Here is a 57671-nt window from a genome sequence, read left to right as displayed (position 1 = left end):
GCAATATGCCTTTATTGGTGACGCTTCACCGAACGACTGGAGCGGCCCCATGCAAGCCAGATTCAAGATGGTCGATACCAACGTGCTCAACGCTCAGGGCCAGCCAACAGGGAGTGCCCAACAGGCCTGGCAGGGCAGTATCCACAGGACCATCATTGCCCACCTGGAAGAACGCGCCGTTCGCCTGGCCGTACAGCCACAATCCCGATCGAACGTGCCATGAAGAGGAAGTCAGCACTCCGCGTACGCCGTTGAGCCTGGTGCGCTGAGTCGATGCGTGGGGGGCAGCAGGGACAGGCCGGCGATGCGGCCATGCCCCTGCCGAGTCAAGGGAACGCGGCCCTGCTCAGCGACCATCCACCGAGAAGCGCCCGGCACCGGTAACACTCAACAGCAGCATGCCGCCGACAATGCTCAGGTTCTTGAAAAATTGCGTGGTGTTGGCGGCGCGCTGGGCATCTTCCATGGTCCAGAAGCTATGCCCGATCAGCGCGGTGCCGAGGACGAACAAGGCCATGAGGAACGCCAGTGGTCGGGTGTAGAAGCCCAGCACCAGCAGGATCGCCACGAAAAACTCCATGATCACCGCAATCGCTGCCGCCACCGGTGGCATCGGCGCGCCGAGTGACGCCATGTAGCCCACCGTGCCTTCGAAGCCGGTCATCTTGCTCCAGCCGGACATGATGAACAGGATCATCAACAAAATGCGCGCAAGCAGGATGATGACGTCTCTCTGATTGTCGAACAGGGTGTAACGCATGGCGGCCATCCTTTTGATGTTTGGTCACTTTACGTTAGCAGTTTTTCCGGGTTGCTCATGGGCCGGTGATTGCGGGCGCTGATCAGCGACTGCTCATCAGCCCATGCAACACGCCAAAGCGCAGACCCGGCTCGGAGGCGGTCATGTGGGAAACCCCGAACACCTTGAACGCGGCCAGCATCAGGGTCAGTCCGCCGGGCAGGATGCTCAGGCGATGGCTGGGTAGGCCGGCGAGCCTGAGCTGACTGACATGGCCCGCCTCCAGCAGGCGCAACAACAGGCGCAGCAGGCCGACATAGGTAATGCCGCCTTTGCCGTCGTCGTTCAGGCCGTTGGCCTTGAGGACCTTGGCCAGCATCCGCGCGGTGCCCGAGGAGCCTATCGCCTGGTTCCAGCCCAGTTTTCGATAGCGACCGGCAATCCGCTCGAACTGCAGGGTGGCGACACGCTCGGCTTCGATCAAGGCTTCAGCGCTGATAGCGCCGCCCTGGAAATACCGTGCGCCGAAGGTGCCGCTGCCAATGGCGATGCTTTCGGTGACCAGGGGCTGATCGCCGCGGCCGAGGATCAATTCGGTGGAGCCGCCGCCAATGTCCACCACCAACCGCCGGCACTCGGTGCCCGGCGTGCGGTGCGCCACCCCGGCATACACCAGGTGCGCCTCCTCCTGACCGGAAATGACGTCGATCGCAAAGCCCAGGTGGCGCTCGGCGTGGGCGAGAAACAGCCGTGCGTTGCTGGCTTCGCGCACGGCGCTGGTGGCCACCGCGCGCACTCGCCCGGCCTCGAATCCGCGCAGCTTCTTGCCGAACCGGGCGAGCGCCTGCCAACCGCGGTCCAGGGCCATTTCGTCCAGGGCACCGGCCTGCAGACCTTCTGCCAGGCGCACCGGCTCACGCAGGGTTTTGACTTCCTGGATCATCAGGCGCTGGTTGCGCTTGACCGACTGGCCAATCATCAGGCGAAACGCATTGGAGCCCAGGTCGATAGCGGCGAATAGCGATGCGTCTTCTTTCACGTGAGGAACTCCTGGCAACTTCGTCCGCCGAGGGCAAAAAACCGGTTTTGGCGATCCTGCACGGGGTAGATGACATCAGGATGACATTGGAAATTTTTCTGACAGCCGTTTCGTCACCAGAACGTCACAGTCGCGGGGCTAGCATCGGGGCTTCCAATCGGGTCGGGAGCCTTGAACATGCTGTTAACCAACGACACCCTGATGCATCGCATCCACCGCGAGTTGCTCGACCACAGTGACGAAGAGCTGGAACTGGAGTTGCTGGAAGACGATCACGACCTGGCTTCGCTGTTCGCGGATCAACCGGGCGATACCCCGGCCAAGGCCGAGCGCCGTCGTTACTTCAGCGAGTTGTTCCGTTTGCAGGGCGAGTTGGTCAAGTTGCAAAGCTGGGTGGTGAAGACCGGGCACAAGGTGGTGATTCTGTTCGAAGGCCGCGATGCCGCTGGCAAAGGGGGCGTGATCAAGCGCATCACCCAGCGTCTTAATCCACGGGTCTGCCGGGTCGCGGCGCTTCCCGCGCCGAGTGACCGCGAGCGCACCCAGTGGTATTTCCAGCGCTATGTCTCGCACCTGCCCGCCGCCGGCGAGATCGTCCTGTTCGACCGCAGCTGGTACAACCGCGCCGGTGTCGAGCAGGTGATGGGCTTTTGCAACGAGGAACAGTACGAAGAATTTTTCCGCAGCGTGCCGGAATTCGAGCGGATGCTGGCGCGCTCCGGCATTCAGTTGATCAAGTACTGGTTCTCGATTTCCGACCAGGAACAGCACCTGCGTTTTCTCAGCCGCATTCACGACCCGCTCAAGCAATGGAAGCTCAGCCCGATGGACCTGGAGTCACGGCGCCGCTGGGAGGCCTATACCAAGGCCAAGGAAATCATGCTCGAACGCACCCACATCAGCGAAGCGCCCTGGTGGGTGGTGCAGGCCGACGACAAGAAAAAGGCCCGGCTCAACTGCATCAGCCACCTGCTCGCGCAGATGCCTTATGAAGAAGTCGAACAGGCCCGCATCGAGCTGCCGCAGCGTCTGCGCCAGGAAGACTATTCCCGCAGCCCCACCCCACCGGACATCATCGTGCCGCAGGTTTATTGAGGCACTTCGTTCCAGGACAAACCGCATCGACTTCATCGCCAGCAGCGGAGCGCCCGGTGTCAGTTGCCCTTGAGCCGATACCTGACCTGGGCGCGGCTCATGCCGAGCATTTGCGCGGCGGCGGTGATATTGCCGCCGGTGCGCTCCATTGCCAGGCGCACCAGGTGCAGTTCGATTTCTGCCAGGGGCTGGTTGAGGGTCCGCTGGCGTCCGGAGACGAAAGCCTGCAACCCCTCCAACAGCGGATCGCCCGATACCCGGTCGGCGACGGGCGCTGGAGTCGGTGCAGCGTCGGCGCGGGGTTCGCCCGCCGATAAACGCCCCTCCGGGGTCAGGCCGATCGCCGAGTCCATCAGCGGCGCGCCGATCTCGGCCAGGTGCACGATATCGATGACCTCCCCGTCGCCAGCGCAGATCACTCCGCGCTCGATCAGGTTCTGCAACTCGCGAATGTTGCCGGGAAACCGATAGGTCAGCAGCGCATTCACCAACCTTGTGCTGAACCCCGCCAAACGCCGCCCATGGCGCTGACTGAAGTGACGCAGAAAGTAGCTCATCAGCAACGGAATATCTTCGCGCCGCTCACGCAACGGCGGCAGGCTGATCGGGAACACGTTCAGGCGGTAGACAACGCCTGGCAGGTGTTCAAATGGGGTTATGGGCCAACCCTGGACAGGAATTCGGCCTGTACAACTGGCGTGGCGGCGGTGGCTCGATGTGGTTCGCGCTGTTTGTGGGAGCGAGCCACATTGGGCCTGGCGGGCGTTTTTTCAGATCAAAAACGGCAACGGCGCTCTCGCCGCCCGAATGGCTGCGAGGCGTTGATCGGCTTCTGGCAGCAGGTAGGCAAAGAAGAAACGCGCGGTTTCCAGTTTGTTGGCACGCAGTGGATCGCTGTCAGGTAACAGGCGAGACACCCGTGCCGCTCTCGCCCAGGAAAACCCCAACAGCGCCACGCCACACAGGCGCAGGAAATCGCCAGCGGCTCGATACGGGTATTCGCGCTCCGTGACGGCGAGGTCCCCTATCTCAAGTTGCACTGTCTCGAGTTTGTCGCACAACTGCACCAACTCAGCACCAAAGCGGGTGTCGTTACAGGCCAGCTCGGCCTCTTCGCGCATGACCGCCAACAGTTGGCCAAAGGCGCGACCTTCATCCCCCAGCACTTTGCGCAGCAGCAGGTCATTGGCCTGGATTTCGTTGCTGCCCTCGTAAATCATCGCGATCCGGCTGTCGCGCAGGGTCTGTTCGATGGCGAACTCGCTGACGTAGCCGTAGCCACCGAACACCTGCAAGGCGTTGCTGGCCAGGCGAAAACCCTGCTCGGTGAAGAACGCCTTGATCACCGGCGTCAGCAGCTCCGCCAGTTGCAAGGCGCGCTGGCGAGTGGGCAGATCCTCGGCCTGCTCGGACTGATCCAACAAATGCGCCGCCCAGTAACCGACCGCACGCATGCCCTCGGCATAGGCCCTCAGTTCCAGCAACACCCGGCGCATGGCCGGATGAAAATGAATGGGGTCGGCCACTTCGGCTTCGACTCCGACCGGGCGAGCGGGCGCACGCATTTGCTTGCGTTCCAGCGCATAGGCAGAGGCGTTCTGTGACGCCGACTCGGCATGCCCCAGGCCCTGCAGGCCGACATGCAAGCGCGCCGAGTTCATCATCACGAACATCGCCGCCAAACCGCGATTGGCCTCGCCGATCAGCCAGCCTTGAGCACCGTCGAACACCAGCGAACAGGTGGCACTGCCCTTGATGCCCATCTTGTGTTCGATGCCATCGCAGCGCACGGCATTGCTCAATCCGCCATCCAGACGCTTGGGCACCAGGAACAGCGACACGCCCCGACTCCCGGTGGGTGCTCCGGGCAAGCGCGCCAGCACCAGGTGCAGGATGTCCTCGGTCAGGTCATGTTCCCCGCCGGAGATGAACAGCTTGCTGCCGCTCAATCGATAACTGCCGTCGTCCTGGAGTTCGGCGCGACAACGCAGCAGGCCAACATCACTGCCGGCCTGAGGTTCGGTCAGGCACATGGTCGGCAGCGTTTCGCCGCTGACAATCGACGGCAGGTAGCGTTGCTGAATCCACTCTGGCGCGTGGGTCTTGAGGCACAGGTAGGCGCCATGGGCGATTCCGGTGTACATCGCCCAGGCGTGGTTGCTGGCGTAGAGCATTTCCTGCAAGGCGGCATCGAGCAGTTGCGGCAGGCCCTGGCCACCGAAGGTTTCAGCACAGGCCAGGGCCGGCCAGCCACCGTCGACATAGGCTTGGTAGGCCTGGGCAAAACCGTCCGGCGTGGTCACCTGGCCACTCTCGAAACGGCACCCCTGGCGGTCACCACTGCTGTTGAGCGGCGCCAGTACCTGCGCACTGAAGCGTCCGGCCTCTTCCAGCACCTGGCAGGCCAGTGGCAAGTCGAGAGCCTCGAAGGCCGGCATCTGCTGCCAGGCCTCTGGGGCCTGCAGCCACTGTTCAAAGACAAATTGCATGTCGCGCAACGGCGCCTGGTACTGCCACATGGCACACCTCGAGTCATCAAATAGGAGGAACCGCGCGATGCTTCAGCCGCGAAAATCCGGGTTTTCGATCAGCACGGCCATGCCCTGCCCGCCGCCGACACAGGCAGCAGCAATGCCGTAACGCAGATTTCGCTCGCGCAGTTGCCGGGCCAGGGTCAACACCAGGCGCAAGCCGGTGGCGGCCAAGGGATGCCCAAGGGCAATCGAACCACCACGACGGTTGAGCCGCTCGCCCTCCAGCTCCAGCGATTGAGCCACCGCCAGCACTTGGGCGCCCTGCGCCTCGTTGATTTCGAACAGGCCGATGGCGTCCAGGCTCAGCCCGGTACGCTGCAGCAGCAACTGGATCGCCGGAACCGGGCCGATGCCCATGAACTCCGGCGCTACCCCGACCACCGCCGTCGCCAACAAATTCGCCAGCGGCGGACGGTCGCTCAGGCAAGTGCGACCGACCAGCGCCGCCGCTGCGCCGTCGACCACCGCACAGCTGTTGCCGGCGGTCTGCAAGCCCTCGGGGTGAATCGCCGTTAGCCGGGCCAGCGCCGGCAGATCGGTGGGACGCGGGTGACTGTCCGCAGTGACCGCCTCGCAGCGTCGCGGCAGGGCAATGCCTCGCGGCTGATAGCCCTGCAACTCAAACACTTCATTGCACACTGCGACTATTTCCGCGTCGAACCAGCCGCTGCCTTGCGCCTGCAAAGCCAACTGGTGACTGTCGAGGGCGAAGCGGTCCACCGCCTCGCGGCTCAGGCCGTGACGCCGGGCGAGGTTTTCTGCGGTGGCGATCATGTCCAGTCCCGGGGCCGGGTCGTAGAGCGCTTCCCAGAGGAAATCCTTGAACTCCACCGGCGCCCCGAGACGAAATCCGCCGCGATGGCTGTAGGCGGCAATCGGGTTGCGCGACATCGATTCGCTGCCTACGCACAGCGCCAGTTGCGCGCCCGCGCCAATCTGCTCGCCCGCCTGGCGCAGCAGTTCGAAACCGGTGGCACAGATGCGCTGCACCGCCAGTGCCGGCACCTGTTGCGGCACGCCGCTGTAGAGCCCGATATGGCGTGGCAGCATGTAGGCGTCGAAGCTGGCCTGAGCCATGGAGCCGGCCAACACCGAGTCGACCGCCTCTGGCGCCAGCCCGCTACGGGCCAGCACCTCACGACCGACCTTGATCCCCAGATCGATCGGCGAGACCTGGGCCAGCGCCCCGCCGACATCGACCCAGGGCGTGCGCACCGCGTCGAGAATCGCTACATCGTTGAATGCGCAAAACTGCCCAGCGCTACTCATGGGCGTGGCCCGGCACGCAGGATCGAGGGCTCTTCACCGCGATACAGCGCCTCGACCTGCTCCGCACGCCACTGCAACACCGCCCGCTGGTTGATTGAGCCTTTGTCGGTGATTTCTCCGCGATCAATCGACGCCGGCTCGTCGAGCAACGCGATCCACTCCAGGCGGCTGGCATTGCCGCTGGCGTCACGATTGAGCCGCTGCAGCCAGTCACCGAACCACTGGCGCACGGGCGCGCTGGCCAGTACCTGGGCGTCACTGGCATCAGCCGCGAGCCCCGCCAGGCGGCGGCATTCGTACAGGCGCGGGAACACCAGGGCGCCCAGGCATTCGCGGTCCGGCGCGGTCACCACCAGGTCCTGGACATAGGGCGAGCCCTCCAGCACCGCGCGATTGCGCAGCGGGCCAACGCTGACGAAAACTCCGGACGACAACTTGAAGTCTTCGGCAATGCGCCCGTCGAACATCAAGCCTTGTTGCGGCGCATGGGGGTTGGCCAGCTTGAGTGCGTCACCGGAACAGTAATAGCCCTGCTCGTCGAACACTTCGGCGGTCTGCTGCGGCGAGCGCCAGTAGCCAGGCATGATGTGCGGCCCACGGAAGCGCCCTTCGAGCTTGCCTTCCTTGGGTACCAGGCGTACCTCGCAGCCCGGCGCCGGCAAGCCGATGTAGCCGGCCATCGACAAAGGCCCGGTGGTGAAGGTGCAGGACGGCGAGGCCTCGGTCATGCCGAGTCCGGCCATCATTCGGATGCGCTCGCCACAGTGCTGTTCGGCGACCCGGTCGAGGCGATCCCAGATGCTTTGCGACAGCCCGGCGGCGGCGAAGAAAAACAGGCTGACGCGCTTGAAAAAACTGTCGCGCAGTTCAGCGTCCTGCTCCAGCGCCGAGACCAATTCTTCCCAGCCCTTGGGCACCGTCAGGTAAGCGGTGGGCGAGATTTCCTTGAGATTGCGCAGGGTCTGGGCAAAACCCTGGGCGGTCGGCTTGCCGTCATCCAGGTAGAAACTGCCGCCGTTGTACAGGACGATGCCGAGGTTGTGGCTGCCGCCGAAGGTGTGGTTCCACGGCAACCAGTCCACCAGCACCGGCGGTTCTTCGCCGAACACCGGAAAGGTCTGCAACAGCATCTGCTGGTTGGCGCAGAGCATGCGCTGGGTGGTGATCACCGCCTTGGGCAGGCGGGTCGAGCCGGAGGTGAAGAGAAACTTGGCAATGGTGTCTGGCCCAGTGGCGGCAAACGCGGCTTCAGCCTCGGCGCCACCCGGTTGCTCCAGCAGGCTGGCGAAACTCACCTGAGGACGCCCGGCCACCGCGCCGCGCACGCTGATCAGCGGCGTATCCTGGGGCAGCACGGCGTCGATGGCGCGGCCATAGGCGGCCGCGTCACTGACAAACACCAGGCCCGGTTGCAGCAGTTCGCAGACGTGGCGCAGCTTGGAGTAGTCCTGGGACAGCAGCGAGTAAGCCGGCGAGACCGGGCAGTAGGGAATGCCGGCGTACATGGCGCCCAGGGCCACTTGCAAATGTTCGATGTCATTGCCCGACAGCAGCACCAGCGGCCGCTCGGCCGACAGTCCGTAGCCGAGCAGGGATTGGGCGATGGCACGCACGCTGTCGAGCATCTGCGCGTAACTCACCCGCCGCCAGTCACCGCCATCCTGGCGGGCGGCAATAAAGGTCTGATCGGGACGCACTCGGGCCCAATGCAGCAAACGGTCTAGCAAGCGCGGGGGCATCTCGGCCAGGGGTTCGAGGGAGCGCATGTGCAGTTCGCCGTGGCGCTGCGTGACCTCGACCGCTGCGCCACCGATGGACACGTGGCGATAGCGCGGAGCGCTGGCTGGGGCGTGGGATTGCAAACTGGATTCGGAACTCAAGTGCCTGTTCTCCGTCGAGGCACACCAGGACCGAGCCACACTCGGGTGACTCATCGCTGGCATGGCAGCCGTTGGCTGCAGCCTTGTTATTGTTATTTCGGTGATGCTGGCGGGCGACGGCTTTGCGTGGAAGACGCCGCCCACCGTGTTGCCGGTTCAGATCGGATAGTGCCGTGGACCATTCTGGAGGGTGACCCAGCGCAACTGAGTGAAATGCTCAATCGATGCCTTGCCGCCAAAACTGCCGTAGCCACTGGACTTGACCCCGCCAAAAGGCATTTGCGCTTCGTCGTGCACGGTCGGGCCGTTGATGTGGCAGATGCCCGATTCGACCCGCTGGGCCAGGGCCAGGGCACGGCCGGTGTCACGACTGAAAATCGCCGCCGACAAACCGAACTCGGAGTCGTTGGCCAGTTGCAACAGCGCTTCATCACCCTCGCCGCGCAGCACCACCGCCACCGGGCCGAAGGACTCTTCGCGGTACAAACGCATGCTCGCGTCGACGCCGTCGAGCAGGGTCGGCTGCAAGATGCTGCCCTCCAGTTGCCCGCCGATTACCAGGCGCGCGCCCTTGGCCACGGCATCATCGATCAACGCTTTGATCCGCGTGCCAGCGCTGGCGTCCACCAGCGAACCGAGCACCGACTCCGGGTCGGCAGGATCACCGGCGCGCAGGGTCTCGACCTTGGCCGCCAACTGGGCGACAAAGGCGTCGGCCACTTTGGCATCGACAATCAGGCGCTCGGTGGACATACAGATCTGTCCCTGGTTGAAGTAGGCGCCAAACGCCGCCGCCTGCACGGCAGCCTCCAGGTCGGCATCGTCGAGCACCAGCAACGGTGCCTTGCCGCCCAGCTCGAGCAACGCCGGTTTGAGGTGGCGCGCCGAGAGCTCGCCGACAATGCGCCCGACGTGGGTCGAACCGGTGAAATTGACCCGGCGTACGGCCGGGTTGGCAATCAGGCGCTCGACAATCTGTGCCGCATCCGCCGGCGCATTACTGATGACGTTGACCACGCCATCGCCCAGGCCGGCGTCCTGCAGCACCTGGCCGATCAAGCGATGCACCGCCGGACTCAGCTCGGAAGCCTTCAGCACCACGGTGTTGCCACAGGCCAGCGGCATGGCAATCGCCCGGGTGGCGAGAATCACCGGGGCGTTCCAGGGGGCGATGCCCAGCACCACGCCACAGGGCTGGCGCAGGGCCATGGCGAAACTGCCGGGAACGTCCGAGGGAATCACTTCACCATTGACCTGGGTGGTCATCGATGCCGCTTCACGCAGCATGTTGGCCGCCAGCCGTACGTTGAACCCGTACCAGTTGGCCATGGCGCCGGTCTCGCCCGCCGCCTCGATGAACTCGCCGCTGCGCGCCTGCAATTGTTCGGCGGCCTTGAGCAAACGGCTGCGCCGTTCATTGGGCGCCAGCGCGGCCCACGCGGGAAACGCTTGCTGGGCAGCGGCCACGGCGGCGTCGGCATCTTCCAGGGTGGCGGCGGCAACCCGCGACACCAACTCGCCAGTCACCGGGTTGCGGCGCTCGAAGGTTCGACCGTCGCGCGCGGGGCACGACTGGCCGCCAATCAGCAGGGGCACGTCCAGCATGGTGATTCCTCTTTATCGTCTTTATCGGAATGCTTAGCAGTGATGTAAACGCAGCTTCAGGGCGCACTCGTCTTCGCGCAATGCGCCCGCAGCGTCGTCCTTCAGCGTTTATACGCTTGCAGGCCAGGCTTGATGCTCTTGTCGTCGAGGAATTGCTTCATGCCCTGCTCGCGACCGCCTTCGGTGTCCAGCAAACGCGACTGATCGAGCTTGGCGTACAGGTAATCCTCGTTCTGCTCCCAGGTCAGTTCGCGGCAGCGTTTGAAACCGTGTTTGGCGGCACGCAGCACCACCGGGTTTTTTTCGAGCAGGTTACGCGCCAGCTCGATGGTGACTTCGCGCAGTTGCGCCAGGGGCACGCTTTCGTTGACCAGGCCCATCTCGGCGGCTTTCTGCCCACCGAAGGTCTTGCCGGTCATGATGTAGTAGAGCGACTGGCGGTGGCCCACGGTGTCGGCCATGGCCTTGCTCACCAGGTTGCCCGGCGGGATACCCCAGTTGATTTCCGAGAGACCGAAGGTTGCTTCGTCGGCGCAGATCGCCAGGTCGCAGGCCACCAGCGGGCTGAAACCGCCGCCGAAGCACCAGCCATTGACCATGGCGATGGTCGGCTTGGCGTACATGCGCAGCAGTTTCCATTGCCATTGCGAGGCTTCGCGGCGGATTTTTTCCTGGAGGATTTCCGGGCCGGCGTCCACTTCGCGGAAGTATTCCTTGAGGTCCATGCCTGCGGTCCAGGCTTCGCCCGCACCGGTCAGCACCAGCACACCGGCGGCAGGGTCCTGCTCGAGGGTTTCCAGAACATCGATCATCTCGCGGTTCAGGGTCGGGCTCATCGCGTTGCGTTTTTCCGGGCGATTGAGGATGACAAACGCGATGCCGTCTTCGATTTCGACCTTGACCGTTTTCCAGCGACCTTCGTATGTGCTCATGGCGATGCTCTCTTGTTCTGGGTTTTGAAGATGACTCGAAATTAAAGCAGCGAATTAGTTATGTCAATTAACTATTAATTGATTTAACCAATTTTCTCGCAGGTGATGGACTGGTCGGTCTTGGCGCCGAGCGATATTGGCCGTAGCAATCACCGGCCAAGGTCGGCAAACTAGATAGTCTTGTTAACCTCCACTCTTCAGGACTTCCCCGCAATGGCCAAGCCCTCCCCCCTCGCCGAGTCGGTCGAGGCTGCGTCGACTCCCGCCGAGACCCAGGCGCCCATGGATTCGGCGCTGAATGATCTGATCGGCTACGCCATGCGCCGTGCGCAACTGAAACTGTTCCAGAACCTGATCAGCCGTCTCTCGGCCCACGATCTGCGCCCCGCGCAATTCTCGGCGCTGGCGATCATCAATCAGAACCCCGGCCTGATGCAGGCCGACCTGGCCCGGGCCCTGAGCATCGAGCCGCCCCAGGTGGTACCGCTGCTGAATAAGCTGGAGAGCCGGGCGCTGGCGGTGCGTGTGCGCTGCAAGCCGGACAAGCGCTCGTACGGGATATTCCTCAGCAAGACCGGCGAGACCCTGCTCAAGGAACTGAACCAGATCGCCGCCCAAAGCGACCTCGACGCCACCTCGGCACTGGACGACCAGGAACGCGACGAGCTGCTGCGGCTGCTGAAGAAGATTTATCAGGAATAGAAAATCTGAAGGGTGGGAGCGGGCCTGTGGGGCCTTGAGCCTTGCGCCAGCAGTGCCTACGCCTCGCTGGCAAGCCAGCGCCTACAGGGGCTGCAAGCTCCACAGCCTCTGTGATTAACACCAAACCCACTGTAGGAGCGAGCCCGCTCGCGATGGGGCCATCAGCCCCACCGCAACACGCGCACTCACCAGATCGGCAAGGTATAGGTCACCAGAAACCGCGTCTGGTTTTCATCGCGGAAGGCGGCGCCAGTGGGGAAGTCATTGCGGTAGATTGCCTTGCGCGCCACCAGGCCGACGTTTTTCAGCGGACCGCTTTGCACCACGTAGCCCAGCTCCATCTGGAACTCGCGCTCCTTGCGGTCTTCGGCGTTGAAGGCTTTCAACTCGATGTTGTCGCCGCGCAGGTAGCGCAACCGGCCCCGCAGCCCGGGCACGCCGGAGGCGGCGAAGTCGTAGTCATAGATCGCCTGCCAGGTGCGCTCCTTGGCATTGAGAAAGTCCGACGCCATGGTCAGCTCACTCATGCCCATCAGCTCGGTCCCGGAGATGTAGGGCGTCGCCGTGTCACCGCTGGAATGCATGTAGCCGACACCCAGGCGGTGGCCGCCATAGCGGTAGCTGAACAGCGCCGAAAGGTTGCGGTTATCGACGTCACCGGCCTTGGCGCTGCCATCCTCGCGACTGAAAAAACTGCGCAGGTCGCTGGTCAGGGTGCCGCCGCCCAGGGGCAGGTCATGCAGCAAGGCAAAGGTGTCCTGCTGGTACAGGTCCGCCGCCTCGGCGTGATAGACCCGCAGGCTCAGTTCCTTGTTGACCTGATAATCACCGCCCACATAGGCCATGTGCGAGGTCGTGGCCGTGGCGTTGAAGCGCCGGTTGGGCGAGGCGACCGTCATCGACTCGTAGTTGGTGGAGTTGCGCTTGTTGATCCGATCGATGTAGCCAGTGTTGAACGTCAGGCCGTCGATGTCTTTCGAACTCAGGATGGTGCCGCGAAAGGTTTGTGGCAGCAGGCGCGAGGGACTGGCAAAGGCAAACGGCAGGAAGATCGACACATCCCCGCTCTTCACCGTGGTCTGGGCAAACCGCAGCTTGCCGGTCGGCGCCAGACGTGAGTATTCGTCTGCTGCACGGTTGTCACTGGCCGACACCGGCAGCAACTCGGTGCCGCTGCGATCCGGCGAGGAGTCGAGCTTGACCCCCATCAGCCCGCGCACGTCCAGGCCAAACCCCACCGGCCCTTCGGTAAAACCCGACTCCATGTTCATGATGAAACCCTGGGCCCACTCCTTCGCGGCGGACTTGGCCCCATCGTCCTTGTATTGGCGGTCCATGTAGTAATTGCGCAGGGTCAGGGTGCCATGGCTGTCGTCGATAAAGCCCGTGGCGCGAAGCTGGGTGGGCAGTACGCTCAAGCCGAGAAGGGTCAGGACCAGCCCGCGACTGATGCCGGGAACACAAGGGGCTGGCGCCGTCACAATGTCGTGCGTGCGGAGATTTGGCATGTTTCGATTTCCATTTTTTATTGTTGTTGGGGCTGCCAGAGAAGCTCAGTGCAGCCGGCTTCGCGGACAGAGAATGGAAACAGCCGACAAGCCCTGTCAATGGCGAATGACCGATAATCGAACATTAATATTATTATCTATTTCACATGCATAAGCTGATTGATGCGCTTAGCCATTGATTTATAAGGGCAATTTAACGAGCCAATGGATTTTTCTCTGCCGCTTCATTTTTTAGTTATCTTTGTTATCTTATTAACCAGCAGTCAGCCCCAGCGTGCGCCATGCGCCGGGACGGCTCGACTCCACAACAAAAACAACAATGAGGTTCCATCCATGGACAGCCCATCGCGTCGTTCGACGCTGACAATCGCTTTGTGCTTTATCGTTGCGCTGATCGAAGGTTTCGACCTGCAAGCCGCCGGCACAGCTGCCGCCGGGCTGCGCCAGAGCTTTGCCCTCGATCCGAAGATGATGGGCTGGGTGTTCAGCGTCGGGATCATCGGCCTGCTGCCGGGTGCATTCTTTGGCGGCTGGATCGCCGATCGCATCGGTCGCAAGAAAATCCTCGTCAGTGCCGTGCTGCTGTTTGGTGTGTTTTCCCTGTGCACCGCCTATGTCGAGAGCTACACCAGCCTGCTGCTGGTGCGCTTCCTGACCGGTCTGGGCCTGGGCGCTGCCCTGCCTAACCTGATCGCCCTGTGCGCCGAAGCCGTCAGTGAGCGCAACCGTGGCACCGCCATCAGCGTCATGTATTGCGGTGTGCCTTTGGGGGGTGCGCTGGCGGCGGTGGTGGCGATGTTTTCCAGCGAACACTGGCAAACCACCTTCATCATCGGCGGCCTGGCGCCCTTGCTGATCGTGCCCTTGATGGCCCTGCTGCTGCCGGAGTCCACTGCCTTCCGCCAGCAACACTCGACCACCGACACCTCGCGCCCCTCCAGCGTCCAGGCGCTGTTCGGCGAAGGCCGTACCCGCAACACCCTCGCCTTGTGGCTGAGCTACTTCTTCACCCTGACCGTGATGTACATGCTGCTCAACTGGCTGCCGTCACTGCTCATCGCCCAGGGCTTCAGCAAACCCCAGGCGGGCATGGTGCAGATGCTGTTCAACATCGGCGGCGCACTGGGCTCACTGCTCGGCGGCCTGCTCCTGGACCGTTGCAATGGCACCAAAGTGGTACTGGGCGTGTATGCCGGGTTGCTGGCAGCGCTCGCAGGCGTCGGCCTGGCCGTGGGCATCGTGCCGATGGCCATCGCCGGCTTTGCCGCAGGCTTGTTCGTCATGGCCGCACAGCTGGTGCTCTATGCACTGGCGCCGCCTTCCTACCCGACTGCAGTACGCGCCACCGGCGTCGGCGCCGCGGTAGCCATCGGTCGTCTGGGTTCGGTGGCCGGTCCATTGGCTGCGGGGCAGATTCTGGCCGCCGGTGCGGGGACTACCGGGGTGTTGTTGGCGACTTCGCCTGGATTGGTGATTGCGGCGCTGGCGATTTTGACGGTGATTGGGCGGACGGGGGCAACTGAAGAGGGGCAACTGAAAACCGCTAATTAAACCGCCTGACACAGGCAGAGATTAGCACTCGCAGGACTCACGACGGTCGCCATCGGACCGTCGCGAGTCCTGCGCGACTTCTTCGCAAGAACTGACCATGACGACCAAGTCATCCCCCCCTCAAGCCGCCACCCCCCGCCCATTACCGCTGCTACTCACCTCAAACTGCCCCACCAGCTTCTGCAGTTTGTTGGCATTGAGCCTCACGGTCTCGGCACTGCCTTGCAACACCACCACCGTCTGGCGCATTTGCGCGGAGGACTGGTCGACCTGTTTGATGGTCTTGCCGTAATCGAGGCTGCGATTGTTGAGCTGTTGAATGATCGCAAACATGCTTTCCACCGCTTGGTGCAGCTGCACATTTTCCGAGGAGGCATCTTCAGCCAGGCGCAGGCTGTTATCGACGTCGGTGACGCCCTCCTTCATGAAACTCACGGCATTCTGCGTTTCGTTCTGCAAGCCTTCGACCATCTGCCGAATATCGTCGGCGGCCCGGGAGGTGCGTGCGGCGAGACTGCGCACCTCATCGGCGACCACGGCAAAGCCTCGTCCATGTTCGCCGGCGCGCGCGGCCTCGATGGCGGCATTGAGTGCCAGCAGGTTGGTCTGGTTGGTAATGTCGCTGATCAGCCCGGTGATGTTGCCGATTTGCGCCATGCGGCTGTCGAGCAACTGCACGCTTGAAGATGAGCGCTCGACCACATCGCGAATCGACTGGGTGCCCGCCTGCACGGCAAGAAACTGCTCGCGGGCACGGCTGACGACTTCGTCCATGGCCTGCTTCATTTGCTCGGCGCTGGCGGAGGCTTGCTGGATCTCGCCCAATTGATCCTCGACGATGATCATCATGTGGTGCACCGCTTCGGCCACCTCGGCGCAAGTGAAACCCGCTTCCTGACTGCGGCCCAGCATCATCTGATTGGTGCTGCCGACGTTGCTGCTGGCCTTCACCACTTGCCCGACCACCGAGTCCAGATTGTCGATGAAGCTGTTGATCCAGCGCCCCATGTCACCGGTCTCGTCGTTGGCCATCCGCGTGGTGTCGAGGCGCTGACGCAGGTTGCCCTCGCCCTCGGCGATGGTCCTGATCACCCCAGTCATTTCGCTCAATCGCTGTGCAAGCCGTTTAGGCCCCCACAGGCTGAACAGCAGCGTGGCGCCGACCATGCTCAGCACCTCGAGTGTATCGATCACTCCCTGTGCCAGGCCGCTGTAATGCTGGACCGCGAAGTTGCAGGCGAAGAGCCCGGTCATGGTCGCCAGATAGGGTTTCATCAAGCCGTAGCTGAGTGAGCGTCGGCGGTAAACTTCCTCCAGGTCGGCCTCGCACATCATGCCCCAGCGATCCGGTGAGCCTGGCAACTGGAACGTGACGCCCTTGCCCACCACCGGGATGTGCCGGTAGTCCGAGTAACCGGGATAGGTGACGAACAGATTGGAACCCTTGCGAATGGTTTCGCGCACTCCCGGGTGCAACTCCTGAGTCGCCGGGTCGGTAAAGCGCAGCTCCAGTTCAGTGTGCCGCTGGATCTGCACGGTCTTGTAAGGCGTGTGCACGCCACTTTTCAGGTTTTCGCCGTGGGTGAAGGTGCCGTCCTCGAAACGCGAACGCGACAACGCGGTGCCTGGGGCGATCGCCGGATCAAAGCGTGATTGCGCCATGAACAAATAATTGTCGCCGGACTCGGCATAGATGTGCCCGGCCTCGCGCTGGATCAGATCGCCCAACACATCGTTCGGCACGCGCCCGCAGAGGCAGCCCAGGACTTTTCCATCAGCCTTCAGCGGCTGATAAAACATAAGGGTGACTTCATCGTGAAAACGTGAAGTCGAGGGACCGATTTGCAAGGTCAATGGATCGCTGTAAGGACCGTGCAGAAACGGCGCCTTCAACCCTTCGGCCAGGGCGCGGGTTTTGCCGAGCGGATGATTGACGCGTCCGCCCCAGGTTGAAGCAATGACGGCGCCGTCGGCAGCCACGACAAACAGCTCGGAAAAGTCTTCGGCCTGAGCGAGCTTGTCCAGCAGCGACGCACTGTCGATATGGGCAAAATCCCGAGCCAGATGTTCCGCCAGCTCCGCCAGGTGCTCCCATTGCTCGCGCGTCCAGTTGTGCAGCAACTGCACGCGGGTGTGGGCAATGGCTTCAAAGGTCTGTTCGATCACCGGGTAAGCCGACCGATTGAGTCGGCATGACCAACCCAGGGCGATCTTTCCGGTTTTGCCGAACCAGGGTAACCAGTGCCTTTCGCTGGAAGATAACTGCATGGCCTGACTTGAAAGCGACATCTACCTCTCCAACCGCGACAGGGGAATGGCAAATTGACAGCAACTATCAAGCCAAGTCGTAAGCATCCTAAGCATTTTCATGGATCGCAGGAAATGCTTGGGTTGAAGGCGTTCTGTCGGCCTTGGTCAGTCAGAACGCCTGCTTCAACGTGAGGCGAAAAGCGTCAGGTGCCCCGCAATGGCGCTGGTTCAGGCTTGATCCTGTACCAAAGGGCGTACATCGCTGGCAGAAACACCAGGGTCAGCACAGTGCCGGCGAACGTACCGCCAATCAGGGTGTAGGCCAGCGTCCCCCAGAACACCGAGTGGGTCAGCGGAATGAATGCCAGCATCGCTGCCAACGCGGTGAGAATCACCGGTCGCGCGCGCTGCACGGTGGCTTCGACCACAGCGTTGTAGGGCGACAGGCCGGCTTGCTCGTTGGAGTGAATCTGGCCGATGAGGATCAGCGTGTTGCGCATCAGAATCCCCGACAGGGCAATCAGTCCCACCAGGGCGTTTATCCCGAACGGCTGCTGGAACAGCAGCAGAATGGGTACCACGCCAATCAGGCCCAACGGCGCAGTGGCGAACACCATCATCATGGCCGACATCGAGCGCACCTGAAGGACGATGGTCAGCAACATCAGCGCGATCATGATCGGGAACAATGGCAGCAAAGCTTTGTTCGCTTTGCCCGACTCCTCGATCGCGCCGGCCACTTCAATGCGGTAGCCCGCCGGTAGCCTTTCGATGATCGGCTGCAACTGGGTGATCAAGGCGTTGGAGACATCGGGGGGCTGCAGACCTTCAGCCACGTCAGCCCGCACGGTGATGGTCGGTGTCCGGTCACGACGGCGCAGGATGGGCTCCTCCATGCGCACATCCACCGTCCCGACCTGGGACAGCGACACGCGCTGGCCTTGGGCACCGGTCAGGGTGAAGGCGGCAATTTTCGAGGGATCCAGACGGGTCTCGCCAGCGGAGCGGGCCACCACCTGAACCCCACGAATGTCCTCACGGACTTCGGTGACAGGCACTCCGGTCAGCAGGAACTGCAACTGTTGCGCGACATCGTTCGAGGTCAGGCCGAACGCTTGCAGGCGATCCTGATCCAGGCTGAGATGCAGTGCCGGTGTCCGCTCACCCAGGTCGGTGTTGACGGTCCTCGTCAGCGGACTGGCGGTCATGACTTCACGCACCTGCCCGGCGATATCGCGCAACACCGCAGGGTCGGCGCCCATCACGCGAAAGGCCACCGGATAGGGTGAATAAGGACCAAATACCAACTGCGTGACTCGCACTCGCGCTTCAGGTGCCAGACCATCGGCCACGGCTTGTCTGAGGCGCAGCTTGAGCGCCTCACGCTCCTGCTGATTGGCGGTCAGGATGACGATTTTTGCGAAGGACGGATCGGGCAGTTCAGGGGCCATCGCCAGGTAGAAGCGCGGCGCGCCTTGGCCAATATAAGCGGTGACGATCCTGGCCTCCGGCTGCCGGGCCAACCATGCCTCGACCTTGGCCGCCGCTCCGTCAGTCTGCTCGATAGAGGTGCCGTAGGGCATCTGCACTTCAACCAGCACCTCGGGTCGGTCGGACGTCGGGAAGAACTGCTTGTTGACCACGCCCATGCCCAGGACTGCCACGATAAACAGGCCGACCACGGAGGTCGCGACCAAGCCTTTGCGGCGGATCACAGCGCCCAGCAGGCGTCGGAAACGCTGGTAGTTGAGTGTCCCGTAAATGGCCGCGTGCCCGCCTTCAGGCACCTTGACCTGCGGCAGCAGCTTGACTCCCAGGTACGGGGTAAACACCACGGCCACCACCCAGGAAGTGATCAGGGCAATGCCGACGATCCAGAACATGTTCGCGGTGTACTCACCGGCAGTCGACTTGGCGAAACCGTTGGGCATGAAGCCGATGGCCGTGACCAGCGTCCCCGACAACATCGGCGCGGCCGTATGGCTCCAGGCATACGCGGAGGCCTTGATGCGGTCATAGCCCTCCTCCATCTTCACCACCATCATCTCGATGGCAATGATTGCATCGTCCACCAACAGCCCCAGTGCCAGTATCAGCGAGCCCAGGGTAATCCGGTCGAAGTCCTTGCCCGTGGCCGCCATGACAATGAACACCGCGGCCAGGGTCAGCGGGACCGCAGCAGCCACCACCACCCCGACCCGCCAGCCCATGCTGAGAAAGCACACCAGCAGCACCACGCCCAGGGCAGCAAAGAACTTCACCATGAACTCGTTGACGGATGCGTCGATATTCACCGCCTGATCCGTGACCTTGGTCAGGCTCATGCCCAACGGCATCTGCTGGTTGATCGCGGTCGCCTCGGCCTCCAGCGATTTGCCCAGATCGAGACCGTTCCAGCCATCGCGCATGACCACGCCGAGCAACAATGCCGGCTCGCCATTGTTGCGCACCAGGAACGTCGCCGGGTCTTCATAACCGCGCTTGACCTCAGCCACATCGGACAACTTGAGGGTTCTGCCCTGCACCGTCAGCGGGGTATTACGAATTTTCTGCAAATCATCGAACGCGCCATCCAGGCGAATGAAAACCTGCGGCCCCTTTGCTTCAACCGAGCCCGCCGGGGTGATCATGTTCTGCGTGTTCAACGCACTGAAAATGTCTCGAGCGGAAATGCCCAGCGTTGCCAGGCGCTCATAGGACAGCTCGAGAAAAATGCGCTCAGCCTGTTCACCGATGATGTTGACCTTCTTCACCCCCGCCACATGCAGCAGGCGCTGGCGCAAGCTCTCGGCTTCACGCACCAGCAGACGTTGCGGCTCGCCCTTGGCCTTGAGCGCGTAGAGCGCGAAAGTGACGTCGGAGTATTCATCATTGACCATCGGGCCGATCACCCCGGCCGGCAACCCCCTCTGCTCATCGAGGATTTTCTTGCGCGCCTGGTAAAACTCCTCCTGGACGGCTGAAGGCGGCGTGCTGTCGAGCAGATAAACCGTGGTGAAGGCCAGGCCGGGGCGGGTGAAGGTCTCGGTCCGGTCGTACCAACGCAGTTCCTGCATGCGTTTTTCCAGCTTTTCCACCACCTGGTCCTGCATCTCCTGGGCTGTCGCCCCGGGCCAGGCGGTGACCACCGTCAATTGTTTAATGGTGAATGCAGGGTCTTCCGCACGCCCCAGTTTGAAGAAGGCAAACAAGCCACCGACGGAAATCAGCAGGATCAAGAACAAGGTGATTGAACGTTCGCGTACGGCCAGTGCCGAGAGATTGAAGCCGCTCATCGACTCACCTCAACCACGGCTTTTTGCGTGGCGCCGGCAGGCTCAGTCCTGACCTCGTCGCCCTCGCTCAAAAGGTGCGCGCCCAAAGCGACGACACGATCCCCCACCCGCAGATCACCCGTCACCCGCACACTGCCCTCGTTATTCAGGCTGCGCACCTGGATCGGGCGCCAGGCCACCTGCTGTGGCTCTCCTCCAACCACCCAGACACCTGGGCCTTTACCCGCATCGTAAAGGGCGCCCATTGGCACCTGCAGCTCCCTGGCATCAACCCCATCGGTGTCGGCGATCGCCACAGAGATCGTTGAACCCAGGGTGGCACTGGAGAACGCACCTTCCAGCACATAACGGGCTTCAAAGGTTCGGGTCTGGCGGTCCGCGGAGTCGGCCAACTGCCGGAGACGGGCGCTGCCTGCACGCTGGTTCTGCCCGTAGAGTGCAACCGTCGCCACCGAGCCCAGCGCAGGACGCAGTGTCTCGGGTAACTGAATCACCGCCTCGCGCTGCCCGGAATGGGCAACGCGCAGCACCACCTGCCCTGCACCAACCACCTGCCCCGGTTCCGCCAGGGTATCCACGACCACTCCGTCAGCATCGGCCAGCAGCGTTGAATAGCCGGTCGCGTTTTTTGCCACGTCAGCCTGGGCCTGGGCCGCGTTGAGCTGAGCGTTGGCCGAGCCGGCCGCCGCTTTGATCCCTGCGTAAGCCGAGGCGGAGACCGCGCCGACGGAGACCAGGTCACGGTAGCGCAGCTCGTCATCGGAGGCCTGGCGGGCCCGGGCCATTGCGGCCAGTACCGACTCCTGCTGCGCCCTGGCGGTTAATTTCAGGTCGTTGGCATCGATGCGCATGAGCGGCTGCCCGCGCTTGACACTCTGACCGGCGTCCACCAGGCGTTCCAGGACTTTGCCTGGCACCCGAAATCCCAGGTCACTCTGCACCCGCGCCGCGACGATACCGGTGAATTGCCGGGTCGCGGGCGCAGAAGGCTGGACCACATCGATGCGCACCAAGGGCACTTGAAGGCGGGGATCGGCAGGCGTGGCCTGGTTGCACGCCGTCAGGGCAAACGGCAACAAGACAATGAAAATGAGTGACATGCGGTGGCGCTGAATCATGACGACCTCTCGGTAGCGGATGCATCATGCTTATTCAAGTGACCAATTAAGTCAATAGTCACCATCGAGGCAAATGACGACCGCCTGCTTGATCAAAGCCAGGAAAAGGAGCTCGCTACGGGATTTATTACAAGCGCACAGACTGATACGGATGCGCAGCGCATCCGTCAGCAGAGGTTCAAGGCATCAGGCTGCGCAGTACAAGATTGGAGATGAGAGACGGGGCTTCTTCAACAAAATCGAGGTTGTGCTGCAACAGCAGAGGATTGACGAAGGGTCGCAGCGCGAGATGAATGGCCTCGACCGTTTCGTCCAGCGGCGTCTTGCGTTCAAACTCGCCGAGCTCTCGCCCCTCACGCACGATTTGCAGAATGAAGCCTTTGATCCGGGCGTCATAGACTTGCGAGCTGGGCCAGCTCTCCGACGCTGAAAACGCCGCGATGTCATAGAGTTTGCGGTCGTTGAAGAACAGGCTCACACCGGTTGCGATCACGGTTTTGACCAGGCGCCGAAAGCGTTCAGTGGCCGAAATACCCTCCACACTGATCGCCTGCTCAACGGCCGCCACGATTTGACTCAGGCAGTTGCTGCAGATTGCTTCACCAATCGCCTGCTTGGATTCAAAGAACTTGTAGATGTACGCCTTGGAGAAGCCGATGGCCTTGGCCAGGTCGGAAACCGTGGTTTTGCCATAACCGTACTGACTGAAATGCTCGTTGGCCGCCGCGACAATCTGGTCTCGAATGTCGTGATCGGCTGGGCCACGGGTGCTGGGCGAAGGAACTGATGGCTGATTCATGGGAGCAGCTTACTCATCCCAAAGGAGGTTGACAACTTGTGACCAATTCGTAATATCGTCACAAACCAACCGTCTCGCAGGTATCCCATGCACCCTCCTCCTCGTTTTGCCATCCTGCTGTGTCTGGGCATGGTTGCCGGCTGCACGGTTGGCCCCGACTACTCGGCACCCAGTGTGGCATTGCCTGAGCATTTCTCAGCACAAACGGTACGCCAGGTGGGCGCCGCAGAGGCAGATCTCGCGGCCTGGTGGAGTGCATTCAATGACCCGATGCTCAGTCAGCTGGTCAATCTGGCACTGCAACAGAACCTCGATCTGGCCCAGGCGAGCGCCAGGATTGAGCAGGCTCGCGCCGGTCTGGGCGCCGCTGACGCGGCCCTGCTGCCGTCGGCCAGCGTCAACGGGCAAGCGGCCCGGGCCCGCCAGTCGCTGGAAACGCCGTTGGGTCAGGTGCTGAATTCCGATCCTTCTTACAATCGCTACGGCAGTGCGTATGAGGCGAATCTGAATGCCAGCTGGGAGCTGGATGTATTTGGCGGATTGCGCCGAGGCCAGGAAGCCGCCTTCGCCGATTACCAGGCCTCGCAAGCCGGAGCGGTTGCGACACGCCTGGCCGTGGTGGCCCAGACAGCCGATCTCTACCTCAGTATCCGTGGCCTTCAGGCACGCCTGGAAATAGCCCGGCATCAAGTCGACACACGACAACAACTGCTCACCACCATCGAACACCTCTACGCAAAAGGCCTGGCAGCCGAACTGCAATTGAACCAGACCCAGGGCGCGCTGAATCAGGCGCAGGCGACGATTCCGGTCCTGCAAACAGGCCTCGACGCAGCCTTGAATGCGCTGGACGTGATGCTGGGCAAGGCCCCGGGAACTTACCGCGCGCAACTGACCCAACCCGCACCGATCCCCAATGTGCCCGGCCTCTCGGACATGGGTGCTCCGCAAGACCTGCTGCGCCGGCGCCCGGACCTGATCGTCGCCGAGCGGCGCCTGGCGGCCTCCAACGCACGCATCGGCGAAGCCATGTCCGAGTACTACCCCAAGCTGTCTGTGGGCGCGCTGCTCGGCAGTGCCACCTCGGTATCCACCGCGAACCTGTTCAGCAACGGCGCCAGCCAGGCTTCGGCGGTCCTTGGGTTGCGTTGGAGGCTGTTCGATTTTGGCCGCATCAATGCGCAGATTGATTTGGCAAAAGGTCAGGAAGCCGAGGCCCTGGCCGCTTACCGGCAATCCGTCCTGCGGGCCTGCGAAGAGGTTGAAAGCGCTTTTTCCGCGCTGATCCACAGCGAGCAACAATCAGCCCAACTCGCCCTGGGTGAGTCGGCGTATGGGAAAGCCCGAGCGACCTCGTTTATCGCCTATGAAAAAGGCGTGGTCAGCCTGATCGAAGTGCTGGATGCGGACGAACATCTTCTCGCGGCTTCCGATGCCAAGGCCCAGGCACAAACCGCGTCAGCTCGTGCGGCAGTGGCCACGTTCAAGGCATTGGGGGGTGGCTGGCAGCGGGAAGCATCAGGTGGGCGTGTCGGATCAAGGACTCTGCAAGAATGATATCGCCGTCGGACGATGGGATAGCTGCCTGAGCCCCATATCCCTACCGACCGGATAATCTTTTAAAGTTCGGTTGCCAAACGAAGTGTTAGACCACTTACCCCGGTGGTATTTTCTCCCCACGCCGAGGTGAGGAACTTGGCCATCAAATTGTATGGTTTACCATCAATGTTGAAATCATAGGCAAGCAAGGGACCCACACTGAGTAACGCAGCACGATTGCCGCCATTGCCCAAATTCTCGCCATTCAGCGTGTCATCATTGAGCTGCTTATAGGCGGTCCCCGTAATACCGTATTGCCATGGCCCACTACGTTGAGTGCCCGCAAAATCCAGGCTTACGACATAGCCCGACTGGTAATCAGTATCAGGATTCTCCGTATAGTAATTGAAGAAGAGCCTCGCACTTAGCTCTGTAGCGTCCCCTGCCCCTTTGGGCAAAATGCTGGGCATGGTATGTGTGATGCCTACGTTTGGCGAGATCGTGTAAAAATTGGAACCTACGTTGGGCACTCGGTCCTTCTTGAAATCTCCGGTTGGAATATTCAAGCCCAGTCCGACCCAATACGCTGTGCCATAGGGTATGGGGCTATCCGGTGAAAAATTTTTCGCCGGGTTGAACAGACTCCAGGCGAATACATCAGAGTAGATGTCTTGAATACCTGAGTCACAGGACACTTTGGAAATACCGAAGCACGTTTCCAGCGCACCCAGGTAGAGACTGGAAGCGATAGTCCCAGACAGCAAGGTCTGCTCATAGACGTGCAGCAAACCTGTACCCGCAAAGTAAACATGCCCATCCGCATCCATTGACTCGCCGTCGGACGAGTACCACTTATCAATATTCATACCCCCGGCGACAGCAGCACCGTAGTTGCCCGGCGGAGGAAGTAATGCCGATCGTATATCGGTTCCTCCGATAGGCCCTGCGGGGGAGATGGATTCTGCGGCCTTCACATTTAATGAAATAATCAATATTGCAGCAACGGATGAAATTTTTGAAATTCGCACGACGCAGTACATAAGTGACTCCGGACTATTATTATTAGAGGTACACGTACTCTTGATTGCGCAGGTCACCGAACCCCACGGTTATCTTGGTATTCGGGCCTGCGAGAGCATTCTTTACCGATAGGTCCCTTATGCGGCATCCCATTGGACTTGGAGGGAACGACGAATCGGCAGCAGTGCCAGCGGCAGAAAGTCCAGTGCCTGATCAGGCTTGGTCCTGAGCGACTTCAGACGTTCATAGGCAACGCGCAAGCCTATCGTTCCCTGGAGGCGCCCAAGAGGTGCACCCAGGCATGTGTGGCGTCCTTTGGTGAAGGCGTAGTGGCTCTGCTCATCTAACACTTCGCGATGGATATTGAAAGCCATCGGGTCGACTACGCCGGCCGGATCGGTGTTTGCGCTCACCAACGCAAGCCACACGAAATCTCCTTGTTTGATTTTCACCCCAGCCACTTCGGTGTCCCTAGTCGCAACACGCGAAGAGAACGGAGCGGATGGCCTGCGTCGAACCGTTTCTTCGAAGACCTTCGGCCACAGGGAGGCATCAGCAAGTGCATCGGCCAGCTGATCCGGGTGCTGAGATAAAAACGTGATCCCGTTTGCCATCGCCTGAGCAGTGGTATCTGTTCCCGCCGCAGCAAATTCCGTCAGGTGCATTGCGATGCGCTCTTTGGAAAGCGCATACGACCCATCAGACTCGCGCGCGCTCGCCATAATGGAAATGATGTCGCTCTCTTTACTTTCCCGTCGCTCGTCGACGAGTTTGCGCAGATGAAGTTGTGCTGCTGCGTAGCGCTGCCAGACGGTTGAACGCTCCGGTTCAGGTATCGGTTCGCGACCACTGGCGAGAACCCGGAAATGATCGTCTCGCAGTTGGCGGATGAAACCTTCATCTTCTGGAGGGAGTGCCAAGAGCGCCATCAAGGTTTGAGTGGTCAATTCAAGACAATAGCTCTCCATGAACTCTGCAGCGCCAGCCGGCGCCAGCTTGTCGAGAATTTTGTTGGCACGAACCTCAATTTCCGGTGCGAGTTTGGCGATATTGGGCTTGAGAAAACCCTTCTGAGCTACTTTGCGAGCGGCCGTATGCTTGGGCGGGTCCATGCTGATCATGATCTCGCTCATAAGCTCGGAACTCACGATAGAAGAGTACTCAGCCGGGATCTCAATGAACGCGCCGTTGGACTTGCATGACCACAGTTCCCAATCCATCAGAGCTGCGTCAACGTCGGCACGACGGGTAATGATCCAAGCGCCTATGGGCTCATACCAAAACACCGGGGTATTTTCCCTGGCGCCCGGGAACACAGCTGCAGGATCATTCAAATAGAAATTGCTGAAGAGGTCGAACTCTGCCGGGGCGGAGTGATTAAAAGGGCAACGACTCATGGTGGGGCTCCTGCCTTGAGGAAAACTGGAGAGAGGTATTAGATGGCTGCAGCGATAGCCAAGGTTGAAAGGCGCTGAAATCTCAGAAGATTTCCGCTTTCCTCCATGATCCCGGCGGTCAGGCATACGAAGGTGACTTCCCGTGCCGGATCAACCCAGAAAAGCGTGGAGCCAGCACCGTAGTTTCCGAATGTCCGGGGGCTGGTAGTGGGTCCAAAATAGGACGGATAGAGACCGGATCCTGAAAGTGCAAACCCCAAGCCGAAGTTGGCAGGAGGTACTTCCCAACCCCGTGCTTCCGCCAGCGCTTTATAGAGGTCGCTTGGCTGGTCACCCGTCTGATTGGTCGTTGCGACGTCCATCATCGCCGAGCTTATGATCGTGCCCTCAGCGCCTTTGACGGCGGAGCGCAGCATTTCGGCAAACTTGAATACATCTCTGGCGGTTGATACCGCTCCAACCCAAGGCATCTCAGCCTCACTGTTGATAATGTCGTTCATCACCTCGATATCTGCCACCGAGAGCCAACCACCATCGGGAAACCTGGCTCTGATCGGGACATACCGATCGCTCCACGCATCAGGAGCCCCCAGAGCGGTACTGGACATTCCCAGGGAATCGAAGAGATTGTTCTGCAGTAGATCTTTGAACCGATTTGCGCCACTGGCGCGCCGAACCATTTCAGCCATCAGTACGTGGTTCAGCGTCGGGGAATAATTGAGCGTTACCCCGGGTTCACCTGTCACATCCAGCTGACAGATTGCATCAACCACGGCATTCATATCGCCCAGTTGGTCGTAGGGAAGCGGGCAAGGCGTCGGAACCAGGCCAGCACGATGAGTGAGCAGATGCGCCAGGTTGATTCTGTCTTTGCGCCCACTGCGGAATCGATCCCGGCCATAGAACTCGGGAATCAAGTCGACGACCTTGGTGGTCAGTGACAAGATGCCCCGGTCGATGGCCTGAAGCACCATGACATTGGTAAACGCCTTGGTGAGGGAAAACACCCGATAAATATCATCCGGCGTGGCATGTCGACCGTTCTCTTTATCGGCCCAGCCAATGGAGGCTTCATAGCCAATCTGACCATGGCGTGCCAGGATTATATTGGCGCCGTCGTACAACCCCGCCTCGATATCATTCTTGATGGCATCGTCCAGGCGTTGCAAAGCAGCAGGGTCAAAACATTTATTGTTGTTTGGCATGTGACTATTCCTACCCAAGAGTTTGATTACATGTAAATGCCGCCGGATGGGCAGAGCGTTTGCCCCGTGTAATACGCGCCATCGTCACTGGCGAGAAACAGCAACGTTTGGGCGATTTCGGATGGCTGTGCGGCTCTTGGGATAGGTTGCATTGCGATGATTTTCTCCATGATTTCCGGAGGCTGTGAACTCAGCAGCGGGGTATCGACGGCCCCAGGGGCTACCGCATTGACACGAATGTTGTGAGGTGCCAACTCGCCGGCAGCTGAACGGGTCATGCCAAGGACAGCGGCCTTTGAAGCTGGGTAATAAAGAGGCATGGGCACGCCGACCAGAGCGGCCACGCTCGAGATATTGACTACCGACCCGCCGCCGGCTTTTTTCAGGAGGGGCGCGGCTGCTCTCAGGCAATAAAAAGTACCGGCCAGGTTGACAGCCAGGACTTTAGCGAACTCTTCATCTGTCGTATCTTCGAGAAACGCAGGGAGAAATCGCTCACCTCGAGCAGCGGCGTCAAAAGCGCTGATATTGGCTTTCACCAACTTATCGTTCGCTTCCTTGGTCGGCGCATTGATGCCGGCAGCGTTAATCAGAATATCGAGCTTGCCGTACTTTTTATTGACGCTGGAAAACACCGTGTTGACGAGCTGACTATTACTCACGTCCAACTCCACGCACTCAATCCGTGGATCTTGAAACCTGTCGGTCAACTTTGCCAGGGACAGATCTGCGGCAATGACAGTAGCACCCTCTGATACAAAAAGCTCAACCGTTGCGGCACCAATACCCGATGCGGCACCGGTAACAAAAGCGACTTTCCCTTCAAGTTTCATGGAAACCTCTATAGTTATTTTATTCGCGCAGGTGCGCACAGGCCTGAGTTACGCATTCCGATCACGATCGAGCGTAACTTTATTTAACTTTCAACAATCTTGCGTTTCCGGCGACAGCCAACAATAGATACGGGGGACGATCAAATATCCAGCACGAGCTTTTTCCCATGCGCTCGGGAACAACATGTCAGAATCTGATCATTCGCACTTCTCTCGCTAGCCGAAAGATAAAGGTCACGATGATCCGGCGTGCCTTCCAGCACCCGCACAAGACAGGTTCCACATACACCCTGCTCACAGGAGTAAGGGATTTCAATGTCGTTCTCCATCAGCACCTGCAGGATGCTGCGCTCTGCAGGTACATTGAATACCTGTTGGGTACTGGCAATGGTGATTTCAAAAGCTTGATTTGAATCAGTATCAGCGGCCTCGTTGGCAAAATATTCTCTATGCAGTCGGGCCTCTCCCCAGCCTGCAGTACGGGCAGTATCCAGGACGAAGTCCATGAAACCGGTGGGGCCGCAGACGAAGAGATGTTCATCGAGGGCTCGGTTTGCCAGCATCGAGGCCAGGTCAGGTTTAGTATCCGGCTCTGAGTCAAAATACAGGTTGACCCGATCAGAGAAACTGCAATTTTTTAGCTGCTCTGCAAATGCAGCATGTTCCGAGGATCGACTGTAATAGTGTAGTTCGAATTCGGTACCTATCTGAGACAGTCTCTCAGCCATGCTAAGTATCGGCGTGATACCGATGCCTCCAGCGAACAACAGGGTCCTCCTCGCCTCATGGCTTAAAGGAAACAGGTTTCGGGGTTGGCTGATCTTTAGTTCCTGGCCAATTTGTAACTGATGCATTGCGCTAGAGCCACCGCGACCTTCGGGGGCCAGCAAGACGGCAATTTTATAGCTGTGATCAGCTTGCGAACTATTGAACAATGAGTACTGCCGAATCAATCCATTGGGAAGATGGACGTCGATATGAGAGCCTGCGCTAAAAGGTGGCAACGCCTCTCCACTGGCAGACACCAGTTCAAAACTGAAAATATTATGGGCTTCGCACTTACGGTCGGCAATCCTGACACTTATCACGGCCAGATCTCCTGCAATTTCAAAAAGGTGACACCCACCCACAGACAGTAGGCAACGACGCAAATCATGTCACGGAAGTGTTTTACTTAATTAACTGAGTTCTGCGGAAACAAGGCGATCTATCACTCGCCGCGATTGAACACCGCCCGAGTCAATATTAAGTTTAAGCAGTGCGCGCTGCGGATACAGCAACAGATTCTTCTGCTGTTGTTCGAGCATATCCAGATCTTCGGAGAAAATTTTCCCCTGACCTTCACGGATGGTATCCGTCAGCTCATGATCGCCTGGTTTGAAATTGCGAGCCATGCCCCAGAAGTACCAAATAGAGGTCTCGGTTTCCGGAGTGATAAAGTCCACCACAATGGAAGAGGCTTTGTGTTCAGGTAACGCATGAACTCCCCCCTTTCCTTCAAGGGCAACACCCACTTCGATGAGCACGTGACTCGGAGGGGTAAATCGGCAGATCTGCCAACGATCGACCAGGGCGTTTTCATCCAGATCATTACCCCGAAGCGCCATCTTCCAGAATGGCGGCGCGATAATGCCGTGCATGTGCCGCTCCGTCACAACTTCATTGCCATTGACGGACGTACTGCAAGGGACCTCATCAATCTCTTTCTGTCCGATGCTGGAGGCGTGAACATAAGTCTCATGGGTCAAATCCATGAGGTTATCAATCATGAGTTTATAATCACAGGCGATGTGATACAGACCGCCGCCGTAAGCCCACTCTGGATTTTGCGCCCATTCAAGATGATGAATTTCGTCGGCGTTGGCCAATGATTGATCACCTGGCCATACCCAGATGAAACCGTAGCGCTCAACCGCAGCGAACTTTTGAATGCAGGGGAAACCACCGACCCGCTGCCCGGGCATGGAAGCGGTATGTCCATCGCAGCCCATAGCGAGACCGTGATAGCCGCAAACCAGATTACCGTTTTCGACATACCCCAGAGAGAGTGGAGCCCCGCGATGCGGGCAAAAATCTTCCAAGGCGCATACAAGGTCATCAGCGCTACGGAAGAACACCATCTTCTTGCCGCAGATTTGCCTGCCAAGGGGTTTCTCGACCAACTCATCAGGGGTACAGGCGACGTACCACGCGTTCAGTTGAAACATGATTAATCCTCTGATTGGAGTTGTTTTGGGATTGAATTCATGTTGTTTCAGGCAACTCCACTTGTCAATAGACAACTGAGTAGACAGATGTCTATTTTAGGCGAAATTTTCTCCCCGCTGACAAACGGTGTCTCCGAGCCAAGGATGCGATAGAAAATTATCCGCGGATGCGGGAAAGGACGGCCCACCACTGGGCGGCCAGGACGCGACAGAAGGGCTCTACGTCGAGCAGATTGCCGACAACCGAAAAAAACATCACCCTCTCGAACTGAATCATCAACGCCAATACTGCGCGATGATTGTCGTTGAAATGGTCCGCGCTGGATGCTGGATCAAGCTCGCGTGTGAATCGAGTAGCGGCTTCACTGATGCTATCGATCCATCGCTGCGCGACCTTGGGCTCAGTGGCAACAGCCTGCTCCATGGCTTGGTAGTGAAGGCTCTCGCCCTTCCACCTCTCGATGTTCCCCATCAGCCAAACGCAGATATCTCTCTCCGTGCCGCAGCACTCTCTGGCAAAAAGCGTATAGCGCTGGAACAGCTCAGTCTGGTTTCGCTCGATCACATCAACGATGATTTCCGCCTTCGTAGCAAAATGCAGATAGAAGGTCGCTCTGCTGGCTCCTGCGGCAGAAGCGATCTCTGTAGCGGATGTCGCCTGATACCCTTTGACCGAGAATGCCTGAAAGGCCGCTTCTACAATTCGATCCCTGGTCATTCTCGCCTGCGCTTCTCGAATGGGCGAAACCGCCGTGGCATCTTTACGATCTTTCAACTCGGCCTCCTTAGGTCGTTGCACATGCAGACCTCATTTATCGTCTGCTCTAACAATTGATATTGCTGCCAGCGTATCACCTGGCGTCACAGCCCGGAGAACTTGCCTAACCGATGGCCTGCTCCAAGCCATCCGAAATCCCTAGGACTGGCCCTGATGGCATCCTATACAACCCTGCGCTAACTCATGATTCGCCGCACTATCTTTTGATAGGTGATTGCCTGGCTCTGCTGCATGAATCTCCAGTCTGGATAAGAGAAACACTGGACACGGACCGGAGCGCAGATTTTCCAACAGTTAGGCGATGCCCTCAAACTGACCACAGTTTGGCTGGGGTCGCCCCGTCATCTCCATGCTCCGGTCCACCCAGCATTGACGCGTAACACCTCAAAATCCGAGGTGAATACCATTTTTGCGGAGAGATGGATGCAACCATTTGTTTTCAATGCCCTGCCCGGGCGAGTGATTTTTGGATCAGGCACCTTGAGCCAGGTTGGGGACGAGATCCGGGGCCTGGGATGTGCTCGCGCGCTGTTGCTCAGTACGCCTGAGCAACAGACGCAAGCCGAACACTTGGCCGCGCAGTTGGGTGATCTGGCTGTTGGTGTCTATGCGAATGCGACGATGCACACGCCTACTGATGTCACACTCCATGCCCTGCAAATTTTTCGAGAGGCCGAGGCGGATTGCGTAGTAGCGCTGGGTGGCGGCTCCACAATCGGACTTGCAAAAGCCATTGCGCTGCACACTGATGTGCCGCAAATCGTAATTCCGACGACCTACGCCGGATCAGAAGCCACGCCTATTATTGGTCAAACTGAAAACGGTATTAAAACCACTCAGAAGACCCTGAAAGTCCTGCCTGAAGTCATCGTCTATGACGTTGATTTAACCCTCGGACTACCGGCTGAGATGACCGTCACCAGTGGGCTCAATGCAATCGCCCATGCTGTAGAAGCGCTTTACGCGAAAGACGCCAATCCGCTGATTTCAATGCTCGCGGAACAGGGCATTGCAGCGATTGCCCGGGCTCTGCCGCGCATCATCAAGAATCCGCAAGATCGAGAGGCGCGCTCGGATGCTCTGTACGGCGCGTGGGCATGCGGCGTATGTCTTGGTGCGGTGGGCATGTCCATTCACCACAAGTTGTGCCATACGCTGGGCGGCACCTTCAACCTTCCGCATGCCCAAACTCACACGGCAGTGCTGCCCCATGCAACCGCCTACAACTTCGACGCCGCGCCTGCGGCCATGGCTCGAATTGCAGCAGCACTGGGTGTCGATAACGCACCTCGCGGATTGTTCGATTTAGCCAAAAGTCTTGGAGTTCCCACCAGCCTTGCCGAGCTTGGATTGAAGCAATCCGACCTTGCAAAAGCGACCGATATTGCCTGCGCGTCGCCCTATTGGAATCCACGTGCAATTGAGCCGAAAGCAATTGGCGAATTGCTGGCCAACGCCTGGGCAGGTACTCGGCCGTAATCGGTAACTCAATAATTAACTCGCTCGTGAAGAACGAAAAAGGAGACGACATGGAACTCAATCCCCATATTTTGCGCCATCACCACATCACCCTTAACGTGGGTAGTGCTCAGGATGACTACGACTTTCATACAAAAGTGCTGGGTTTGAAGAGCGTCAAGAAAACCGGCCTCTACGACGGTAACGATCCGATCTACCACTTCTACTACGGAAACGATATCGGCGAAGAGAGTACCCTGGTGACGTGCTTTCCGATGCGCCAATCCGGTCGAAAGGGACGCCCGGGAAGTGGACAAATCAAGACCCTAGCGCTTTCTGTTCCGGTGTCATCACTCGTGTTTTGGGCAAAGCATCTGGAAAGCCACGGTTTCAAACCCGAGTATCAGGAGCGTTTCGGCGAGAAACTTCTTCATTTCGCTCACCCCTGTGGAATTTGTTACGAGCTGGTAGGTATTGCAGATGATGATCGCAAGCCCTATTCAAATGGTGTTGTGCCTTCCGGGTTCGGCATCCGAGGAACTCACGGCATCACGGTGTCTGTACGAGACCTTGAGAACTCTTCGGAATTCATGCACTACGGGTGGAATGGCACCAAGACCAATACGGACGGACAGTTCACACGCTTTGAAGTAGGTAACGGTGGGAGCGGTGCGGTCATCGATTACCAACTTGAACCGAACCTGCCTCAAGGTTCATGGGCATACGGAGAAGGTACTGTTCACCACTGCGCGTTCGAGGTGGCGGACCTGGATGTGCAACGTAACGTCAAGCTGCATCTGGAAGGCCTCGGCTACACCGATGTCTCTGACCGCAAAGACCGTGGATACTTTGACTCCGTCTATGTACGCACACCCAGCGGAGCATTGTTCGAAGCGACTGTTTCCAAGCCTGCCGGATTCACCGTTGACGAGCCCTTCGAGTCGCTCGGTAAATCCATCCAGATCCCTCCCCAATTAGGGGCCAGGGCACAAGAGATCATCGCCTACCTCGAACCACTGAAGTATTGATAGAGGTGGGAGATATGAGCGCAAACCCACACTTGGCATTACCCGTCCATTGCTCAGGTCCAGCGCCTGAGAGCGTCGGCTGGGTGGCGATATTTATCCACGGCAGAACGCAGTCATCCAGCGACATGCTGACTATCGCCAGTCGACTGAACCTTTCGGAAATGCCATGTATCGCGCTGGATGCCGCGGATAATTCCTGGTACCCCAACCAGTTCATGGAGCCGCTGGCGAATAACCAACCACGTCTGGACTTCGCTCTGGACCGACTCGATCAGTTGCTGAGCGAGCTCAATGAACGCGGGATTGCAAACGAACACATCGCGATCGTGGGCTTCTCGCAAGGCGCCTGTCTCGCGTGCGAGTACGTCTTCAGGAAACAGCAACGCTTCGCCGCATTGGTGGCGTACACCGGCGGACTGATCGGACCGGAGGAAACCCGCTGGGATACAACCGGTCGCCTTGAAGGAATGCCTGTATTGCTCAGCAATGGAGATCAAGATCCCTGGGTCCCTTTAGACCGCACCAGGCAAACGTTGGCAGTCTTCAATGCCATGGGCGCCAACGCCGAACTGAAGGTTTACCCCGGGCGAAGTCATGAAGTCTGCGACGACGAAATCATGATCAGCATGACATTGCTGAGAAGTGCGATGCGACTTGCAACGAAACAACCCGAATCAGCCCAATCGCCAGATCACATGCCCTGGCCATGACCTCGCTTACTCCGTGTCCGTTGCCGTGTGGCAAACCGGAACAGGAGCACACAGGCGACTCATCCCCTGAATAGTTGCTTCACCACTGGTAAAGAGAGCATCAACTATGAACATAGGTTTTATCGGACTCGGCACCATGGGTGAGCCCATGGCCACGCGCCTTGTCCAAGCCGGATTAGCCTTGACGGTGTTTGACCTGAACAACGACGCGGTAAATCGCCTGACCACACTCGGAGCGCAGCGTGCCGAGTCAGCGGCGGATGTGGCGAGTAAGGCCGAAATCGTATTTGTAAGCCTGCCCACCCCCGAAATCGTCGAGAAAGTCGCATTGGGTGAAAATGGCGTAGTCGAAGGCAAAAAAGTACGTGTCTATATCGACTTGTCGACCACTGGCCCACGGGTCGCCAAGGTGGTAGCCAATCAACTTGCAGCGCACAAAATCATCGCCCTTGATTGCCCTGTCAGTGGCGGTGCTGCGGGTGCGGCAAAGGGCACGCTGGCTCTAATGGTCTCCGGCCCCGGCGCGGCATTTGATGAAATCGCCCAGACGCTCCATCTGCTCGGTAAAGCGATTTACTGCGGAGAAGGTGCAGGTTTGGGGCAGACGATGAAACTCGTCAACAACCTGGTTTCGGTCACTGCGCTGGCGGTTTCTTCCGAAGCACTGGTGATGGGCGTCAAAGCCGGGTTAGCCCCTCAAGTAATGCTGGATGTCTTCAATGCTGGCAGTGGTCGTAATAGCGCCACTGTCGACAAGCTTCCTCGAGCGGTGCTGCCGCGCACCTTCGACTTCGGTTTCACGACTGCTCTGTCTTTGAAAGACACACGTTTGTGCCTGGATGAAGCTGAGGCGATGGGTATTCCAATGCCGGTCGGCAGTGCCGTTCGCCAAATGCTCAATATGACTCGTGCTGCCTACGGTGACAGTTCCGACTTTACCCGAATGGTCTGCGTGCTCGAGCAATGGGCCGGGATCGAAGTGCCTAAGGTTTCTGCAGTCTGACTATACGGAGAGATGACGATGAGTAACGAAACGTTCGAGAAAGGCTTTGCCAATCGCAAGGCGGTACTGGGTGCTGCACACGTTGAAAAGTCGTGGGCCAGCGCTGACGAATTCAACAAGCCGATGCAGGAACTGGTGACCAGGTATTGCTGGGGCGAAGTATGGGGCGACGACACGCTGTCGTTCAAGACTCGAAGCATCGTAAACCTTGCAGCGTTGACTGCGATGAGCCAACACCACGAGCTGTCCGTACACGTCAAAGGTGCTTTGACCAATGGCGTGACCAAAGAAGAAATTCGTGCAGTGCTGATGCAGGCTGCCATCTATTGTGGCGTGCCACTGGCTTTGGCCGCCTTTCGTGTAGCCAGCGAAGCGATCGCCGCGTGGGAAGCACAAAACTCCTGACAGCTGATACTCCCGTCGCAGCCATGCGTTGCCTGGCGGGACTTCTACTCCTCAACATTGCAGCACTCAGCGAGCACTTCCACTGCGTGCTCGCGACTATAACCATAACCATTATCCGGCTGAAGCAGGCGTCCGCGAAACGCAGAACACTATCGCCAAAACGCGGAGCAAACCATCTGCTCTGCAGCCGAGGTCAACATGATGCGCCCACTGCCTGAGTACGAAATATTTGCCGTGCGCTATGCACATCTCGAGCGCTCGCGCCGCGACAACTTTATAGCTCCAGATCCACACGATGGTCCGATGCCCATGGACTATTTCGTCTGGGTAATTCGCGGCTCGTCCAATCACTACCTGGTGGACACCGGCTTTAATCAGGCTGCGGCTGATGCTCGCGGGCGAACGCTGCTGCGCTGCCCAATTCAGGCATTACAGCTACTGGGTTTAACTCCCGAAGACATACGCGAAGTCATCCTTACCCACATGCATTACGATCATGCCGGCAACGTGGATTTGCTACCGAACGCCCGGTTCCATCTCCAGGAATCGGAGCTGCACTACGCGACAGGCCGTTACATGCGCTACTCCCCCCTACGTCACCCTTTCAATGTGAATGATGTGATCGATATCGTACGGGGCGTCTACCAGCAACGTGTCGTCTTTCATCAGGGCAGCACAATACTGACTCCGGGCGTTGAGCTGATCCACATTGGCGGCCATACCCAGGGACTGCAGGCCGTGCGGGTCCATACGTCGCGCGGCTGGGTGGTCCTGGCCTCGGACGCGAGTCACTACTACGACAATATGATCGAAGAATCGCCATTCCCTGTGGTCTTCCACGTAGGCGACATGCTCGATGGATATCAAAAAATACTCTCCCTGGCAGACTCGCCGGATCACGTGATCCCAGGGCACGACCCAATGGTGCGCAGGTACTTCCCCTTTGAGGGCGACCCGATCAACGACATTGTTGCTTTACACAAAGCCCCCCAAATCGAGCGCCGCTGAAGGTCGCAGGACAACATCTGCGTGTTAGTATCGAGGCGCTGCCCTGCCCCATGGCCTCCGTATACAAACCATTTCTACAAGAGGTCGAACACATCGACCCGTACTTTTTGGAGGCTCGTTGCGTATGCGCAGTGATAACCATAAGTTCTTTCGGGAACCCCAGGATTTTTTAAACATCGCTCTGCTCAGTTCGAAGTTGCATCCTCCCAGCTTCGCTCAGCTCATCCCGCGGCCACGCCTCCAGAACCGCCTGATGGAGGCGATCGACACCCCGCTTATCCTGCTGCAATCCCCACCAGGTTATGGCAAGACTTGCGTACTTGCGCAGTACTGCGAGAGTTTACGCACGCAGGGTAAACGCGTTGCCTGGTTAGCCATCGACAGCTCCGAGCGCGAACTCTCGGTTTTCACCGCGTATCTCAAGGCGATGATTGAGCTGGCAGGCCAACCCCGAGCACGATCAGGGCAGTTGACCCGAGTTGGCGACACGGGGTTGATGGATGCTCTCAATGCTCTGCTCGCCTTACTGGATGAACACCTGGCGACGCCTCTCTATCTGATTTTTGATGACGTTCATCAACTCGCGGGCAGCGACTCCGTCCGGGTCCTTTCCATGCTAATTGAGCGAGCGCCCGCCAACCTCCATTTTGCTCTCAGTTTCCGCGGTGAACCCTGCCTGTCGGTAGCGCGACTTCGAATGCACGGCAAGGTATTCGACCTCGGCGTACGCGATCTCTATCTGACAGACATGGAAACCAGCGCACTACTGGAATTGCATGGCGTTCAAGGAATCGATCAACGCCAGCTTCATACGCTGGGCAGGCGCCTCGAAGGTTGGACCGGCGGCCTGGTTTTGAGCGCCATCCAACTCCGTCGCGATCCGGAGTTGATCCACAACCTCACCCACTTCTCCGGCGACAGACGACAGTTCGCCGAGTTTTTTCTTCAGGACGTATTCAATCGACAGTCTGCAGTCATTCGAACGTTTCTCTTGCGCACCTCTGTGGTGGAGCGATTGTGCGCCCCGCTATGCCATCTACTGACAGGAATTGAGCACAGTCAAGAATTGCTGCGCGAATGCGAAGGTCTTGGCTTGTTCCTGACCCCCATAGACGACCAGCAATCCTGGTATCGCTATCACCCACTGTTCGCTGAGTTCCTGAGGAGGGAATTACGCGAACAGGACGGCGGACTGCTCCTGTCCCTGCACGCCCGCGCCAGCGACTGGTTTTCCGAGCAAGGCGATCACCTGGAGGCCTTCAATCAAGCCTTCGCTGCAAGAGAAATGCACCGTGCAGCAGAAATCATGGACACCCATTGTCAGGACATTTTCGCGACCCAGGAGTATGCCTGGCAAATGGTGGATAAACTGCCGAGAGAGATCATCGGGCGCTTCCCCTACATCCTTCTCGCGCAGGTTTGGCAGCTTGAAATGCTCTGGCAATTTGAGACCTGCGCAGAACTGATGGAGAAGGCTCGTCAGCGCATCAATCAGTTGGAACGCGATAAATTGCTACCGGAAGAGAAGCTGCGTTCGCTCAATTACTTACTTCAACACCGTGAGTTGATGCGGGCACTGATGAGTGACGACCTGTCCACTGTGCAAGTGCGTGCCCAGGCCCTGCTTGAGTCTTACGACGACGCCCATCCCGTAGTACGGGCCAGCCTTTACACAGCGCTGATCAGTGCTCAGCGCGAACATTACAAACTGGGCGATGTGGAGCGTTTAAATGCTTTGGCTACGGAGCACCTGAAGCGCTTGCCCAACGACCTGGGCCAAGTATTTCACAACGCGGTTGTCGGCCCCTCACGACTGATGGTTGGCCGAACACACGCAGCGATCCAGGCACTCAATGACGCTCTCAGAACCGCAGAACACCTTGCCGGCAAGAGCTCACCCCTGGCGGCGATGGTCGCTGTGCTGCTGGCCAAAGTTCACTACGAGCGCGATGAATTGGAACAGTCAGCAAGTTTGCTGGACCACTACCTTCCTCAAGCAACATTTATCGGCTACGTCGATCAGGCAATTGCCGGTTGGTTGACCCGCGCTCGTCTTTTGATGATTGAAGGCAATCAAGCCGCTGCATTCTCCACGCTGGATGAGGCGGATGTGTTTGCGACTGAGCATAACTTCGAACGCCTGCGACTGTTCACCCTGGCCGAGCGCCTGAAGTGGTTACTGCGCAGGGGCGATACCGACGAAGTCATCCGCCTGGGTCGGCGCAATGGACTACGATGCCCAATCAATGACGTCTCGCCCAGTACACGAGCCAATACTCGTGATGAGGCACGCGCCATAGCGTGGATCAGAATTGCGCAGGCCGAAGATCGCTTACCAGAGGCATTGAACCTGGCAAAGCTTTGGCACCGGTATCTTGAAAACGTCGACGCGATACGAAACATGATTCGCTGGGGTTTGCTGATCACCCACCTTTCGGTGCTGTCCGGAGACCATAGGGCAGCTCAGCGCATGTTACGCAGAACGATATTGCAAGCAGCCCCTTGCGGTTTCATCCGTGTATTCCTTGATGAAGGACCGTGGCTGGAAAGCCTGCTTCGAGAACAACTGAAAAATGCGGTCCTGAGTAAGGAACCTGCCGATGCCTTTGCGACTGACTTGCTGAGTCGCATGCAAGGATCCGAGGGCGTCACCCTCAAGCCAAGCCTCGACACGAGCGAACCCTCGCCCATCCTTGGAGCGCTGAATAGCCGCGAGATCGATATTCTGGAAATGGTCGCCATGGGCCTGCTCAATCGGGAGATCGGCGGCAAATTAGGGATGACCGAAGGCTCGGTGAAATGGTACCTCCAACAGATATACGACAAGATCGGCGTCCGTCGTCGCACGCAGGCCGCTGATCGGGCGCGCCAACTCGGCATATTGCGCTGATAACGGTGAAGAGTAACGATCGGTAATCAAGCATCCTGCCCGCCCTGGACGGATATTGAGCTGTCCCCTCCACCTGCTGCGCAGGGGACAGCCCAGATAGGCCAGGCGACGTCAGTGTGTCTCTTGCGAGAAGACAATCCCACCATGAGCGCCGAGCTTTGGGGTAGTCCCGGCTTCATCGGCTTTCAGATAGACCTCGTTCCAATCGGCGCGATAATCACGACCAGCAAGGTTGAAGACCGAGGTCAACGCTTGGCGTCGCAGGTCGCGATCGTTCACCAGCGTGAAAAAGTTGTCCTCATCCTCCTGACGTTTGACTGGATTCTTTTCCTGCGTGCGGCGTTTCATCTCAATCGCTGTAGGGTTGGCGATCTCGAGGAAACAGCGGCGACGCTCATAGGCGTACCAATCCAGCGCGTCATCGGCATACTTTTCATTGATGACCCCACCCAGGCACTTGCTCAACATGTCGGCGTCTTGAATGCCACTGGTGAACCCCAGGCCACCTATAGGGTTAGTCGCATGGGCAGCATCACCTGCAAGCAACACACGACCTTGGCGATAGGTACTGGCGGAGCGCTGGTGGACTCGGTACGAATTAGCCATGAGTAGTTCGTACGGTTGCTCCGGGTCCGGGAAAAATTGTTGGATACGCTCGGGGATTCGAGCAAGACGTTCCTCCTCGGACAATTCGCCAGCTTCGCCATATGCAATTCGCCATTGATGGTTATTGTCGATCTTGGCAATCACCGCCCAGTTATCACCGTTCGCAAGCATTGTGGAGGGTGCGTAGCCGTGCTTGTCAAAGTCATAGATGACATTGGTTGCCATGAAGACTTCGTCCCAGGTGAACCCCTCAAATGCGATATCCAATTCTTTCCGGACACTCGAGCGGGCACCATCGGCGCCAATTAACCAGTCTGCTTCAAGCGTGCGCGGCCCTTCGGCAGTCAGCACGGAAACCATAACCTGCTCGTCACTTTCCAGCACAGTATCGAAAACGGTATCCCATAGAAGCGCAGTGCCAGGCAGTTTCAGGAATGCTTCCAACACAATCTCGGCCAGCAGATCCTGCCCAAAATGCAGGTTATAGGCATAAGGAGTGAGGTCTTCAACATCGCGAAAATTGAGGCGACCAACAGTGCCCGACATCATAAAACGCAGGTTGTATTCATAACCCCACGCCGCGACTTTCTGGGCGGATTCAAGCAAACCAAGCTCATCCAGCACCTTCAACGTAGATGACAGATACACCATCGCCCGGGGCCAACGCAGGATATCTCGCTCTCGGTCGATAACTGTGACTTGCGCGCCCTGACGGGCCAGCCCCAGCGCCGTGATTAAACCTGTCGGTCCTGCGCCGACGATAATGACTCGTTTATCTGTGGCCATCTAAAACTCCGGTTCGTTGTTCCTTGTGGACAGCGCAGAGCAGTCTGCGAGCAAGACCGCAAATCCGAGACTGTTCGCGCGACGCAGTCTGCATTTACTCCCGAACGGCTTAGGGGATGACCTACCCAAAGATAGCGTTGGCTCACCAGGACCTTGCGAGATTCGCGACAGGTGCACGTCGCTATCCTTCGATAGGTGCAGCTCACGCGGTCTTCATCAAAATCAGTGCTTGCGGACTACTGCATGGATCTGCCCAGTTGCAGCAATGCAGCGGGCGATAACAACAATCAGAAGCGCAGGACCTCATGACCCATTCCGATTTTTTTTGTTGCCGACTCAATTCAAATGGCGGCGACGGACCTCAGGTACTTCTGCCTGAGCGAATCCGCGCTGTAATCATCGCTAAATGGCAATCCGAATGAACCGCCGTGACTTTTTGAAAGTTGGGCTCACCTGCGGTGTGGTTGCCGGTTTCAACTCCAACGTGATTGCCGAAAGCCTCGACGCTGCTGCGCTGCGCCAACCCGACTTAGTCATCGCTGATAACCGGTTCGAGGCGAGCCAACGCTTTGGTAGTGAGGCAGCACGCAATGGTCTGCCCCACCACATGATCGACGGAGATATCACCGACCTGTGGTTTGAAACACTGGACCCACAGTGGCGCCGGCATCCGACAATCATTGCAGGCATGACAGCCCCGCAACCGCTCTTTTGCCTTGAGCGCCTTGCTCAGGACCGCGGCATGAGAGTTGTCCTGCGCATCACTCATGAAGCTTTGCCGAACAATCAGCTAAGCCATCAGATTGAAACGACAGAGCATTTGCTTCAGCCATTGAGCCAGCTTCTGGAGGGCCCGGATTGGAGCGAGCGCATGGCCAGGCTGGCCGGTGTCTGCTCGTGGCGTGGTACTCCGGGTTCGTGCAGCTCGCATCGCATCATTTCAGGGACTGCTGACGCCAGCCTGCTTGTCAGTCCACTCGTCAGCTGGGTTATCGCTCCGCTGATCAGCTGACACATCACAGTTCGATTTACGAGGTATAGATATGCAAACCCCGCCCGGCGTCAGCGCCGAAGACTTCGCCCAGGCACTCGGTAAATTCAGCCAAGTGGTAGGAGACGAATGGGTCTTTACCAGCCAGGAAGACTTACATCTGTATCGCGACTCTTACTCGCCATACTGGGGAGAGCCCGAAGAAATTCTCGCATCGGCGGCAGTGGCTCCATCAAGTACTGAAGAAGTTCAGCAACTGATGCGCATCGCCAACCAGTTCAAGATCCCGATGTATCCGATCTCCACAGGGAAAAACCTGGGCTATGGAGGGTCAGCACCCACCTGCTCAGGTTCGGTGGTACTGGATCTGAAGCGAATGAACCGCATCCTGGAGGTTAACGAGAAGCAGGCCTACTGCGTCGTAGAGCCAGGGGTCAGCTACTTCGACCTTTACCGTTATCTGCAGGAAAAAAACATCAAGTTGTGGATGGATGTTCCTGACCCAGGCTGGGGGAGCATGTTGGGGAACGCTGTAGATCGCGGAGCAGGTTATACGGCTGCACAGTTTCGCAACCATTTCGATGCTCATTGTGGAATGGAAGTGGTGCTGGCCAATGGTGAGGTAATGAGAACTGGTATGGGAGCGATGCCAGGCGCAGAGACCTGGCAGCTCTACAAGACTGGCTTTGGTCCTTGGGTTGACGGTATTTTCAGCCAGTCAAACTTTGGCATTGTGACCAAGATGGGATTTTGGTTGATGCCTGAACCAGAGGCATTTCTAAAAGGCACAGTGCACCTGTCCAGCTATCGGGACCTCATACCGTTGGTGGACATCATGACCGAGATGGAGAATCAAAAGATCTTTACCGGCTTTCCGGACATCAACAGCCCTCTGCTGGGATCGCCGAGTTTGGCCGGCCTGCACGACTTCCTGCTCCACGGGCCGGTGGCACGAGATGCCGAGTACAAAGCACTGGCGGACCGCGGCGCGAAACCGCAAGAGTATGAAGGCTACGGCAAGCAACATGGCATCCCTTTTTGGAATGGCGCCTTCACTTTCTACGGTCCCGAAAAAATCATTCGCGCTCAATGGGAATATGTCCAGGAACGCTTTCGCAAAGCAATTCCTGACGCCAAATTTGAGGAAAGTGAGTATTACGATCTGCCCCTGTCGCCAGAGCAGCAAAAGCAGGTGCAGTATCCCGCTCAGTTTGGCATTCCCAACATGCGCGCCTTTTCGATCGGTGCACGCTCTCACTGGAATCCCGCGCCACCTTCCGACGGTCATGCGTGGTTTTCTCCGATAATTCCCCGAGACGGTGAAGCCATTCTTAAAATCAATGAAGTGCTCGGAACAGCCGCTCGGAAACTCGGCGTGCCATTTGCTTTCGCCCTCAACGTCCCCGTCCCCTGCTGGGAACGGTGCTTTGTTTTCATCATCCCGTTCTGGATCTCAAAAGATCCTGCAAAGAACAAACAGACGCGGGCAGCGTTTCGCGCATTGATCAAAATTGCCGCGGAAAATGGCTGGGGTGAATACCGAACCGCCACCGCCTTCCAGGGCGATGTCATGGATACCTACTCCTTCAACAACAATATTCTATTGCGCTTCCATGAAACGCTGAAGGATGCCGTTGACCCTAATGGCATCATCTCTCCGGGGCGCTATGGAATTTGGCCGAAGAATCTACGGCAGGAGAAAAAACCATGAAGCCGTCACTCCTGGCCCTCCTCGCAAGTGCGCCCCTAAGCTGGGCCATAACCGCAGACGCCGCAGAAAACCAAGGCAAGTTGGTGTATGAGAAGTGGTGTGCTCCTTGCCACTCTCGAGGGGAGGTCTATCCCGGCACTACGGCCTTGGATGCGCGATATAAAGGAGCCGTTCCAGCAAGCCTCGAGGACCGCTCGGAACTTTCGCCAGAACTGGTCAAGTACTTCGTTCGCAATGGCATTTCGGTGATGCCATTTTTCCGCAAAACAGAAATCAACGATATTGAGTTGGACTCCCTGGCGCGCTACCTCGCCGAGCCTGCAAACAAAAAGCAGACTGGCAATTAACGGTAATTGAGCCCATAGCCGTTCGACAAATCTTCCACTTCAGGACTTTAGGAGCGCGGTAGCGTCAGCAGATCCATGGCTGACCAGCTACCAAGCTCCTCTTTTTGTTGCGCCACCAATCATCCTTTGCGCACTGGCATTACGCGCCTGGGCCAACGCCAGCTTTCAATTCACACGAAAGCTGCCAACCCATTGTTGTAGTTCGCCACTCAGTTGCGTGAGGGTGACACTGCATTGGGCGCTGCCTTTCACATTCGATGCGGTGCTGTCCGCCAAATCCCGTACCCGTGTCACACTGCGCCCGACATCTTCTGCCACTGCGTGCTGTTGTACGGCAGCAGCAGCGATTTGCTGATTCATCTGCTCAATCAGCGAGACGGCGATACTGATTTCTCCAAGCGCCATGCGTGCCTTGCCTGCGAGTTCTACGGTTTGGCGGGTGAGCGTGAGGCTTTCTCGACTTTGCGCAACGGCTTCGCCAGCAATGCTCTGCAAGCTATGTGTAAGCAGGTCGATTTCTGCAGTGGACTCCTGAGTCCGCCTGGCCAAGGCTCGCACTTCCGTCGCCACGACGGCAAAGCCGCGTCCCTGATCACCGGCTCGCGCAGCTTCGATTGCCGCATTGAGGGCAAGCAGGTTGGTCTGTTCTGCCACTGATCGAATGACGTCAAGCACGCCACTGATTCGATTGCTTTCCGTCTCCAGGCGAACCACCGACTCGGTAGAGCGCTCAACGCCGAGCACCAGTCGATCAATCTGCCGTACCGTCTCACCGACAACGTCCACTCCGGCTGTTGCCTGACGTTCCGCCAACTCTGCGGCCCCTCGGGTCTGCTGCGTATTATCAGCCACTTCCTGAACGCTCGCGACCATCTGCGTCATCGCCGACGCAGCCTGCTCAGACTCTTGCACCTGAACCTGGGCAGTATTTTGACTGGCAATGCCATATTCAGAAAACGCCTGCGCAACCTGCCCAAGTTGATGGATGCCATCGCCGATTCCAGTCACCAACCCCCGCAATCCGTCACACATTCGCTGCATGGAAGCATACAACTGACCTATTTCGTCACGCCGATGACTGTCCATCCGAACCGCCAGATTTCCTTTTGCAACGTCTTGCAGTACCCCTACCGCCTTTCGTAAAGGACCCACTATTTGGGCCTGAAGCACGAAGGTAGAGCCTGCCGCGACGAAAAGGAGCAGAAGCACGCTGGCGCCGAGCGACTGGAATATGCGTGTTTTCAACGCAAGCATTTCATGGCTTTGTGCGGAGTAGACCTCTTTTCCTAACTCGAGAAGCCGCCGAGCATCTTTGTCCAAGCCGGTGTTAAGCGCCTCGATTTCCTGACGCCCAGTAAATAAGCCGACGGAATCGGTCAGGCGGACCAAATCATCCAGGTTTTGAGCATAGTGTCCCGCTGCCGACGCCATTTCACCCAGAACATTCGCAGAGGAATGTCCCGGTTGACTGACCCGCAGGCGATCAAGTTCTTGCTTGAGTTCACCGATCAACTTTTGCGCTTGCCTTGCAGCCTCTGCTGAGCGAGTGAGGGCAAAGTCCCTTTGAGCGATCTGTACTTCTAATTGCCGGGCATTGATATCAGAAATGAGGGTGATGAAGGTTCCCTGCTGGAATATCGCAGACATGCTGTAAAACCCTAACCCGGCAACACCTAAGGCGATGATCAGCAGAAAACCAAAAGCGAGTAACAACTTCCTTCCAATTGACAGATCGACCAAGTTTCGCATTGTTATTTTCTCGGTAGTGGAATACTGCGGAGGTCCTGTGCAGCACGAATGGTTATCTGCTGCAGATCCAGGCTGATCCGTTTGTTTAGGTGAATGAGCCCATTGTCATTGCTCATTCCTAGAATCCCATCAAGCATTTTTCGACAACGCCTGCCGGAAGATAGGTGAGGTGAAGAAAGTCTGATCTCGATACTGAACTGGATGCCTATGGCGTCGACTCGGCGTGGACGAAATATGAAGCGAAGGTGCGTTTTTCCATAACGCTACGCCTCCATACTTCGTACTTATACAGCGGACCTATCATCAGGAGTGCATTTTATGAGCAGCTTTCCATTCGGCGACCGCAGGGTTGATCACCGCACTTACATCCGAAAAGAATTCAACATTGATAACACTGGAACTGTCGTATATCAAAACGGAACGGGTGAGTCGTTGGTGTATTTCCATGGAGCCGGAACCTGGCATGGAATAGGGTTTTCCGATCAGTGGGACAAGTACTTTACGACGTATCTGCCCTACCATCCGGGTTTCGGCGCGTCGGCAATCAACCCTCGAATTGATTCAATTCAAGGTTATGTCGATCACTACGCCAAGCTATTTGACGTGTTGGACCTGGATCGCGTTCACCTGGTCGGAACCTCGCTTGGGGGATACCTCGCTGCCGAGTTTGCGGCGCAGCATGGCTCGCGCGTAAATCGTTTAGTGCTCGCGTGTCCCGCCGGCCTTGATGTGAAAGAGCATCCGCCCACTGACCTGAGTAAAGTTCCGCCAGAGCAGATCCCCAACTACCTGGTACACAATGTCAGCAGCCTGGCGCCCTACCTCCCTGAAGGGCCAGATGAAGAATTCAATGCCATGCGCAAGAAGGAAGGAGATTCAGCCTGCCGGTTATTACTCAACGGGAAAATGATAAATACCGCGATGCCTTCGACCCTGCAGAAAATTCAAACGCCTACCCTGGTTGTCTGGGGTAAAGAAGACAGAATTCTTCCGGTCGGCCAAGCCGGACACTGGCAACAAGCCCTTCCCCACTGCGAAGTGAACATAGTGGGAAATGCAGGGCACCTGGTACTGGACGAATCCGAAACCGCTCGCCATGCCGTTCGTGAATTCCTGCTGCGCGATTAATCAATAAGCGCGCAACACCATCGCAATGTCCGGCTTCCAGCGTTTCGACAAAACCTCGGGCCATCCACCGCCGAGAGCCGTAAACAAGTGCGGCATCATCCACCCGCAGTATTCAAAAAGAACGCCGCACTCAGTGCGGCGTTGATTGAACGATGCTTGCTTAGACGCCTCTCACTTCCAGCGACGCACGACTACATTTCCGACTCTGAGGCTCTTGTAGCTCGTCGAACTCGCAAGACTCAACGGCGGCATGTTGACTCTCGCGAGCCTGAAGCTGTGGTTTCAGCAGGAAACTGGCCAACGCGGGCAGCAAGATCAGCGCACCGAACATGTTTACAAGGAACATGAAGGCCAACAGCATACCCATATCGGCTTGAAACTTGATGGGTGAGAACACCCAAGTCGCAACGCCCGCCGCCAATGTCGCGCCAGTGAGCATCACCACTCGCCCCACGAACAGCAGTGAACGGTAGTACGCTTCACCGAGTGATGCCCCCATACGCATCCAGGCTAACGTCACACTTAAGATATACAGCGCATAGTCGATCCCGATTCCTACTCCCAAAGCCGTTACGGGTAGCGTAGCGACCTTCAGCCCAACGCCCACCCAAACCATCAGCGCTTCGGCAAGAATACTTGTCAATACGAGCGGTACCACTGCGACCACCACCGCTTGCCAGGAGCGAAATGCAACCAGTGCAAGCACAATGACGACGAGATAGACCCCGACCAGCATCAAGTAGTTGTGGTGCTTGACCACTTGATTGGTCGCCGCCTCAATGCCTGCGTTCCCCGCAGCGAGCAAGAACTTCACGTTTGCGGTGTCGTTCTCCTTGGCAAAAGCCTCAACAACTTCCACCGTTTGCTGGAGTGTCTGCGCCTTGTGGTCTTTCAGGTAGGCATACACGGTGAGCAGATCACAATTAGTGTTAAGCAGCCCCCGAGGCGTTTGACCGATCAGCGAGTTCAAGGCCGCTTGATTGGGCAGAATTTCTGCCCACTTGAAACTGCCTTCGCTGTAAGCAGAAGTCATTTGCCTGGCCAAGTTTGCGAATGAGTTGGTGGCCTCGACGCCGGGTAATTGCCCCAGGAGGATTTGCAGATCGCGGACCTTCACCAGCGTTTCGTAGTTAACACATTGATCAGGAGGGGTCTTGACCATAATTGCCATGACATCACTGCTGGTCGCGTAATGGCTGGTCAAATAGGCGTTATCCAGATTGTATCGAGAATCGGCACGTAATTCCGGTGCCCCGGCATCCAGATCACCCACCTGCAACCGCGACGCAACCACTAAACCGGCTACCGCCAATATCACTGCGCAGGCAATCGCGCCAATAGCCCAGCGCCGCTGGGTGAAAAGTGTCAGCACTCGCCACAGGGAAAGCCTTCCATGAGCCGCGTCCAGGGAATTTTGCTCTTGGACAAGAGCCCGTTTGGCCGCCCGGTCGTTGACCCCTGTATAGGTTAACAGGACGGGCAGCAGGATTAGATTGGTGAAGATCAGAATGGCCACGCCGATACTCGCAGCGATGGCTAACTCGCGAATCGCCTGAATATTGACCATGAACAGCACTGCAAAGCCGACCGCATCACAAACCAACGCTGTGAAGCCGGCCATGAACAAACGCCGGAAGGTATTGCGTGCCGCATGAAGACGATGCATGCCGCGGCCGATATCCTGCATCACACCATTCATTTTTTGCGCGCCGTGACTCATGCCAATGGCAAAGATGAGGAACGGAACCAGAATCGAATAGGGGTCCAGGCGAAAGCCAATCAACGGTAAGATCCCCAACTGCCAAACCACAGCGATAAGGGAACAGGTCACAACCAACAAAGTACTTCGCACGCAATGGGTGAACCAAAAAACCATCGCAGCCGCAATGGCGACGGCAATTGCAAAGAATATTAATATCTGGCTCAAGCCATCAATCAGATCGCCGACGACTTTTGCAAAGCCGACGATATGAATACTGACACCCTGACCTTCGTACTTCCTCCTGATGTTTTCCAGCTGCTTGGATAGCTCACCGTAGTGAAGCGCCTTCTGCGCTTGAGCGTCATAATCCAACAAGGGAACAACGATAGCGCTCGACCGAAAGTCGGCAGCCACCAATTTTCCGACTTCTCCCGAACGAAGAATGTTAAGCCTCAACTGTTCCAGGCTGGAAGGACTGCCATCGAACGTATCCGGCATGACCGGGCCGCCATCGATCCCCACTTCGGTCACCATCAACCAACGGGTGCTGCGAGTCCACAAGGACTGCAAAAAGGGTCGCTCTACGCCGGGAATGGTGACGATTTCATCGTTTATTTTTCGCAAGGTCTCTAAATAGTCGGCGTTCAGAATGCTATCGCCCTGGGTAGCAACCACCACTCTGAGGGTATTTCCCAGGCCTTGCAGATCGGCCTCATTAGCGAAATAGTTTTGAATATATGGGTGATCATTAGGAATCACTGCCTTGAAGCTTGCATTCAGGTCAATATGACGAGCACTCCACCCTAGGCAAACCGTTACTAGCGCGCAGAACATCACGACAAACAGGCGATTGTTAAATAAAACCCGCTCAAGAAGCGTACCGGCAGCAGGATCAAAATCTTCGACCTTTGTCGCCGAGGTTGTCTCAATTTTCATGGTTGGAATCTCACGGCGCAGGGACGGTTTGTGGCCCAAGAGGCCCCACCGCAATCAAACTTTTGGCGGAAACAGGAAGAACGTAAGCAGTGGGCAAGCCCCGAACCGGCAGCAAATTGAAAGTGCTTCCTCGGTCCTGGCTGGAGATCATTTGACCATTTTCCGCCACTAACAGAATGGAGCCATCTTGAAGTACCGCCCCCGCTTGAATGGAAGCCTCAATACCAGTGCTGACTCTATTCCAAGTCTTTCCGTCGTCCAGGCTGCGTAACACTTTCCCGCGCAATCCATAAGCCACAAAGACGTGATTGTCAGGAGATAGAACGCCAAACAGTGTTCCTTCGGAAGGGGTCTCACGGTGAAACTCTTCGGCCGTGATCTGACGCTGAACAATGCCTTGTTCACCCACCAGCAACAGGCCCTGGTCCGTCTTAGCTATACCGTAGTAATGCAGGCCCATCGGGTTATCGAGTTGTCTGTCCAGAGAGACCCAGTGTTTACCACCATCCAGGGTGCTCAGCGCATAGCCGAAGGCCCCTACGATGGTGACTTTTTGCCTGTCCTCAACATGGAGGGCGAGAAAAGGTTTGTCCGGGCCATCGTTAATCAACCGCTCAGCTTGATCGACGCTAATACCCTTGGCGATCCCTGGGGCACCCGTCGCTGATCGGGAGGCGGCGTCATGGATAAGTTGAGCGACTTGAACACCATCCAGTTGGCGACTCCAGGTTTCGCCAGCGTCCTCAGTGCGAAGTACCACACCTGAATGACCGATTGCCCAGCCAACGTTTGCATCCGCGAACTCGACAGCCGTAAGCAGTACACTGGTGGGCACCTTGGCTTGGCGCCAACTCTGACCTTGGTCATCTGAGAGGACGATACGGCCCGACTCGCCGACAGCTACCAGGCGCTCGCCTGCTTTGGTCACGCCCAGAAGAAACGTTGAAGCTGGCTGGAGTACTTCACGGGCAGGACGGTCCAACACAGCGGGTCGGCTTTGCTCGGCACTTGCGCCATATGCAGCGACAACCAGATACAGTGCGCTCAACCAATGAGCTGCGCGCGCGATCGTATAAACCATCTTATGACCCCCTTGAGCAATAGCTCCGCTCAGTAATGTCCGAGCGACCGTGGGTCGCCCGGACCATGGTTTTAACGCAGGGCGTCTTGTACCAATGCTTCAGCGGAATAAAAGGAACGAGGCTTCGGGGTGACCGGAAGGTACTTGGTGTCCAACTCGCCCAAGGTATAAGCCTGTTGTTGAAAGTCTATTGACATAAAAGGTCGCATCACCACACCGGGCAGATCATAGTTAACAACCGGGTAGTTGATCGCACCGCGATAGAGCTTGTTTTGAGAGTCCCAAAGGTCCGCCATAACGATGGCCCATGTATCCTCGTCCATATAGACACGGCGCTTGGGCACAACGTTTCGAACGCCAGGCTTAAGCGTCGCCTCAACCTCCCAAACCCGATGCAGCTCCCAACGAATGACATTCGGATTAAGCACTTTTGGAGTCAACAACTCCTCCGGAGTAACGGAAAAAAGCTTGTTGGTATTATAAGGAATATACATCTCCTTCTTTCCGACCAACTTCCAATCGTATTGCTCCGGGGAACCGAAGAACCCATAGGCCTCATCGAACTGAGTCAAGCCGGACATCAGGAAATTTGGCGTATCAAACTGCACATTAGGTAGCTTTCTAACCCGGCGCTGACCCGGCATATATTGCCATGAGCCTGGCTGCTGGCTGGTGAAGTCTTGCGGCCAAATGCCAATCAATGCCTCACCTGCACTGCGACCCGGAGCGGTGGTTAACGATCGATGCCATTGAAAGAACCCATCAAAATCCTTTTCGCCACCAGGTAACGCATATCGATAGAAGCCGTCCATTTTTAACGCAGCCGTCAACGAAGAACGCCCCTTGCTATCGACCATATACATTCCACCCTCCATTTCCACTCCGACTCCTTTCCAGGACAGGAAGTGGTTCCAAAGAACTTCTGAACCATTCTTCGGTAATGGGAACGGGATACCACCGTAGGCATGGGTGACACCCACACCATCGCCACTGAGCTGCGCCGTAGCAGCATTGGTTTTCGTGTAGTTATAAAAAGCCTCGGGAGCCGACGCGGTGCGATGCGTTGGGTATACATCAAGGCGCCACTCGGGATTTTGCTGTAACAGCAACTGCACCGTTTGAGATAGTTGATCCTTGTAGGCTGCGGCGTTCTTGCTGTTAATAACCAAAACTGGTTTTTCGTCTGGAAAAGGATCACTGTTCATACTGCCCGGCTTGTGGCCAGCAGGCATGCCTTTATAACCACCCGACCACGCAGGAATACTACCTGATGCGTTGCCCGATCGCTCGGCACCAAGCGGCGTAAGCTCGCTATTCAATTTCGCCGCCTCCGCAGGGGTAACAGCGGCTCGAACAGGAGTATTGATAAGCGCTACGAAAAACGCAGCCGATAGCAGAAATTTCACACTGTGATTATTCATGAAAAAATACCTGATTGCATTTAGAAGGATCGACTGACAGACGCCATCAGGAAATCACGCCCCGAGTAGTAATTACCCGACTCACTACCAAAGAAGTGGGTCGCATTAAGCCCCAACTTCCAGTCCTGCTGGTAAGTACCGACCACGCCGACAGTGAGATCGCCCCCTTCGTTACTACCATAATTATTAAACGCCGCGGAAATCGGAGACTTACCTTTAAAGTTGTAGCCAAGACCAATTGGAAGTTCGATATCCAGACTTGGCATCACCTGGAAGTATTGAAATGTGGTAACGCCGCGAATACCGTAAACCGAATCATCTAAACTGGTATCACGTTGCTCCTTGTTTTTGGTGACCTCAAGCAGTTTATGTCCTGCCAACTCTGCGGCGATACTGACACCATCCCACGCGGGCCCGGCGTTTCCGACCCAGATTGCCGATACCTGGGCGTGCAGTGTGTTGCCCAGGACATCCGGGACAAGTACATTGCCGTTTGCCCGAAGCGGTACACCATCGCGGTAAGATATCTCCCCTCCAAGGTTCAGCGAGCCGTACGACATGTTGGCGCTTAAACCATACAGTTCAATCTTCTCCTTATAATCGAGAAAGTACTGTCCAATCGAACCCGTTGCCGGATCAAAGCCGCCGGAAGGGACGGTATTGACACGGGGAGTTTTGTCATTATAGCGAAGTGCATAAGCGCCAATATCGAGATTCAAGTCGACTGGTCGCCAGCGCACCGACACCCCATATTGCGCAGCGTCCGGTTCTTTATCAGAAGCACGATAAAAATAGGCACCAGGGCCCGCTATGATTCGTTCACCGCCTTCGTCCAAAAGGTCAACTGACGACAAATAACTGCCCGCCGGAGGGATACGGGTTTTTTCCCATTCAAACTGGTAGTAGCCTTCGACTACCCAACTATCGGATAACAGCACACTCATCGAAAGCTGGTTGGTCGGCAGGAACACTTCCTGCGCTTTAATATTAGGAACGCTTAACGCTTTGTAAGCATCCACAGGTGCCATACCGGCAGCGATGCCGTTATCAGTAAAAAACAGACTTTCGCCCCAAATAAGCGTGTGTTGACCTAAACGCATACTGACCGGCACATCCATCGGCGTAAACTGACCGGATATAAAGGCGTTCATCAGTTCGATTTTCTTACCCGCCCACTTTTCTGTCTGGTCGGTAAAATGATCGTTACTGACTGAGTAAGGGTTGAATGTCGCTGGCGAGTTATTATCGTTGCTGCGATTGTAAACGTTGTCGTACCAGGCCGCGCCACTCAGACTCAGTCCAAAGTTTTTCCAACGCGCATTGAATTCGCTCAACCAGTCAAACCGGTTCATCATCAATGATCCCTTATCAAAATTCCGATCAGGATCATCGACGTTCGGATTGGCCAGGTTTTTATCATTGGGTTCACCGAGGCGGGAACCCAGGGAGTACTTGAGGGTGTTGGTCCAGTTAACGTCGACTTCGCCCACTTCGAACTGTGCTGCGCGAACAGCTGAACTGGTACTGAGCGTTGCTAACGCGATGCCCAGAAATGCAGCGGTGGGTAACGCCGTCGATGTAAATTCGCCTTTTTTTCCAGCGTTGAAACAGATACGGTCTTTATTAATCGCCATTATTATTGTTCTCCGATTATCGGTAAGGCTCATATTTTGACCAGGCAGGTGAAGCCTGACTTTTGAGTCCTATCCAGCCGCCAGTTAGCCGCTGTGAGCCGAACGTACGGAGTCGGCACAACCGGGAACACCTATCCAAAGATAGACCCGCCTTTGCTTGAATCTCCCCCACTTTTTGCCAAGGCGTGCGGCTAACCCGCGAACATCTGTTAACGCCCGTCACCTTTTCTTATTTGTCCAATATCGCAGGCTAGAGCTCTTGCGCTCTCCTGTTTGGCCTTCCGGCGCCGCAGTAAGGCAGGTCGTCTGTCGGTGCAAGCAGACACCCAAGTTCACGTGGCCCAAGGCAAAACGGCTGGCGCGTCGATCCAACCGCCATCCGATAGGTGCTGCATGACCCGCCTCTCGGTAATAACAACTACCCATCCAATACAAAAACAGCGAGATTTGAGATGAGTACAGCCTCACGTTTGTTCGACGTATCCGGTCGAGTTTGTGTAGTCACTGGTGGAGCAAGCGGTATCGGATTGGCCTGCGCAGAAGCGCTTGCAGAAAATGGTGCAAAAATCACCCTGATGGATATCAATGCCCATTCCCTTGATGACGCAGTCTCTTCGCTCACTCGCCGCGGCTTTGATGTACGTGGTGAACTCGTGGACGTCAGCGACCGGGCGTCCGTCGCCAATGCATTTCAAAACACAGTCACTCATTACGGAAGGCTGGACGTGGTGTTCGCGAATGCAGGGATCGATTCGGGTCCTGGTTTTCTTGGGCGCGAGGGGCAGCGACTTATGGAAGGTAGCCTGGAAAACCTCGACCTCAGCAATTGGGAGCGAGTCATGGCGATCAATCTGAATGGCGTGCTGTACTGTCTGCAGGAATCAGCCAGACATATGAAACCCCAGGGTTCCGGCAAGATCGTGGTGACCACATCGATTGCAAGCTGTCTCAATGCCGCCTGGGTAGGCACGTCTTACTTCCCGGCAAAGGCCGGCGCCTCCCATTTGATGCGTCAAGCCGCTTTGGAGCTGGCCAGGTATAACATTCAGGTGAATGCCATTGCCCCGGGTGCATTCGCTACCAATATCGCAGATGGCCATGTCAACGATCCCGCAATGCGGCGGTTGCTGGAGGCGGGAAACCCGCAGCATCGCGTTGCTGAGCCCGCAGAAATCAAGGGGGTTGCCCTCCTCCTCGCCTCTGCAGCGTCTTCCTACATCACCGGTACCGAAATCGTTATCGACGGTGGCGGCCTGTTAGGCCAGGCAGACTAACCGGAGCCGCAGAGCAAACGCCCTTATCCGCAGTGCCAGCCTGATGCTGGCGCTGCTGATTCAGAACGATGATCCAACACACTTGATCGAATCGTTGCGCAAGGGTTGGCCCTCTGCTCAACACCGATGACTATGCCTTGCTATAGCGCAACGGAGGTACTCCAAATCGCCTGCGAAACACCTCGCGAAAGGCACGCTCCGATTGATACCCCACGGCTTCAGCCACCCGAGCAACCGGATTGCCGGCGCGCAGATGCTCCGCCGCCACCTGCATCCGAAGATCTATCAAATAATCGATGGGCGACTGACCCACCAGTCGAGTGAAGCGGCGACCAAAGGTATGACGAGACATTCCCGCCTCTTCCGCCAGTGACTCGGTGGTCCAGTGCTCACCGGGGCGCGCATGCATGGAAACCAGAGCCTGGCGAATGCGTCGATCCGCCAGCCCCTGCAGCCAGCCGCTACTCTCCCTTGGAACTGACAGCGCATGCGCTCGGATAAAACTTGTAAAAATCAAGTTTGAAAGATGTGCAGCAGTCGCCACGTAACCGGCGCGGTTGGCCGTATCTTCGCTGACGAGAAACTCCAGCATTGAATTCATCCAGGGGAACATGCCACTGGCACTCCCGTGCAGGTGAATCATCTGGGGCAATGACCGTAACAACGGATTGCTGTCCGCGGCCTGAAGTAAAAAGGCGAGAATCATCATCCGCCCCACCTTTTCGCCCTGCCCCAACTCCAGTCCGGAAATAGGAGCCGCCTGCCGTTCTCCGGCGACCAGCAACGGTAATCCTCTCGCGTGCCAGTAATCCATCAAATCGATGCATTCCGCGTCAGGGCTCGAGGCCACCCTATACGCAGCGCCGTGCAATATCAGTACCGAGTCGCCCGGTTCGAGCCGAACCGGGGCTTGTCCGGCAACCATCAACCACAGCGGGGCATCCAGGCAACACAACGTGAAGGCGCTGGCGGCAGAAAAGCAGGGGACCCTTAGCCCCCACGGATCCCCCAGCGCATAGATGCCGCCCGAGTTCACCTCTACCTTAAGAGATAAAAGTACTTCGCCTAGAAGATCCACACGCCCCCCAATGTGATGAATTCAGCCGAAAAACGATGCTATACGGCATGGAAGACTAATCCTCTCATCCATAAGCTGACGATACAAATACAACAACAAGCCACCGGAGGATTTATGTATTTGCACAACTGCTGGTATGTGGCAGCGTGGAACTATGAGGTGACTGACGGGCTGGTTGCTCGAACCATTATCAATGAGCCAATCGTGCTCTATCGCATGGAAAACGGCGCCATCGCCGCCCTCCAGGACCGCTGCTGCCATCGCTCGGCGCCGTTATCCATAGGGAGAAAAGAAGGCGACTCCGTTCGCTGCATGTACCACGGTCTGAAGTTTGACAGTTCAGGCAAATGCACCGAGATACCTGGTCAAGACACCGTTCCTGCGCAAACATGCGTCCGTAGCTTCCCTGTCATTGAGCAACACAGTTGGGTATGGGTCTGGCTCGGCGACCCACAGCAGGCAGATCCCGCGCTTATTCCTCCAGCTGTAGGTCATGATCATCCAGATTGGATTTTCAGATCAGGCAGCATCGAATATCAAGCCAACTATCAGTTGGTTAACGACAACCTGCTGGACTTTTCACACCTCTATTTCCTCCATCCAGAAAGCTTCGGCATGGGCATAGATTGGGCACACGTTCGACCGAAGGTTAGCCGGCTCGATCGCGGAGTACGTGTCGAACGTTGGTTACCTGCACAACCCACACCGAATCACATTAAAGGGGTCGTTGATTCCGACACCGTGGATATTTTCACGGCTTACGATTATCTGGCACCAGGCGTGATGGTGATGAACTCGTACAGTTTTCCACGCGGCACCCTGGAGCAATTCAACGGTGAAAAACCGCAAGGTGTGGCCCCGATCACTCACGACGTGACATGCCAGGCCATCACGCCAACCAATGACGATACCTCTCGGTACTTCTTCTCATGGGCGCCTAATCGCCACGCTCTTGCCGGATGCAGCGAGAAACTTGCCGATGACATGATCGCCATCGCACGTATGGCCTTCGAGGAAGATCGGGTCATGATTGAAGCACAAGCCCGCGTCCTTCAACACACGCCAAATCCAAAGCAGGTACCGATTGCTTTCGACAATGCCCTGTCTCAGATGCGCTGGGTTCTGGATAAATTGAAGAAAGAAGAGAGAGCACGGGCGCAACAGGTCGCAACCTCTCAGTAATTCTCACACAACATCAGTAATTGCAGCATCAAAGGTCGGCGACCTCACAACACAGGAGAACACTCTATGTCTGGTAATCGCGGTGTGGTTTATCTGGGGGCGGGCAACGTTCAAGTACAAAATATCGATTATCCGAAGATGCAGGATCCTCGGGGTCGGAAGATCGAACACGGTGTCATTCTCAAGGTCATATCCACCAACATCTGCGGCTCAGACCAGCACATGGTGCGCGGCCGTACCACCGCCCAGACCGGCCTGGTGCTGGGTC

General features: G+C 57.6%; 44 protein-coding genes and 2 pseudogenes. 19 read left to right on the top strand and 27 right to left on the bottom strand.

Features of this window, described 5'->3' with window-relative positions; translation table 11 throughout:
* Positions 1-49: 49 nt before the first annotated feature.
* On the top strand, positions 50-223 hold the full coding sequence (locus NR126_RS25955) for a hypothetical protein (RefSeq protein ID WP_155953826.1): 174 nt from the start codon (positions 50-52) through the stop codon (positions 221-223).
* A 123-nt stretch (positions 224-346) separates the two neighbouring features.
* Here NR126_RS25955 and NR126_RS25950 read toward each other — a convergent pair whose 3' ends face one another.
* The gene (locus tag NR126_RS25950) at positions 347-760 is read right to left on the bottom strand and encodes a DoxX family protein (RefSeq protein WP_027620469.1); all 414 of its coding nucleotides are present in this window, start codon (positions 758-760) and stop codon (positions 347-349) included.
* An 82-nt stretch (positions 761-842) separates the two neighbouring features.
* Positions 843-1778 (bottom strand): phosphatase, encoded by a 936-nt coding sequence (locus NR126_RS25945; RefSeq protein WP_105755682.1) that lies wholly within the window; start codon positions 1776-1778, stop codon positions 843-845.
* Positions 1779-1955: 177 nt separating this feature from the next.
* Between NR126_RS25945 and ppk2 the strand changes: the two genes are divergently transcribed.
* Positions 1956-2873 (top strand): polyphosphate kinase 2, encoded by a 918-nt coding sequence (gene ppk2 / locus NR126_RS25940; protein ID WP_105755683.1) that lies wholly within the window; start codon positions 1956-1958, stop codon positions 2871-2873.
* A 59-nt stretch (positions 2874-2932) separates the two neighbouring features.
* Here the strand turns inward: ppk2 and NR126_RS25935 are convergent.
* From NR126_RS25935 to NR126_RS25910, 6 genes and pseudogenes are all read right to left on the bottom strand, one after another.
* Positions 2933-3499 (bottom strand): annotated as a pseudogene (locus tag NR126_RS25935) (helix-turn-helix domain-containing protein); the annotation flags it as partial.
* 144 nt (positions 3500-3643) lie between these two features.
* Positions 3644-5392 carry an acyl-CoA dehydrogenase family protein gene (locus NR126_RS25930; RefSeq protein ID WP_256832279.1) on the bottom strand — a complete coding sequence of 583 codons (1749 nt, stop codon included), beginning with the start codon at positions 5390-5392 and terminating at the stop codon, positions 3644-3646.
* Positions 5393-5434: 42 nt separating this feature from the next.
* Positions 5435-6676, bottom strand: coding sequence for a thiolase family protein (locus tag NR126_RS25925; RefSeq protein WP_256832278.1), 1242 nt, complete (start codon positions 6674-6676; stop codon positions 5435-5437).
* Complete coding sequence (locus NR126_RS25920; RefSeq protein WP_256832277.1) at positions 6673-8556, bottom strand: feruloyl-CoA synthase; 1884 nt, start codon at positions 8554-8556, stop codon at positions 6673-6675. The genes NR126_RS25925 and NR126_RS25920 overlap by 4 nt, the downstream gene beginning before the upstream one ends.
* Before the next feature lie 156 nt (positions 8557-8712).
* On the bottom strand, positions 8713-10161 hold the full coding sequence (locus NR126_RS25915; protein WP_027620476.1) for an aldehyde dehydrogenase: 1449 nt from the start codon (positions 10159-10161) through the stop codon (positions 8713-8715).
* Between the two features lie 101 nt (positions 10162-10262).
* Complete coding sequence (locus tag NR126_RS25910) at positions 10263-11093, bottom strand: p-hydroxycinnamoyl CoA hydratase/lyase (RefSeq protein WP_027620477.1); 831 nt, start codon at positions 11091-11093, stop codon at positions 10263-10265.
* Positions 11094-11306: 213 nt separating this feature from the next.
* Here NR126_RS25910 and NR126_RS25905 point away from each other — a divergent pair, with 213 nt between their 5' ends.
* Entirely contained in the window at positions 11307-11795 is a 489-nt protein-coding gene (locus NR126_RS25905) for a MarR family winged helix-turn-helix transcriptional regulator (RefSeq protein WP_027620478.1), read from the top strand.
* A 185-nt stretch (positions 11796-11980) separates the two neighbouring features.
* On the opposite strand, the gene NR126_RS25900 is transcribed toward NR126_RS25905, so the two are convergent.
* On the bottom strand, positions 11981-13303 hold the full coding sequence (locus tag NR126_RS25900; protein WP_256832276.1) for an OprD family porin: 1323 nt from the start codon (positions 13301-13303) through the stop codon (positions 11981-11983).
* A 333-nt stretch (positions 13304-13636) separates the two neighbouring features.
* Here NR126_RS25900 and mhpT point away from each other — a divergent pair, with 333 nt between their 5' ends.
* Positions 13637-14854 carry a 3-(3-hydroxy-phenyl)propionate transporter MhpT gene (gene mhpT / locus NR126_RS25895; RefSeq protein ID WP_027620480.1) on the top strand — a complete coding sequence of 406 codons (1218 nt, stop codon included), beginning with the start codon at positions 13637-13639 and terminating at the stop codon, positions 14852-14854.
* Positions 14855-14974: 120 nt separating this feature from the next.
* On the opposite strand, the gene NR126_RS29100 is transcribed toward mhpT, so the two are convergent.
* The 4 genes from NR126_RS29100 to NR126_RS25875 all read right to left on the bottom strand — a co-directional run bounded on the left by NR126_RS29100 (position 14975) and on the right by NR126_RS25875 (position 22296).
* Positions 14975-15628 carry a methyl-accepting chemotaxis protein gene (locus NR126_RS29100; RefSeq protein WP_371321452.1) on the bottom strand — a complete coding sequence of 218 codons (654 nt, stop codon included), beginning with the start codon at positions 15626-15628 and terminating at the stop codon, positions 14975-14977.
* Between the two features lie 1679 nt (positions 15629-17307).
* A complete protein-coding gene (locus NR126_RS25885; protein WP_256832274.1) occupies positions 17308-20379 on the bottom strand; it encodes an efflux RND transporter permease subunit in 3072 nt (1023 codons plus the stop codon).
* Entirely contained in the window at positions 20376-21497 is a 1122-nt protein-coding gene (locus NR126_RS25880; protein WP_256832273.1) for an efflux RND transporter periplasmic adaptor subunit, read from the bottom strand. Before NR126_RS25880 ends, NR126_RS25885 begins: the two co-directional genes overlap by 4 nt.
* 178 nt (positions 21498-21675) lie before the next feature.
* Positions 21676-22296 (bottom strand): TetR/AcrR family transcriptional regulator, encoded by a 621-nt coding sequence (locus NR126_RS25875; RefSeq protein WP_027620484.1) that lies wholly within the window; start codon positions 22294-22296, stop codon positions 21676-21678.
* Between the two features lie 87 nt (positions 22297-22383).
* On the opposite strand from NR126_RS25875, the gene NR126_RS25870 reads away from it, so the two are divergent.
* Positions 22384-23853, top strand: coding sequence for an efflux transporter outer membrane subunit (locus NR126_RS25870; RefSeq protein WP_105755692.1), 1470 nt, complete (start codon positions 22384-22386; stop codon positions 23851-23853).
* 62 nt (positions 23854-23915) lie between these two features.
* Here the strand turns inward: NR126_RS25870 and NR126_RS25865 are convergent, their stop codons facing one another.
* The 7 genes from NR126_RS25865 to NR126_RS25835 form a co-directional block, all read right to left on the bottom strand.
* Positions 23916-24875, bottom strand: a complete 960-nt coding sequence (locus NR126_RS25865) for a transporter (protein WP_105755693.1) — start codon at positions 24873-24875, stop codon at positions 23916-23918.
* A 117-nt stretch (positions 24876-24992) separates the two neighbouring features.
* The gene (locus tag NR126_RS25860; protein ID WP_105755694.1) at positions 24993-26252 is read right to left on the bottom strand and encodes a cytochrome P450; all 1260 of its coding nucleotides are present in this window, start codon (positions 26250-26252) and stop codon (positions 24993-24995) included.
* A gap of 38 nt (positions 26253-26290) precedes the next feature.
* The gene (locus NR126_RS25855) at positions 26291-27457 is read right to left on the bottom strand and encodes a serine hydrolase (RefSeq protein WP_105755695.1); all 1167 of its coding nucleotides are present in this window, start codon (positions 27455-27457) and stop codon (positions 26291-26293) included.
* Positions 27458-27483: 26 nt separating this feature from the next.
* Positions 27484-28290 (bottom strand): SDR family NAD(P)-dependent oxidoreductase, encoded by an 807-nt coding sequence (locus tag NR126_RS25850; RefSeq protein WP_105755696.1) that lies wholly within the window; start codon positions 28288-28290, stop codon positions 27484-27486.
* 140 nt (positions 28291-28430) lie between these two features.
* Entirely contained in the window at positions 28431-29378 is a 948-nt protein-coding gene (locus NR126_RS25845; protein WP_256832272.1) for a PDR/VanB family oxidoreductase, read from the bottom strand.
* 90 nt (positions 29379-29468) lie between these two features.
* On the bottom strand, positions 29469-30497 hold the full coding sequence (locus NR126_RS25840) for an aromatic ring-hydroxylating dioxygenase subunit alpha (RefSeq protein WP_105755698.1): 1029 nt from the start codon (positions 30495-30497) through the stop codon (positions 29469-29471).
* 157 nt (positions 30498-30654) lie between these two features.
* On the bottom strand, positions 30655-31272 hold the full coding sequence (locus NR126_RS25835; RefSeq protein ID WP_256832269.1) for a TetR/AcrR family transcriptional regulator: 618 nt from the start codon (positions 31270-31272) through the stop codon (positions 30655-30657).
* Between the two features lie 426 nt (positions 31273-31698).
* On the opposite strand from NR126_RS25835, the gene NR126_RS25830 reads away from it, so the two are divergent.
* The 7 genes from NR126_RS25830 to NR126_RS25800 all read left to right on the top strand — a co-directional run bounded on the left by NR126_RS25830 (position 31699) and on the right by NR126_RS25800 (position 39777).
* Positions 31699-32754, top strand: coding sequence for a maleylacetate reductase (locus tag NR126_RS25830; protein ID WP_105755700.1), 1056 nt, complete (start codon positions 31699-31701; stop codon positions 32752-32754).
* 50 nt (positions 32755-32804) lie between these two features.
* The gene (locus NR126_RS25825) at positions 32805-33761 is read left to right on the top strand and encodes a VOC family protein (protein WP_105755701.1); all 957 of its coding nucleotides are present in this window, start codon (positions 32805-32807) and stop codon (positions 33759-33761) included.
* A 14-nt stretch (positions 33762-33775) separates the two neighbouring features.
* Positions 33776-34471, top strand: coding sequence for an alpha/beta hydrolase (locus tag NR126_RS25820; RefSeq protein ID WP_105755702.1), 696 nt, complete (start codon positions 33776-33778; stop codon positions 34469-34471).
* Positions 34472-34577: 106 nt separating this feature from the next.
* On the top strand, positions 34578-35474 hold the full coding sequence (locus NR126_RS25815; RefSeq protein WP_256832257.1) for an NAD(P)-dependent oxidoreductase: 897 nt from the start codon (positions 34578-34580) through the stop codon (positions 35472-35474).
* 18 nt (positions 35475-35492) lie between these two features.
* The gene (locus NR126_RS25810; RefSeq protein WP_105755704.1) at positions 35493-35879 is read left to right on the top strand and encodes a carboxymuconolactone decarboxylase family protein; all 387 of its coding nucleotides are present in this window, start codon (positions 35493-35495) and stop codon (positions 35877-35879) included.
* Positions 35880-36077: 198 nt separating this feature from the next.
* Positions 36078-36887, top strand: coding sequence for an N-acyl homoserine lactonase family protein (locus tag NR126_RS25805; protein WP_105755705.1), 810 nt, complete (start codon positions 36078-36080; stop codon positions 36885-36887).
* A gap of 124 nt (positions 36888-37011) precedes the next feature.
* Positions 37012-39777 (top strand): LuxR C-terminal-related transcriptional regulator, encoded by a 2766-nt coding sequence (locus tag NR126_RS25800; protein WP_256832248.1) that lies wholly within the window; start codon positions 37012-37014, stop codon positions 39775-39777.
* 111 nt (positions 39778-39888) lie between these two features.
* Here NR126_RS25800 and NR126_RS25795 read toward each other — a convergent pair whose 3' ends face one another.
* On the bottom strand, positions 39889-41169 hold the full coding sequence (locus tag NR126_RS25795) for an NAD(P)/FAD-dependent oxidoreductase (RefSeq protein WP_256832243.1): 1281 nt from the start codon (positions 41167-41169) through the stop codon (positions 39889-39891).
* 418 nt (positions 41170-41587) lie between these two features.
* On the opposite strand from NR126_RS25795, the gene NR126_RS25790 reads away from it, so the two are divergent.
* From NR126_RS25790 to NR126_RS25780, 3 genes are read left to right on the top strand one after another with little or no spacing between them, the layout of a single operon-like run.
* The gene (locus NR126_RS25790; RefSeq protein WP_105755708.1) at positions 41588-42181 is read left to right on the top strand and encodes a hypothetical protein; all 594 of its coding nucleotides are present in this window, start codon (positions 41588-41590) and stop codon (positions 42179-42181) included.
* A gap of 31 nt (positions 42182-42212) precedes the next feature.
* Positions 42213-43871 carry an FAD-binding oxidoreductase gene (locus NR126_RS25785; protein ID WP_105755709.1) on the top strand — a complete coding sequence of 553 codons (1659 nt, stop codon included), beginning with the start codon at positions 42213-42215 and terminating at the stop codon, positions 43869-43871.
* Positions 43868-44218, top strand: a complete 351-nt coding sequence (locus NR126_RS25780; RefSeq protein WP_256832240.1) for a cytochrome c — start codon at positions 43868-43870, stop codon at positions 44216-44218. The genes NR126_RS25785 and NR126_RS25780 overlap by 4 nt, the downstream gene beginning before the upstream one ends.
* A gap of 165 nt (positions 44219-44383) precedes the next feature.
* Here the strand turns inward: NR126_RS25780 and NR126_RS25775 are convergent, their stop codons facing one another.
* Entirely contained in the window at positions 44384-45472 is a 1089-nt protein-coding gene (locus tag NR126_RS25775) for a methyl-accepting chemotaxis protein (RefSeq protein ID WP_372827441.1), read from the bottom strand.
* Positions 45473-46285: 813 nt separating this feature from the next.
* Here NR126_RS25775 and NR126_RS25770 point away from each other — a divergent pair.
* Entirely contained in the window at positions 46286-47095 is an 810-nt protein-coding gene (locus NR126_RS25770) for an alpha/beta fold hydrolase (RefSeq protein ID WP_105755712.1), read from the top strand.
* Positions 47096-47255: 160 nt separating this feature from the next.
* Here the strand turns inward: NR126_RS25770 and NR126_RS25765 are convergent, their stop codons facing one another.
* The 4 genes from NR126_RS25765 to NR126_RS25750 all read right to left on the bottom strand — a co-directional run bounded on the left by NR126_RS25765 (position 47256) and on the right by NR126_RS25750 (position 53869).
* Complete coding sequence (locus NR126_RS25765) at positions 47256-49733, bottom strand: RND family transporter (protein ID WP_105755713.1); 2478 nt, start codon at positions 49731-49733, stop codon at positions 47256-47258.
* A 10-nt stretch (positions 49734-49743) separates the two neighbouring features.
* Entirely contained in the window at positions 49744-50814 is a 1071-nt protein-coding gene (locus tag NR126_RS25760; protein WP_105755714.1) for a YCF48-related protein, read from the bottom strand.
* Positions 50815-50885: 71 nt separating this feature from the next.
* Positions 50886-52235: a DUF1329 domain-containing protein gene (locus NR126_RS25755; RefSeq protein ID WP_105755715.1), complete on the bottom strand. Its 1350-nt coding sequence runs from the start codon at positions 52233-52235 to the stop codon at positions 50886-50888.
* Between the two features lie 20 nt (positions 52236-52255).
* Positions 52256-53869, bottom strand: coding sequence for a DUF1302 domain-containing protein (locus tag NR126_RS25750; RefSeq protein ID WP_256832238.1), 1614 nt, complete (start codon positions 53867-53869; stop codon positions 52256-52258).
* Positions 53870-54321: 452 nt separating this feature from the next.
* Here NR126_RS25750 and NR126_RS25745 point away from each other — a divergent pair, with 452 nt between their 5' ends.
* Positions 54322-55143 carry an SDR family NAD(P)-dependent oxidoreductase gene (locus NR126_RS25745; RefSeq protein WP_256832237.1) on the top strand — a complete coding sequence of 274 codons (822 nt, stop codon included), beginning with the start codon at positions 54322-54324 and terminating at the stop codon, positions 55141-55143.
* 130 nt (positions 55144-55273) lie between these two features.
* On the opposite strand, the gene NR126_RS29095 is transcribed toward NR126_RS25745, so the two are convergent.
* Positions 55274-56221, bottom strand: coding sequence for an AraC family transcriptional regulator (locus NR126_RS29095; RefSeq protein WP_105755718.1), 948 nt, complete (start codon positions 56219-56221; stop codon positions 55274-55276).
* Between the two features lie 114 nt (positions 56222-56335).
* Here NR126_RS29095 and NR126_RS25735 point away from each other — a divergent pair, with 114 nt between their 5' ends.
* Positions 56336-57403, top strand: a complete 1068-nt coding sequence (locus NR126_RS25735) for an aromatic ring-hydroxylating dioxygenase subunit alpha (RefSeq protein WP_158261853.1) — start codon at positions 56336-56338, stop codon at positions 57401-57403.
* A gap of 66 nt (positions 57404-57469) precedes the next feature.
* A pseudogene (locus tag NR126_RS25730) lies at positions 57470-57671 on the top strand (formaldehyde dehydrogenase, glutathione-independent); the annotation flags it as partial.

The organism is Pseudomonas sp. Pse1 (assembly GCF_024519635.1).
In the GTDB taxonomy this organism is placed as follows: domain Bacteria; phylum Pseudomonadota; class Gammaproteobacteria; order Pseudomonadales; family Pseudomonadaceae; genus Aquipseudomonas.
This window is presented reverse-complemented; position numbering and strand designations above follow the sequence as displayed.

Bases quoted from the DNA above. Each gene is read 5' to 3' on its own strand.
- NR126_RS25955 (WP_155953826.1), top strand. From the start codon at position 50: ATGCAAGCCAGATTCAAGATGGTCGATACCAACGTGCTCAACGCTCAG.
- NR126_RS25950 (WP_027620469.1), bottom strand. From the start codon at position 760: ATGCGTTACACCCTGTTCGACAATCAGAGAGACGTCATCATCCTGCTT.
- ppk2 (WP_105755683.1), top strand. From the start codon at position 1,956: ATGCTGTTAACCAACGACACCCTGATGCATCGCATCCACCGCGAGTTG.
- NR126_RS25930 (WP_256832279.1), bottom strand. From the start codon at position 5,392: ATGTGGCAGTACCAGGCGCCGTTGCGCGACATGCAATTTGTCTTTGAA.
- NR126_RS25925 (WP_256832278.1), bottom strand. From the start codon at position 6,676: ATGAGTAGCGCTGGGCAGTTTTGCGCATTCAACGATGTAGCGATTCTC.
- NR126_RS25915 (WP_027620476.1), bottom strand. From the start codon at position 10,161: ATGCTGGACGTGCCCCTGCTGATTGGCGGCCAGTCGTGCCCCGCGCGC.
- NR126_RS25910 (WP_027620477.1), bottom strand. From the start codon at position 11,093: ATGAGCACATACGAAGGTCGCTGGAAAACGGTCAAGGTCGAAATCGAA.
- NR126_RS25905 (WP_027620478.1), top strand. From the start codon at position 11,307: ATGGCCAAGCCCTCCCCCCTCGCCGAGTCGGTCGAGGCTGCGTCGACT.
- NR126_RS25900 (WP_256832276.1), bottom strand. From the start codon at position 13,303: ATGCCAAATCTCCGCACGCACGACATTGTGACGGCGCCAGCCCCTTGT.
- mhpT (WP_027620480.1), top strand. From the start codon at position 13,637: ATGGACAGCCCATCGCGTCGTTCGACGCTGACAATCGCTTTGTGCTTT.
- NR126_RS29100 (WP_371321452.1), bottom strand. From the start codon at position 15,628: ATGGACGAAGTCGTCAGCCGTGCCCGCGAGCAGTTTCTTGCCGTGCAG.
- NR126_RS25885 (WP_256832274.1), bottom strand. From the start codon at position 20,379: ATGAGCGGCTTCAATCTCTCGGCACTGGCCGTACGCGAACGTTCAATC.
- NR126_RS25880 (WP_256832273.1), bottom strand. From the start codon at position 21,497: ATGATTCAGCGCCACCGCATGTCACTCATTTTCATTGTCTTGTTGCCG.
- NR126_RS25875 (WP_027620484.1), bottom strand. From the start codon at position 22,296: ATGAATCAGCCATCAGTTCCTTCGCCCAGCACCCGTGGCCCAGCCGAT.
- NR126_RS25870 (WP_105755692.1), top strand. From the start codon at position 22,384: ATGCACCCTCCTCCTCGTTTTGCCATCCTGCTGTGTCTGGGCATGGTT.
- NR126_RS25865 (WP_105755693.1), bottom strand. From the start codon at position 24,875: ATGTACTGCGTCGTGCGAATTTCAAAAATTTCATCCGTTGCTGCAATA.
- NR126_RS25860 (WP_105755694.1), bottom strand. From the start codon at position 26,252: ATGAGTCGTTGCCCTTTTAATCACTCCGCCCCGGCAGAGTTCGACCTC.
- NR126_RS25855 (WP_105755695.1), bottom strand. From the start codon at position 27,457: ATGCCAAACAACAATAAATGTTTTGACCCTGCTGCTTTGCAACGCCTG.
- NR126_RS25850 (WP_105755696.1), bottom strand. From the start codon at position 28,290: ATGAAACTTGAAGGGAAAGTCGCTTTTGTTACCGGTGCCGCATCGGGT.
- NR126_RS25840 (WP_105755698.1), bottom strand. From the start codon at position 30,497: ATGTTTCAACTGAACGCGTGGTACGTCGCCTGTACCCCTGATGAGTTG.
- NR126_RS25830 (WP_105755700.1), top strand. From the start codon at position 31,699: ATGCAACCATTTGTTTTCAATGCCCTGCCCGGGCGAGTGATTTTTGGA.
- NR126_RS25825 (WP_105755701.1), top strand. From the start codon at position 32,805: ATGGAACTCAATCCCCATATTTTGCGCCATCACCACATCACCCTTAAC.
- NR126_RS25820 (WP_105755702.1), top strand. From the start codon at position 33,776: ATGAGCGCAAACCCACACTTGGCATTACCCGTCCATTGCTCAGGTCCA.
- NR126_RS25815 (WP_256832257.1), top strand. From the start codon at position 34,578: ATGAACATAGGTTTTATCGGACTCGGCACCATGGGTGAGCCCATGGCC.
- NR126_RS25810 (WP_105755704.1), top strand. From the start codon at position 35,493: ATGAGTAACGAAACGTTCGAGAAAGGCTTTGCCAATCGCAAGGCGGTA.
- NR126_RS25805 (WP_105755705.1), top strand. From the start codon at position 36,078: ATGATGCGCCCACTGCCTGAGTACGAAATATTTGCCGTGCGCTATGCA.
- NR126_RS25800 (WP_256832248.1), top strand. From the start codon at position 37,012: ATGCGCAGTGATAACCATAAGTTCTTTCGGGAACCCCAGGATTTTTTA.
- NR126_RS25795 (WP_256832243.1), bottom strand. From the start codon at position 41,169: ATGGCCACAGATAAACGAGTCATTATCGTCGGCGCAGGACCGACAGGT.
- NR126_RS25790 (WP_105755708.1), top strand. From the start codon at position 41,588: ATGAACCGCCGTGACTTTTTGAAAGTTGGGCTCACCTGCGGTGTGGTT.
- NR126_RS25785 (WP_105755709.1), top strand. From the start codon at position 42,213: ATGCAAACCCCGCCCGGCGTCAGCGCCGAAGACTTCGCCCAGGCACTC.
- NR126_RS25780 (WP_256832240.1), top strand. From the start codon at position 43,868: ATGAAGCCGTCACTCCTGGCCCTCCTCGCAAGTGCGCCCCTAAGCTGG.
- NR126_RS25775 (WP_372827441.1), bottom strand. From the start codon at position 45,472: ATGCTTGCGTTGAAAACACGCATATTCCAGTCGCTCGGCGCCAGCGTG.
- NR126_RS25770 (WP_105755712.1), top strand. From the start codon at position 46,286: ATGAGCAGCTTTCCATTCGGCGACCGCAGGGTTGATCACCGCACTTAC.
- NR126_RS25765 (WP_105755713.1), bottom strand. From the start codon at position 49,733: ATGAAAATTGAGACAACCTCGGCGACAAAGGTCGAAGATTTTGATCCT.
- NR126_RS25760 (WP_105755714.1), bottom strand. From the start codon at position 50,814: ATGGTTTATACGATCGCGCGCGCAGCTCATTGGTTGAGCGCACTGTAT.
- NR126_RS25755 (WP_105755715.1), bottom strand. From the start codon at position 52,235: ATGAATAATCACAGTGTGAAATTTCTGCTATCGGCTGCGTTTTTCGTA.
- NR126_RS25750 (WP_256832238.1), bottom strand. From the start codon at position 53,869: ATGGCGATTAATAAAGACCGTATCTGTTTCAACGCTGGAAAAAAAGGC.
- NR126_RS25745 (WP_256832237.1), top strand. From the start codon at position 54,322: ATGAGTACAGCCTCACGTTTGTTCGACGTATCCGGTCGAGTTTGTGTA.
- NR126_RS25735 (WP_158261853.1), top strand. From the start codon at position 56,336: ATGTATTTGCACAACTGCTGGTATGTGGCAGCGTGGAACTATGAGGTG.